The 54,704-nt window shown below is 70.4% G+C and carries 56 protein-coding genes (2 of these 56 running past the window's edge); 34 read left to right on the top strand and 22 right to left on the bottom strand.

The genetic code is table 11. From position 1 onward, the window contains the following. Positions 1-609, bottom strand: partial view of a hypothetical protein gene (locus ACXJ1Y_RS09880; RefSeq protein WP_463849842.1) — the 5' end (the start) only. It extends 894 nt beyond the left edge of the window; only the first 609 of its 1,503 coding nucleotides appear in the window; its start codon is at positions 607-609; its stop codon lies beyond the left edge, outside the window. Between the two features lie 169 nt (positions 610-778). On the opposite strand from ACXJ1Y_RS09880, the gene ACXJ1Y_RS09885 reads away from it, so the two are divergent. From ACXJ1Y_RS09885 to ACXJ1Y_RS09905, 5 genes are all read left to right on the top strand, one after another. Further along, on the top strand, positions 779-1,177 hold the full coding sequence (locus tag ACXJ1Y_RS09885; RefSeq protein ID WP_463849843.1) for a DUF3775 domain-containing protein: 399 nt from the start codon (positions 779-781) through the stop codon (positions 1,175-1,177). Between the two features lie 13 nt (positions 1,178-1,190). Next, positions 1,191-2,444 (top strand): App1 family protein phosphatidate phosphatase, encoded by a 1,254-nt coding sequence (locus tag ACXJ1Y_RS09890; protein ID WP_463849844.1) that lies wholly within the window; start codon positions 1,191-1,193, stop codon positions 2,442-2,444. A gap of 212 nt (positions 2,445-2,656) precedes the next feature. After that, entirely contained in the window at positions 2,657-2,914 is a 258-nt protein-coding gene (locus tag ACXJ1Y_RS09895) for a hypothetical protein (RefSeq protein ID WP_243953998.1), read from the top strand. A 47-nt stretch (positions 2,915-2,961) separates the two neighbouring features. Further along, positions 2,962-5,157, top strand: coding sequence for a primosomal protein N' (locus ACXJ1Y_RS09900; RefSeq protein ID WP_463849845.1), 2,196 nt, complete (start codon positions 2,962-2,964; stop codon positions 5,155-5,157). Positions 5,158-5,203: 46 nt separating this feature from the next. After that, positions 5,204-5,566 carry a SpoIIAA family protein gene (locus ACXJ1Y_RS09905; protein WP_463849846.1) on the top strand — a complete coding sequence of 121 codons (363 nt, stop codon included), beginning with the start codon at positions 5,204-5,206 and terminating at the stop codon, positions 5,564-5,566. Positions 5,567-5,572: 6 nt separating this feature from the next. Here ACXJ1Y_RS09905 and ACXJ1Y_RS09910 read toward each other — a convergent pair whose 3' ends face one another. The 5 genes from ACXJ1Y_RS09910 to ACXJ1Y_RS09930 form a co-directional block, all read right to left on the bottom strand. Continuing rightward, a complete protein-coding gene (locus tag ACXJ1Y_RS09910; RefSeq protein ID WP_463849847.1) occupies positions 5,573-5,962 on the bottom strand; it encodes a hypothetical protein in 390 nt (129 codons plus the stop codon). Between the two features lie 203 nt (positions 5,963-6,165). Beyond that, positions 6,166-6,372 carry a Trm112 family protein gene (locus ACXJ1Y_RS09915; protein WP_463849848.1) on the bottom strand — a complete coding sequence of 69 codons (207 nt, stop codon included), beginning with the start codon at positions 6,370-6,372 and terminating at the stop codon, positions 6,166-6,168. Positions 6,373-6,386: 14 nt separating this feature from the next. Then, entirely contained in the window at positions 6,387-7,052 is a 666-nt protein-coding gene (locus ACXJ1Y_RS09920) for an LON peptidase substrate-binding domain-containing protein (protein WP_463849849.1), read from the bottom strand. A gap of 72 nt (positions 7,053-7,124) precedes the next feature. Continuing rightward, complete coding sequence (trxA, locus tag ACXJ1Y_RS09925; RefSeq protein ID WP_463849850.1) at positions 7,125-8,027, bottom strand: thioredoxin; 903 nt, start codon at positions 8,025-8,027, stop codon at positions 7,125-7,127. Between the two features lie 114 nt (positions 8,028-8,141). Beyond that, positions 8,142-8,615 carry a hypothetical protein gene (locus ACXJ1Y_RS09930; RefSeq protein WP_463849851.1) on the bottom strand — a complete coding sequence of 158 codons (474 nt, stop codon included), beginning with the start codon at positions 8,613-8,615 and terminating at the stop codon, positions 8,142-8,144. 217 nt (positions 8,616-8,832) lie between these two features. Between ACXJ1Y_RS09930 and ACXJ1Y_RS09935 the strand changes: the two genes are divergently transcribed. Then, positions 8,833-9,048, top strand: a complete 216-nt coding sequence (locus ACXJ1Y_RS09935) for a hypothetical protein (protein ID WP_463849852.1) — start codon at positions 8,833-8,835, stop codon at positions 9,046-9,048. On the opposite strand, the gene ACXJ1Y_RS09940 is transcribed toward ACXJ1Y_RS09935, so the two are convergent. After that, positions 9,042-9,971: an alginate O-acetyltransferase AlgX-related protein gene (locus ACXJ1Y_RS09940; RefSeq protein ID WP_463849853.1), complete on the bottom strand. Its 930-nt coding sequence runs from the start codon at positions 9,969-9,971 to the stop codon at positions 9,042-9,044. The two genes, ACXJ1Y_RS09935 and ACXJ1Y_RS09940, sit on opposite strands and share 7 nt — an antisense overlap. An 80-nt stretch (positions 9,972-10,051) precedes the next feature. Between ACXJ1Y_RS09940 and ACXJ1Y_RS09945 the strand changes: the two genes are divergently transcribed. The 5 genes from ACXJ1Y_RS09945 (at position 10,052) to ACXJ1Y_RS09965 (ending at position 14,303) form a co-directional block, all read left to right on the top strand. After that, positions 10,052-11,152 carry an SPL family radical SAM protein gene (locus ACXJ1Y_RS09945; protein ID WP_463849854.1) on the top strand — a complete coding sequence of 367 codons (1,101 nt, stop codon included), beginning with the start codon at positions 10,052-10,054 and terminating at the stop codon, positions 11,150-11,152. Positions 11,153-11,178: 26 nt separating this feature from the next. Next, on the top strand, positions 11,179-11,697 hold the full coding sequence (locus ACXJ1Y_RS09950) for a 2'-5' RNA ligase family protein (RefSeq protein ID WP_463850082.1): 519 nt from the start codon (positions 11,179-11,181) through the stop codon (positions 11,695-11,697). Between the two features lie 22 nt (positions 11,698-11,719). Beyond that, on the top strand, positions 11,720-12,487 hold the full coding sequence (locus ACXJ1Y_RS09955) for a phosphatase PAP2 family protein (RefSeq protein ID WP_463849855.1): 768 nt from the start codon (positions 11,720-11,722) through the stop codon (positions 12,485-12,487). A gap of 89 nt (positions 12,488-12,576) precedes the next feature. Further along, positions 12,577-12,927, top strand: coding sequence for a PilZ domain-containing protein (locus ACXJ1Y_RS09960; protein ID WP_463849856.1), 351 nt, complete (start codon positions 12,577-12,579; stop codon positions 12,925-12,927). A gap of 74 nt (positions 12,928-13,001) precedes the next feature. Then, positions 13,002-14,303 carry a Gfo/Idh/MocA family protein gene (locus tag ACXJ1Y_RS09965; protein WP_463849857.1) on the top strand — a complete coding sequence of 434 codons (1,302 nt, stop codon included), beginning with the start codon at positions 13,002-13,004 and terminating at the stop codon, positions 14,301-14,303. 15 nt (positions 14,304-14,318) lie between these two features. Here ACXJ1Y_RS09965 and flgH read toward each other — a convergent pair whose 3' ends face one another. The 4 genes from flgH to flgF are packed head-to-tail and all read right to left on the bottom strand — an operon-like array spanning position 14,319 to position 17,748. Beyond that, on the bottom strand, positions 14,319-15,059 hold the full coding sequence (gene flgH / locus ACXJ1Y_RS09970; RefSeq protein ID WP_463849858.1) for a flagellar basal body L-ring protein FlgH: 741 nt from the start codon (positions 15,057-15,059) through the stop codon (positions 14,319-14,321). Positions 15,060-15,089: 30 nt separating this feature from the next. Beyond that, on the bottom strand, positions 15,090-16,181 hold the full coding sequence (flgA, locus tag ACXJ1Y_RS09975; RefSeq protein ID WP_463850083.1) for a flagellar basal body P-ring formation chaperone FlgA: 1,092 nt from the start codon (positions 16,179-16,181) through the stop codon (positions 15,090-15,092). Positions 16,182-16,204: 23 nt separating this feature from the next. Further along, entirely contained in the window at positions 16,205-16,996 is a 792-nt protein-coding gene (gene flgG / locus ACXJ1Y_RS09980; RefSeq protein ID WP_342164799.1) for a flagellar basal-body rod protein FlgG, read from the bottom strand. 11 nt (positions 16,997-17,007) lie between these two features. Next, positions 17,008-17,748, bottom strand: coding sequence for a flagellar basal-body rod protein FlgF (flgF, locus tag ACXJ1Y_RS09985; RefSeq protein ID WP_463849859.1), 741 nt, complete (start codon positions 17,746-17,748; stop codon positions 17,008-17,010). 250 nt (positions 17,749-17,998) lie between these two features. On the opposite strand from flgF, the gene fliL reads away from it, so the two are divergent. The 4 genes from fliL to ACXJ1Y_RS10005 are packed head-to-tail and all read left to right on the top strand — an operon-like array spanning position 17,999 to position 21,151. Further along, positions 17,999-18,559, top strand: a complete 561-nt coding sequence (gene fliL, locus ACXJ1Y_RS09990) for a flagellar basal body-associated protein FliL (RefSeq protein WP_463849860.1) — start codon at positions 17,999-18,001, stop codon at positions 18,557-18,559. Between the two features lie 7 nt (positions 18,560-18,566). Further along, positions 18,567-19,781: a flagellar motor switch protein FliM gene (gene fliM / locus ACXJ1Y_RS09995; protein ID WP_463849861.1), complete on the top strand. Its 1,215-nt coding sequence runs from the start codon at positions 18,567-18,569 to the stop codon at positions 19,779-19,781. 6 nt (positions 19,782-19,787) lie between these two features. Then, the gene (locus ACXJ1Y_RS10000) at positions 19,788-20,297 is read left to right on the top strand and encodes a DUF6468 domain-containing protein (RefSeq protein ID WP_463849862.1); all 510 of its coding nucleotides are present in this window, start codon (positions 19,788-19,790) and stop codon (positions 20,295-20,297) included. Beyond that, positions 20,297-21,151, top strand: coding sequence for a MotE family protein (locus ACXJ1Y_RS10005; RefSeq protein ID WP_463849863.1), 855 nt, complete (start codon positions 20,297-20,299; stop codon positions 21,149-21,151). The genes ACXJ1Y_RS10000 and ACXJ1Y_RS10005 overlap by 1 nt, the downstream gene beginning before the upstream one ends. A gap of 12 nt (positions 21,152-21,163) precedes the next feature. Here ACXJ1Y_RS10005 and ACXJ1Y_RS10010 read toward each other — a convergent pair whose 3' ends face one another. The 5 genes from ACXJ1Y_RS10010 to ACXJ1Y_RS10030 all read right to left on the bottom strand — a co-directional run bounded on the left by ACXJ1Y_RS10010 (position 21,164) and on the right by ACXJ1Y_RS10030 (position 25,836). Beyond that, the gene (locus ACXJ1Y_RS10010) at positions 21,164-21,406 is read right to left on the bottom strand and encodes a hypothetical protein (protein ID WP_463849864.1); all 243 of its coding nucleotides are present in this window, start codon (positions 21,404-21,406) and stop codon (positions 21,164-21,166) included. A 103-nt stretch (positions 21,407-21,509) separates the two neighbouring features. Continuing rightward, complete coding sequence (locus ACXJ1Y_RS10015) at positions 21,510-22,778, bottom strand: leucine-rich repeat-containing protein kinase family protein (protein ID WP_463849865.1); 1,269 nt, start codon at positions 22,776-22,778, stop codon at positions 21,510-21,512. Position 22,779: 1 nt separating this feature from the next. Beyond that, entirely contained in the window at positions 22,780-22,968 is a 189-nt protein-coding gene (locus ACXJ1Y_RS10020; RefSeq protein ID WP_463849866.1) for a DUF1192 domain-containing protein, read from the bottom strand. 9 nt (positions 22,969-22,977) lie between these two features. Beyond that, positions 22,978-24,198, bottom strand: a complete 1,221-nt coding sequence (locus tag ACXJ1Y_RS10025; RefSeq protein ID WP_463849867.1) for a phosphopentomutase — start codon at positions 24,196-24,198, stop codon at positions 22,978-22,980. Positions 24,199-24,201: 3 nt separating this feature from the next. Further along, a complete protein-coding gene (locus tag ACXJ1Y_RS10030) occupies positions 24,202-25,836 on the bottom strand; it encodes an ABC transporter ATP-binding protein (protein ID WP_463849868.1) in 1,635 nt (544 codons plus the stop codon). 127 nt (positions 25,837-25,963) lie between these two features. On the opposite strand from ACXJ1Y_RS10030, the gene ACXJ1Y_RS10035 reads away from it, so the two are divergent. The 4 genes from ACXJ1Y_RS10035 (at position 25,964) to ACXJ1Y_RS10050 (ending at position 30,671) form a co-directional block, all read left to right on the top strand. Further along, complete coding sequence (locus ACXJ1Y_RS10035) at positions 25,964-26,881, top strand: lytic transglycosylase domain-containing protein (protein ID WP_463849869.1); 918 nt, start codon at positions 25,964-25,966, stop codon at positions 26,879-26,881. Between the two features lie 85 nt (positions 26,882-26,966). Then, positions 26,967-27,896 carry an alpha/beta hydrolase gene (locus ACXJ1Y_RS10040; protein ID WP_463849870.1) on the top strand — a complete coding sequence of 310 codons (930 nt, stop codon included), beginning with the start codon at positions 26,967-26,969 and terminating at the stop codon, positions 27,894-27,896. A 113-nt stretch (positions 27,897-28,009) separates the two neighbouring features. Further along, a complete protein-coding gene (locus ACXJ1Y_RS10045; RefSeq protein ID WP_463849871.1) occupies positions 28,010-29,332 on the top strand; it encodes an O-antigen ligase family protein in 1,323 nt (440 codons plus the stop codon). 157 nt (positions 29,333-29,489) lie between these two features. Then, the gene (locus tag ACXJ1Y_RS10050; protein ID WP_463849872.1) at positions 29,490-30,671 is read left to right on the top strand and encodes an acyltransferase family protein; all 1,182 of its coding nucleotides are present in this window, start codon (positions 29,490-29,492) and stop codon (positions 30,669-30,671) included. A 4-nt stretch (positions 30,672-30,675) separates the two neighbouring features. Here ACXJ1Y_RS10050 and ACXJ1Y_RS10055 read toward each other — a convergent pair whose 3' ends face one another. The 3 genes from ACXJ1Y_RS10055 to uvrB all read right to left on the bottom strand — a co-directional run bounded on the left by ACXJ1Y_RS10055 (position 30,676) and on the right by uvrB (position 35,742). Continuing rightward, positions 30,676-32,409, bottom strand: coding sequence for a pyrroloquinoline quinone-dependent dehydrogenase (locus tag ACXJ1Y_RS10055; RefSeq protein WP_463850084.1), 1,734 nt, complete (start codon positions 32,407-32,409; stop codon positions 30,676-30,678). A gap of 52 nt (positions 32,410-32,461) precedes the next feature. After that, a complete protein-coding gene (locus ACXJ1Y_RS10060; protein ID WP_463849873.1) occupies positions 32,462-32,986 on the bottom strand; it encodes an ankyrin repeat domain-containing protein in 525 nt (174 codons plus the stop codon). 74 nt (positions 32,987-33,060) lie between these two features. Continuing rightward, positions 33,061-35,742, bottom strand: a complete 2,682-nt coding sequence (gene uvrB, locus ACXJ1Y_RS10065) for an excinuclease ABC subunit UvrB (protein ID WP_463849874.1) — start codon at positions 35,740-35,742, stop codon at positions 33,061-33,063. A gap of 177 nt (positions 35,743-35,919) precedes the next feature. Here uvrB and ACXJ1Y_RS10070 point away from each other — a divergent pair, with 177 nt between their 5' ends. The 4 genes from ACXJ1Y_RS10070 to coaBC all read left to right on the top strand — a co-directional run bounded on the left by ACXJ1Y_RS10070 (position 35,920) and on the right by coaBC (position 39,031). Beyond that, entirely contained in the window at positions 35,920-36,534 is a 615-nt protein-coding gene (locus ACXJ1Y_RS10070; protein ID WP_463850085.1) for a hypothetical protein, read from the top strand. Beyond that, positions 36,521-36,913 (top strand): transcriptional regulator, encoded by a 393-nt coding sequence (locus ACXJ1Y_RS10075; RefSeq protein WP_463849875.1) that lies wholly within the window; start codon positions 36,521-36,523, stop codon positions 36,911-36,913. The genes ACXJ1Y_RS10070 and ACXJ1Y_RS10075 overlap by 14 nt, the downstream gene beginning before the upstream one ends. Positions 36,914-36,990: 77 nt before the next feature. After that, positions 36,991-37,713 (top strand): di-trans,poly-cis-decaprenylcistransferase, encoded by a 723-nt coding sequence (locus ACXJ1Y_RS10080; protein WP_463849876.1) that lies wholly within the window; start codon positions 36,991-36,993, stop codon positions 37,711-37,713. A 46-nt stretch (positions 37,714-37,759) separates the two neighbouring features. Beyond that, positions 37,760-39,031, top strand: coding sequence for a bifunctional phosphopantothenoylcysteine decarboxylase/phosphopantothenate--cysteine ligase CoaBC (coaBC, locus tag ACXJ1Y_RS10085; RefSeq protein WP_463849877.1), 1,272 nt, complete (start codon positions 37,760-37,762; stop codon positions 39,029-39,031). A gap of 2 nt (positions 39,032-39,033) precedes the next feature. Here coaBC and ACXJ1Y_RS10090 read toward each other — a convergent pair whose 3' ends face one another. Continuing rightward, positions 39,034-39,258 carry a hypothetical protein gene (locus tag ACXJ1Y_RS10090; RefSeq protein ID WP_463849878.1) on the bottom strand — a complete coding sequence of 75 codons (225 nt, stop codon included), beginning with the start codon at positions 39,256-39,258 and terminating at the stop codon, positions 39,034-39,036. 224 nt (positions 39,259-39,482) lie between these two features. Here ACXJ1Y_RS10090 and ACXJ1Y_RS10095 point away from each other — a divergent pair, with 224 nt between their 5' ends. The 4 genes from ACXJ1Y_RS10095 to ACXJ1Y_RS10110 all read left to right on the top strand — a co-directional run bounded on the left by ACXJ1Y_RS10095 (position 39,483) and on the right by ACXJ1Y_RS10110 (position 45,449). Then, a complete protein-coding gene (locus tag ACXJ1Y_RS10095) occupies positions 39,483-39,902 on the top strand; it encodes an FKBP-type peptidyl-prolyl cis-trans isomerase (protein ID WP_463849879.1) in 420 nt (139 codons plus the stop codon). Between the two features lie 37 nt (positions 39,903-39,939). Beyond that, positions 39,940-41,322 (top strand): Wadjet anti-phage system protein JetA family protein, encoded by a 1,383-nt coding sequence (locus ACXJ1Y_RS10100; protein ID WP_463849880.1) that lies wholly within the window; start codon positions 39,940-39,942, stop codon positions 41,320-41,322. Further along, the gene (locus tag ACXJ1Y_RS10105; RefSeq protein WP_463849881.1) at positions 41,315-41,938 is read left to right on the top strand and encodes a DUF4194 domain-containing protein; all 624 of its coding nucleotides are present in this window, start codon (positions 41,315-41,317) and stop codon (positions 41,936-41,938) included. Before ACXJ1Y_RS10100 ends, ACXJ1Y_RS10105 begins: the two co-directional genes overlap by 8 nt. A gap of 73 nt (positions 41,939-42,011) precedes the next feature. After that, positions 42,012-45,449, top strand: a complete 3,438-nt coding sequence (locus tag ACXJ1Y_RS10110) for an SbcC/MukB-like Walker B domain-containing protein (protein WP_463849882.1) — start codon at positions 42,012-42,014, stop codon at positions 45,447-45,449. A gap of 51 nt (positions 45,450-45,500) precedes the next feature. Here ACXJ1Y_RS10110 and ACXJ1Y_RS10115 read toward each other — a convergent pair whose 3' ends face one another. After that, the gene (locus tag ACXJ1Y_RS10115) at positions 45,501-45,716 is read right to left on the bottom strand and encodes a hypothetical protein (RefSeq protein ID WP_147909957.1); all 216 of its coding nucleotides are present in this window, start codon (positions 45,714-45,716) and stop codon (positions 45,501-45,503) included. A gap of 401 nt (positions 45,717-46,117) precedes the next feature. On the opposite strand from ACXJ1Y_RS10115, the gene ACXJ1Y_RS10120 reads away from it, so the two are divergent. Together ACXJ1Y_RS10120 and ACXJ1Y_RS10125 are read left to right on the top strand one after the other, a co-directional pair. Next, the gene (locus ACXJ1Y_RS10120; RefSeq protein WP_463849883.1) at positions 46,118-47,251 is read left to right on the top strand and encodes a S1C family serine protease; all 1,134 of its coding nucleotides are present in this window, start codon (positions 46,118-46,120) and stop codon (positions 47,249-47,251) included. A gap of 51 nt (positions 47,252-47,302) precedes the next feature. Further along, positions 47,303-48,013 (top strand): J domain-containing protein, encoded by a 711-nt coding sequence (locus ACXJ1Y_RS10125; RefSeq protein ID WP_463849884.1) that lies wholly within the window; start codon positions 47,303-47,305, stop codon positions 48,011-48,013. Positions 48,014-48,126: 113 nt separating this feature from the next. Here ACXJ1Y_RS10125 and ACXJ1Y_RS10130 read toward each other — a convergent pair whose 3' ends face one another. Then, positions 48,127-49,599, bottom strand: a complete 1,473-nt coding sequence (locus ACXJ1Y_RS10130) for a serine hydrolase (RefSeq protein WP_463849885.1) — start codon at positions 49,597-49,599, stop codon at positions 48,127-48,129. A 261-nt stretch (positions 49,600-49,860) separates the two neighbouring features. On the opposite strand from ACXJ1Y_RS10130, the gene ACXJ1Y_RS10135 reads away from it, so the two are divergent. The 5 genes from ACXJ1Y_RS10135 to ACXJ1Y_RS10155 all read left to right on the top strand — a co-directional run. After that, positions 49,861-50,172, top strand: coding sequence for a phasin family protein (locus tag ACXJ1Y_RS10135; RefSeq protein ID WP_463849886.1), 312 nt, complete (start codon positions 49,861-49,863; stop codon positions 50,170-50,172). A gap of 227 nt (positions 50,173-50,399) precedes the next feature. Next, positions 50,400-50,786 carry an ATP-dependent Clp protease adapter ClpS gene (clpS, locus tag ACXJ1Y_RS10140; protein ID WP_409564659.1) on the top strand — a complete coding sequence of 129 codons (387 nt, stop codon included), beginning with the start codon at positions 50,400-50,402 and terminating at the stop codon, positions 50,784-50,786. A gap of 38 nt (positions 50,787-50,824) precedes the next feature. Next, positions 50,825-53,308: an ATP-dependent Clp protease ATP-binding subunit ClpA gene (clpA, locus tag ACXJ1Y_RS10145; RefSeq protein ID WP_463849887.1), complete on the top strand. Its 2,484-nt coding sequence runs from the start codon at positions 50,825-50,827 to the stop codon at positions 53,306-53,308. A gap of 91 nt (positions 53,309-53,399) precedes the next feature. Then, positions 53,400-53,672: a hypothetical protein gene (locus ACXJ1Y_RS10150; RefSeq protein WP_243953934.1), complete on the top strand. Its 273-nt coding sequence runs from the start codon at positions 53,400-53,402 to the stop codon at positions 53,670-53,672. 40 nt (positions 53,673-53,712) lie between these two features. Continuing rightward, a protein-coding gene (locus ACXJ1Y_RS10155) for a flavin monoamine oxidase family protein (RefSeq protein WP_463849888.1) crosses the window boundary here: on the top strand, positions 53,713-54,704 show its 5' portion. 298 nt of this gene lie beyond the right edge of the window; 992 of the gene's 1,290 nt are visible here — the first part of the coding sequence; it begins with the start codon at positions 53,713-53,715; its stop codon lies off the right edge, out of view.

A 54,704-nucleotide genomic window follows, 5' to 3' on the forward strand; every position in this document is an offset into this window, starting at 1 on the left:
GTCCTCCGGCGCCTCGGCCTCGGTGGCGGTGGATTCCTGGCCGAGCAGGAAGACGTAGGAATATTCCTCGCCGGCCCAATCCCGGCCGGCGATGGCGATGGGATCGCGCGGGCCGATGCCTTCCTGGGTCGGTTCCTCGCCCTTCCGCCGCCGTTCCTCCGGCAAGGCGACGCCGAAGCGCGATTGCGAGGGCGGCAGGATCGTCGCGAGCTGTTCCGGGCTGCGGCCGGTGTGGAGCGCGCCGCCGTCGCGCGCATCCGTGGCCTTCCGCTCGGGACAATCCTCGCCCCGGCGTGTCTTGGCCAGCGGGCTCTCGCCCTGGAACACCGCCGTCACGCCGGTCTTCGGCAGGCGAAGGAGCTGGATGCCACGCGCGAAGGCGCAGGGTGATGGCGCCGCCAGGACGCCCTCCGCTTCGCTGCCGTCGCGGCAGATTTCGAGGGCGCCGCCTGCGGTGAGGAAGCAGGTCGGCGCGCTGCCGTCGTAGCTCGGCCGCGCCTCGGCGGGCGATGCCAGCAGCCACGAAAGGCCAGCGCTCGCGAGAACGGCCGCCCAGACGGGAGGCTTGGCGGCGCGTGTTGCGGACAGGGTGAGAAGGTCGGTCGTCATCGGCGAACTGCAAGCCCGAAAGGTACCGCTTCGTTCCGCCCGACGCTGTGGACCACGCAGTCTACCGCTTTGGCGGTGAAACGGGAGCGAACCGCCGCGCGCCTCGCCCGTTGTCGTGGCTCAAGGGGCGCGAATGCCCTGCTGTTTCATGCGTCCTCAGGAGACATCGATGGACCTCGCCCCCGACACCGTCGCCGACATCGTCATCCGGCTCCGCGCGATCGAGGTGAAGGAAGGCCCGACCGATCCGGATTCCGGCTCGAACCCCATCGATGACGGCGCCACCGACGTGCTCGTCTCGGGCACCGACGACGCCACCGAATCCGAAGTGCGCGGCATGATCGCCGGCATGGACGACGATTCCCGCGCCGAGCTTCTGGCGCTCCTCTATATCGGCCGTGGCGACATGGAGCCGGAGGAGTGGGACGCCGCCGTGAAGTTCGCCCGCGAGCGCGAGGCAGCCGGCGAAGGCGCGGTGAAGGAACTGCTCGGTTCGCCCGATGCCGGCGACCTGCTCGAGGAAGGGCTCGACGCCCTCGGCCTCACCCCCGATCTCCCGCAAGCCTGAGGCTTTTCTCGGCATGTCGACACGAGCCGGCCGGGCCGCGCGGAAGGCGTTGCGCGTCGTCGCCCGTCCGGTGCGGCGGGCACAGGGGCGCGGCGGGCTCGTGGTCGAGCCCTACCGGGGCTACGGCTCGGCCGAAGAGATCTTCCTGATCGGCCGGGTCTTCCGCCAATCGCCGGACAGGCCCGGCGAGGATCCCGAGTCCCTGCGGGCGCAATGGCGCGACGTCCGCCGCCGCATCTCCCGCCGCGTCGTGGCCGATGCCGCGATCCTCGCCCGGTTCGGCGGAGCCGAGACGCGGGTCGTGACGGACAGCGACGGCTATTTCCGGGTGCGTCTGCGCCCGCGATCCCTGCCGAACGTCGAAGGCCCCTGGCACGAGGTTCAGCTCACCCTGGAGGCCGATCCGCCCATCCCGGCGAAGGGCGAGGTCTACATCCCGCCCGCCGGATGCGGCTACGTCGTCGTCAGCGACATCGACGACACGGTGATGCGCACGGGCGTCGCCAACAAGCTGAAGATGCTCTGGCGACTGTTCGTGGAGGATGCGGAAAGCCGCGTCGCCTTCCCCGGCGTCACGTCGCTCTACCGGGCGCTCCATGCCGGCCCGAGCGGGGGCGGGGGCAACCCGATGCTTTACGTCTCGCGGGCGCCCTGGGGGCTCTACGAGATGCTGACGGAGTTCTTCCAGCGCCACGGCATCCCGGCGGGGCCAGTGCTGTTCCTGCGGGAATGGGGCCTGTCCTGGACGCACCCGCTCCCGCGCAAGGCCGAGGATCACAAGCAGGCGCTGATCCGGCACATGCTCGACCTCTACCACGACCGGCCCTTCGTGCTGATCGGCGATAGCGGGCAGCACGACCCGGAGGTCTACGCTCAGATCGTCGCCGACAACCCCGGACGGGTGAAGGCGGTCTACATCCGCAACGTCTCGCGGGATGCCGCGCGGACGGAGGAGGTGGTGCGACTCGCGGGCGCCGTGGCCGCGACCGGATCGAGCCTCGTTCTCGCCGCCGACAGCATCGCCATCGCCCGCCACGCCGCCGGGCTCGGGTTGATCGCGCCGGAGGCGGTCGTGGCCGTCGCCGACGAACATGCCGGCAGCGACGCGCCCCCGCCCCGTCAGAAGACGGTGCGCCTCGTCCCGAATTCCCGCGAGGACGGCGACGCCCTCACGCCGCAGGTCATCGCCGCCTTCTCGGACGAGGAGAGCGTGCCGACGACGGTCGTCGTCTCGCCCCCGGAGACTCCGCCGCTCACGCGAGTGTGACGGCACCGATCGGGTGCCTCAGGTGTCATAACGCTCGTGCGAAGCACGTCGGGAGATGGTCTCACAACCCTGGGCCGCCTCCCGAACCGGAACACATGACGGTGCCCCGGCGTCTTGTTGCATTGCAGCAATTCGGAGAACGCGCTTCTCCTGCTGGCCGGGGTTCCTAGGTTCGCCCCTTCCGAGCTGCTCGTTTGAGTTGGAGCCGCCGCATGCAAACCTACACCCTCGCCATCGCCGACGGCGTCCTGTTCGCCTGTCTTCCCGATGGAGGCGATATCGGCGCCGCCATCACGGACGCGACCGCCATGAGCTACGGCGCGGGCCTCGCGCTCGACATCGTGCGCGGCACCGTGCTCACCGACGCCGCCGGCCCCGGCGACGAGATCGTGTGGCGGGAGAGTTCCGACAGCGAGTTGCTCGATGAGGAGGGACGGCGCTACCGCTACGCCGTGCGCCGCCACTCGTAAATTTCCCTTCGGCGACGAGGGCGGGCAGGAGCCAATTCCCGTCCGCTATGGTACAAAGGCAGAACATGCCGACCGTCGCCGAAATCCAGATCCCCCTCGCGATCGATACGCCCTACAGCTACGTCGTCCCGCATGGGCTGACCGTGACGGCCGGCGACGTGGTTCAGGTCCCCCTCGGCCCGCGCGAGACGGTCGGGGTGGTGTGGAACGTCGCCGAGAGCGTCGGCGGCTCGAACCTGCGGCCCGTCACCGGCATCCTCGACGTTCCCCGCCTCGGCGGCACCCTGCGCGGGCTGGTGGACTGGATCGCCCGCTACACCCTCGCCCCCCGGGGCTCGGCGCTGGCGATGGTGCTGCGCCTGCCCGACGAGGCGGCCGGTGCGGAGATCGCCCGCGTCGCGGTGCGCAGTTCGGGCAAGCCCCCGTCCCGGCCAACGCCTGCGCGCGCGAAGGTGCTCGCCATCGCCGCCGACGGGGAGTTGCGCGGCAAGAGCGCCCTGGCCAAGGAGGCCGGCGTCTCGCTCTCGGTGGTGGATGGGCTCATCGATGACGGGGCGCTCGAAGCGCTTGCCATCGCGCCGGAGCCCGTGGCGCCCGAGCCCGACCCGGACCATCCCCGCGTGCCCCTCTCGGACGCGCAGGCCGAGGCGGTGGCGTCGCTCGATGCGATCATCGCCGCGAGCGCCGAGGCCGGCACGGCGAAGCCCGTGCTCCTCGAAGGCGTCACCGGCTCGGGCAAGACGGAGGTCTATTTCGAGGCGGTGGCGAGTTGCGTCCGGGCGGGGCGGCAGGCCCTGATCCTGATGCCGGAAATCGCCCTCACCGCGCAGTTCCTCGACCGGTTCGCGGAACGGTTCGGCGTCCGCCCGGCGGCCTGGCATTCCGGCATCGGCGGACGGCGCCGGGAGCGGCTGCGGGTCGCCGTCGCCTCGGGCGAGGCGAAGGTGGTGGTCGGCGCCCGCTCGGCGCTGTTCCTGCCCTTCGCGCAGCTCGGCCTGATCGTGGTCGATGAGGAGCACGAGACCGCCTACAAGCAGGAGGACGGCGTCCACTATCACGCCCGCGACATGGCGGTGGTGCGGGGGCGGCTCGAAGGATGCCCGGTGGTGCTCGCCTCCGCGACGCCCTCCATCGAAAGCCGGGTGAACGCGGCGCGGGGGCGCTACGACCACCTCGTCCTGCCCGAGCGGTTCGGCGGCCGGCGCCTGCCCGACATCGCAGCCATCGACATGCGGCGCGATGCGCCGGCCAAGGGCAGCTTCATCAGCCCGCCGCTCATCAATGCGGTGAAGCACACCTTGGAGCGCGGGGAACAGGCGTTGCTGTTCCTGAACCGGCGGGGCTACGCGCCGCTCACCCTGTGCCGGGCCTGCGGCCACCGCTACCAGTGCAAGAACTGTTCGACCTGGCTGGTGGAGCACCGCTTCCGCCGGGCGCTGGTGTGCCACCAATGCGGCTATACCGAGCGCCGGCCGGAGGCCTGCACGAATTGCGGCGCCTTCGACCACCTGACTCCCTGCGGCCCCGGCGTCGAGCGCATCGCCGAGGAGGCCGCCGGGCTGTTCCCGGACAAGCGCATCATCGTGCTGTCGAGCGACTTCCCCGGCGGCGCCGAACGGCTGCGCCAGGAACTGGAAGCGGTGGCGGCGGGGGAATGCGACCTCGTGATCGGCACACAGCTCGTCGCCAAGGGGCACAACTTCCCCGGCCTGACGCTGGTCGGCGTGCTCGATGCCGATATCGGCCTCACCTCCGGCGACCCGCGCGCCGCCGAGCGCACCTTCCAGTTGCTGCAACAGGTGACGGGCCGGGCCGGGCGCGGGGAGAAGCCGGGGCGGGCGCTCGTGCAGACCTACCAGCCGGAGCATCCGGTGATCTCGGCCCTGCTGTCCGGTGATGCGGAGCGGTTCTACGCGGAGGAGATCGCCGCCCGCGAGGCGGCGGGCCTGCCGCCCTTCGGCCGGCTCGCGGCGCTGATCGTCTCCGCCACCGACAAGGCGGTGGCCGAGGCCTATGGGCAGGCGCTGGCCCGCGAGGCCGATCCGCCAGCGGGCGTCATGGTGCTCGGCCCCGCCGAGGCGCCGCTGGCGCTGATCCGGGGGCGCCATCGCTTCCGGCTCCTCGTGAAGACCGAGCGCAACATCGACATGCAGGCCTACCTGCGGGAGTGGCTGGCCCGCGCCCCGAAGCCGCGCGGCAACCTCAAGGTCACGATCGATGTCGACCCGCAGAGCTTTTTGTAGGAGACAGGGCGCTTCGGCTGCGACGCCGTGGACGGAGAGCGATCAAGTGCTGAGCTACACCAAGACGCCCGACTCGAACGTGGCCGAAATCGTGGTCGACGGAAAAATCTCCGACGAGGAGATGAACGCGGCCATCGTCGCCATGAAGGCGGACCTGGACAAGGGCGAGCGCATCAAGCTGCTGGAGGACATCCGCAGCTTCCAGGGCATGGAGCCGGCGGCCTTCTTCAAGGATCCGCGCTTCGGCATCTCGATGATGAAGGGCGTGAGCCATGTGGCGCTCGTCACCGATGCGCCGTGGCTGAAGGTGATGGCCGAGACCTTCGCCTTCGTCTCGCCCTACAAGATCAAGGTGTTCGAGCGCGAGCGCCTGGCCGAGGCGCGCTCCTGGCTCGCCTCCGCCGCCTGAGGGCTCCTACTCGGCCTGGGCGGTGCGCGTGTCGCCGCGCCGGGCCGTCCAGCGGCCGGAGCAGAGCGAGGACACGGCCCAGGTGCCGGACCCCTGGGTGCCGCTGAGGCGCCCGGTGCCGGTGCCCGAACCGCCGGCTCCGGCCACGGTGATGCCCACCGTGCCGTCCGGCGAGACCCGGCCGCTGACCCGCGCGCCGGTCGCCGTGGCGGGCCGTACCTCGCCGTCTCGGATGGCGACGCTGTAGATGTAGCGCGCGCTGCACAGACCGCTGTCGGTCACGAGTTCCACCGCCCAATTCCCATTGTGCCGGTCGGGCCCGGCCATTGCGGACGCGGTGAAGGCACCGGCGGTCAGGGCAGCGGCGGCGAAGACGGTCGGAACGGTCAATGTCATCCTTGGAACGGCTCTCTGCAAATACAGCGACGCCGCAGCACGGTTTCGCGCCCGGTCGTCAGCGTTGTTGCGGGATGAGTCGTTGTAAACCAAATTGCGCGACATGAATATGGCCGCGCCCCGACAATTATGTATTATTTCGTAACTGAGCGAAAGCTCGGCAATACGGCCGCGCTTTCGCGTCGTTCGTGGCGACGACGATTTTAGTCGTGCAACGGCCGGGCTTCTTCCGGCAGCATGATCGGAATGCCGTCGCGGATCGGGTAGGCGAGCTTGGCCGAACGACTGATCAGCTCCTGCCGGGCGGAATCGTATTCCAGCGTGCCCTTGGTCAGCGGGCAGACGAGGATTTCGAGGAGCTTGGGATCGACGCGGGTCGCCTCGACGGGGGCGGAGAGGTCGTTGGCCATGGCGGGGTGGAATCCTATTGCATCGTCGGCTCGGGGCCGGAGCCCCGCATGAGTTCCATCTGCGTGACCGCGATCAGGATCTCGGCGCGGGTCTTGAGGTCCGCCGCTTCGAGCATCGCCTGCTTCTCGCGGATCCCGAACGGGCTCATCATGCACAGCGCGTTCACGAGGGCCTCGTTGGGAGCCTCGTCGATCCCCGCCCAATCGACCTTCAGGTCGTTCGATTCGACGAAGTCGCGCAGGGCCTTGAGGACGCCCGCCCGGTCGACCTGTTCCTCGCCCGCCCGCGCTTGGAAGTCCACCGCGAACTCGTCGTAGCTCACTTGGCACAGGCGGTAGTGCTCGGCCGAGGCGACCTCGCTCTCCACGCGGAAGCGGCTGACGCCCGTCAGGGAGATCAGATAACGGCCGTCGCCGGTCTCGGCATATTGGGTGATGCGCCCGGCGCAGCCCACGCGGAACAGCTTGGGGTGCGCGGCGGCGGTGCCGTCCGGATCGGGCTGGATCATGCCGATCAGCCGGTCGCCGCGCAGGGCGTCGTCCACCATCTTCAGATAGCGCGGCTCGAAGATGTTGAGCGGCATCTGTCCCCTCGGCAGCAGCAGCGCGCCGGGCAAGGGGAAGACGGGAATGACGGCGGGGCAATCCGCCGGACGCTGTAAGCCGGAATGCGTGCTCATCGCACCTCCTCTGGCGCGATTACCCGGCCCGGCTCCCGGACGCGCCTACTTCGTCCGGGATGGGCCGGCGCGTTACGAAAACAGCAGGGCCGAAAGCTTGCGCCGGCCACGGATCGTGTCTGGGTCCATGACGCCCCAGGCCTCGAAGAACTGAAGCAGCTGCTTGCGCGCCGCGTCGTCGTTCCAGGTCTTGTCGCGCTTGCGGATCTCGATCAGGTGATCGACCGCCTGCTCACGCTGGTTCCGCCCTGCGAGGCCCAGCGCCAGATCGTAGCGCGCCTGATGGTCGTCGGGGTTCGTGTCGATGGCCGTCTGCAGCCCGGCGAGATCGCCGAGCGAGGCGGCCTGCTCCGCGAGTTCGAGGGCGGCGCGGACACCGGCCAGGGCCGGGTCGTTCGCCTTCTCCTCCGGCACCATGGCCAAAACGCGCTTGGCGTTCTCGATCTCGCCCGCATCGAGCTGCAGCTTGGCGAAGCCCGCCAGGGCCGTGACGTTGTCGGGCTCCTGTTCGAGCACCGCCGCGTAGATTTCCGACGCCCCCGCGAGGTCGCCTGTCTCCACGAGGGAGGCCGCCTCTTCCAGGGCCGCCTCGATCGGCGACGGGCCGCCGGGGCCGGCGAGCCGATCGATCAGTTCCTTGATCTGGCCCTCGGGCACGGCGCCCATGAAGCCGTCCACCGGGCGGCCCTTGTCGAAGGCGATGACCGCCGGGATCGACTGGATGCCGAGCTGCCCCGCGATGGAGGGGTGCTCATCGATGTTCATCTTGGCCAGCACGACCTTGCCGGCCGCAGCCTGAACGACCTTCTCCAGGACGGGCGTCAGCTGCTTGCACGGCCCGCACCACGGCGCCCAGAAATCCACCAGAACCGGTCGGTTCATGGATTCGGCGATGACGTCCTGCCGGAAGGAGGCCGTCGTGGTGTCCTTGATCAGGTCGGCGGAAGCGCCGCCGGCGCTGAGGTCGTTGAGCATCGATCTCGCTTCGGAACTTTTCTCGTGAATGCCGGTAGATGGGGCTTCGCGCCGCCTCTGACCAGTCCGCTGCGCGGATGGTTCGCGGTTGTCCACTTTCGGCTGGTCCTCGGCTCAGCGCGTCGGGGCTCCGGGCGCCGCTTTGGCGGCCGTCACGAACGTTCCCGAATAGACCCGTCCATCCGCCGTCTTGGCCTCACAGGCGATGCCCGTGCGGCCGGGCTCCGGTGTCGAGAACCGGCAGGCGCCGATGGCGAGGACCGGCGCGCCGACCTCGCTGCCGGTCTTGCTCTCCGAGACCACGTTGATCGGCTGGAGCGGATCCGTCTCCTCCGTCGCCTCCTGCTGGGCGCCGTTGCCGGAGAAGCTGACGACCTGCCCGTCCTTCGTCATGAAGTCGAAGGTGGTGCGGTTGCGGCTCACCGCGTTGGTCAGGGTGGGGGCGCATTGGGCGCTTACGTCGCGGCCCGCCACCACCAGCGATTCACAGGCCCCTTCGAGCTTGAAGGCGGTCTGGGCGGCGGCGCCGTGGATGCCGAACCCCGCTAGGGCGGCGCAGGCGAGGGCGAAGCGGAATGTGGCCGTCATGGCGTTGCGTGTTCCTCCCGCAGGGTCATTGCCCCTTTGCCCTGAACTAGGCGCTGGAATGCCGCCGTCGAGAGAAAGTGCAGCTTCGCCCCGCTCCGTGCAGACCTGATTTGAGGTGAAGCCTCTGTTGCGGCGCAGCAAAACACGGCATCGTCTGCGGACTGGCCGGTGCTTGGCGCCCGCCCCACCGTTACTACCCGATACAAGGAGTTCCCCGATGATCCCCGCGCTGGCGCCCGTCGCGGAGGCGGCCCTTTTCACGCTCGGCTGCATGGCGATCCACGCGCTGCGGCGGCACGCGGATACGGTCACGGCCACCCTCGCCTGCTTCGCCACGATCCTCGTGCTGATGCTTGGAATCGCCTTCGCGCCCGTGCCCGCGTCGCAATACGCGTCCGGCGACTTCGTGATGATCGATCCGGCCATCTACTGACCCGGCAACGACCTCGCCGCCGCGCCGCGACGGGTGCCGGCGGCGACGTCATAATCGTCGGTCGGCACGCGGGCGATGAACCGCTCGGCCAGCTCATAGAGCAGGATATCGGGCTTCACCGCTTCGATATAATGCCAGTCGAGGCTGGACGACCAGACGAAGTGCACCTCCCGGAAGCTCTCGGCGAGTAATCCCGTCAGCATGAACGGCGCGAAATGCGCGCAGGAATCGCCGAACAGCACCAGCCGGCGCGGGTCGGCAGTCTCCGCTGCATTGCGGTAGACGACATGCGCGCCGGTATGCAGGTCGGCGGCCCGACCCGCCGCCTCGTAGGCGGCGAGCAGGGGGCCGGTCTCGACGCGGGCGGCGTCCCGCAGGATCGCCATGCGTTCCACCGCCTCGACCGGCGGCTCGGCCAGCTTCCCGCCGAGGTCCATCACCTCCGGGCATTCGACCCTCGGCCGCAGGGCGATGTCGGCGGGCGGCGTGGCGCCGAGCGCCCGCATGAGGGTGCGGTAGGCAAGCAGGCACCCTTCCAGCGACCAATGGGTGTCGGTGCGCAGGTAGAGCGGAGCCACGCCGTCGCGCGCGGCGCGCAGCGGGGCGAGCAGGTCGAGATAGGCGTGGCTTCGGCCGAGCCGCCGCGCCAGGAGCCGCGTCGAGGCATGGCCGGGGGCGTAGCGCAGGCCATCGGTCTTGTTGTCGTAGACCGAGAGCTTCTCCGGCACGAAGACGTGCAGGCAGCGGATGCCGAGCCGTTCGGCCCGGGCGGCGCGGGCGGCGATCAGCCGGGACCAGCGGCGCAGCAGCCACCATTGCGCCAGGGGCCCGCGATAGCGGTCCATGACGCGGTTGCTGCCGGCGATGAGGAAGAGCCAGCCGTCGCGGCCGAGATGCACATGGGTCTTGTCCGTTGCGGCCATCGCGGGGAGCTTTAGCCGCACGCTCCGGCGTCGAAAAGCCGGACCTCGCCCTGCGGTTGCGGCGTTCGCACCGCATGGACATGGCCGTCGCATCCCCGCCCCCCGAGGCACGCCGCGCCCGCGCGCCGCGCCTGTGGCGTCCGCGCCGGGTGGTGGTGACGCCCGCCGCCCTCGACCACGCCCATGGCCGGGCGATGGTCGCGCGGATCGAGGCGATGGGGCTGCCGGTGGAACGGCTCGCCGCCAACCGGCTGAGCCTGCCCCGCCAGGCCGACCCGCGCCGGGCCTATACCGACGCGAAAACGACTCTCGCAATCACCGTCGCCCCGCCGACCAAGCTGCGGTTGCAGCCGATCCCGCCCTCGGCCGACTGGCGTTTCGACCTCGCGGAGGGCTGCCCGGCCCATTGCCAGTATTGCTACCTCGCCGGGTCGCTCTCCGGCCCGCCGGTCACGCGGGCCTATGCCAATCTCGGCGACATCCTGGGAAACCTCGATTCGTATCTCGGGCGCGGCAACGTCACCTCCGCCTCGGAGGCGCGGGCGGGCGAAGGCACGACCTTCGAGGCGTCCTGCTACACCGATCCCCTGGCCATCGAGCACCTGACGGGCTCGCTCTCGGCGGCCATCGAACGGTTCGGCGCGTGGGACGCGCCCGTGCAGCTACGTTTCACGACGAAGTTCGCCGCCGTCGCGCCGCTGCTCGGCCTCGACCATGGGCGGCGCACCCGCATCCGCTTCTCAGTGAACGCGCGCGGCGCCGCCCGCTACGAGGGCGGGACGGATCCCCTCGATGCCCGCCTCGACGCCCTGCGGCAGGTGGCCATGGCCGGCTATCCCGTGGGGCTGACCATCGCGCCGATCCTGCCGATCCCGGACTGGCAGGAGACCTATGCCGGCCTGATCCGCGACGCGGCGGACGCCCTCTCCGGCGTGCCGGACCTCGACCTCACCACGGAACTCATCACCCACCGCTTCACGCCCGGCTCGAAGGAGGTGCTGCAGGGCTGGTATCCCGGCTCGGACCTGCCGCTGGACGAGGCCGAACGCACGCGCAAGTTCACGAAGTTCGGCACGGTGAAATATGTGCTGCCGAAGCCGCAGATGGACGCAATGCGTTTGGCGATCACCGAGGAGATCGCCCGCACCCTACCCGGCGCGCGGGTTCTCTACTGGACCTGAGCACCGGGCGCGCCATCTCGCGAATGATGCAAGAGCCGCCTCCCCTCATCCTCACCCTCGCCTTCGACGAGGACACCTTCACCCGGTTCGACGGCGAGCGCCGCCGTCACTTCCCGGAGAAGCTGAACCACATCCCCGCGCACGCGACGCTGTTCCATCATCTGCCGGGGGACAGGGAGCGCGGCGTGCTGGAGGCGATCACCGCCCTCGCCCGCACCGTTCCGCCGCCCGAGGTGGCGGTGACGGGCCTGCGCTTCACCGGCCGGGGCGTCGCCTACGTCCTGCAATCGGAGGCGCTGGATACGTTCCGGGGGCGGCTCGCCCGCGAGTTCGAGCCGTGGCTCACCGCGCAGGACCGCCAGGGCTGGCGTGCGCACGTCACCGTGCAGAACAAGGTCTCGCCCGAAACCGCCCGCGCCCTCCACGCCGCCCTCGAAGCGGGCTTCGCGCCGTTCCGGTTCACGGCGCCGGCCGTGATGCTCTGGCGCTACCTCGGCGGCCCATGGGACAGGGTGGCGCGCATCCCGTTCGGGGAGAACGCATGATGGGCGGCGGGAGACACGGGCGATGAGGGTGCCGAGAACGCTGGCGCAGAACCCGATCACCGGTCGCGCCACGGCCGTGTGGTTCTGGCTGCGCCTCAACGAGGTCGGGCCGCTCGTCGCGCTGCTGTGCCTGAGCACCCTCGGCTACGGCTTCTTCGCCCTCGCTCACGAGGTCGGCGAGGGTTCGACCGAAGCCCTCGACCGCCGCATCCTGCTGGCCCTGCGCAACCCCAACGATCTGTCCGACCCCATCGGGCCGCGCTGGCTCGAAGAGACCATGCGCGACATCACCGGGCTCGGCAGCGTCTTCACGGTGGTGTTCGTCACCGCCGCCGTGGCGGCCTACCTCGCCCTGTCGAACCGGCGGCGGATCGCGCTCTACGTCGTGGGGGCGGTGGGCGGCGGCGAACTGGTCTCGACGGTGCTGAAGCTGTTCTACCACCGGCCCCGGCCCGATCTCGTCCCGCACGGGATGGAGGTGTTCACCGCGAGCTTCCCCAGCGGGCACGCGATGATGTCGGCCATCGCCTATCTCACCCTGGCGATCCTGATGGCGCGGGTGGATCGCAACCGCCGGGTGAAGGCCCTCGTCCTGTCCCTCGGCGTGAGCATCACGCTGCTCGTCGGGATCAGCCGGATCTATCTCGGCGTGCACTGGCCGAGCGATGTCGTAGCCGGCTGGTGCGTCGGCGCCGCCTGGGCCTCGCTGTGCTGGTTCGTCGCCCTGCAATTGCAGCAGCGCGGCGAGGTCGAGGTCAACGATCCGCCGACTGGCCCGCCCTCCCATTAAGCATGACCTCACGTTGTTCATCGGCACGCGCAGCCAGATCGTGAAGAAACCGTTACCAGTGCTCACGGACTCGTGAGGAGGGCCTGGTGATGTTGGAACGGAGAGACGAATCCCGCCGCCGGGTCCTGCTCGGGGGCTTCATCGAGACGGCGGCTTTCCTCCCGGAGATCGCCTGCACGGTGCGCGACGTGTCGCTGACCGGCGCGCGGCTGCGCCTCGCGTGCACGGCGATCCTGCCCGAACGGGTGACGCTGCGGGTGCCGATCCGGGGCGAAAGCCGCCTCGGCCGGATCGTATGGCGCGACGGCGACGCGGTGGGCGTGCAATTCGAGGCGGATGACGGGACCCTCGCGAACCGGAAGGCGCTGAAGGCCCGCGACGCCGAGATCGCGCGGTTGCAGGCGGTCCTGGTCGTCGGGCCGGGCGACGCGGTGCACTGAGGGCATCCGTCGCGGGCCGGAACCCCGCCTCGCCGCGCCGGGTTCCCGAAGCTCCATCCGACGAGCGGAGCCCCATGGCGGACGACGAACGCTTTTCCCGGCGCAGCCTCCTCGCAGCAGGCGGCGCCCTGGCCGGCGCGGCCCTCGGCGGGGCCAACGCCCAGGCGGCGACCCCCGGCCCGTCCGTCCCCGCCGATACCGGCGCCGTGCAGGGCAACCGCGTCCTCTTCCCCAACTGGCGCGGCTCCGGCGACCCCACGCCCCCGCCGAGCCCGGCGCCGCAGCCGCCGGATCAGCGGGTCGGCTATTGCGTGGTCGGCCTCGGACGCCTCACCCTCGATGAGATCCTGCCGGCCTTCGGCGAGACCAAGCGCTCGCGTCTCGTGGCATTGATGTCGGGAAGCCCGGAGAAGGCGAAGCTCGTGGCCCGCCAGCACGGCCTGCCCGAGGATGCGGTCTACGGCTACAACGAGTGGGACCGGCTCAAGCAGAACAAGCAGGTGCAGGCGGTCTACGTCGTGACGCCGAACGCCGTGCACCGGGACAACGTCGTGGCGGCGTCCGGCGCGGGCAAGCACGTCCTCTGCGAAAAGCCGATGGCGGTCTCGTCCCCGGAATGCCGGGAGATGATCGAGGCCTGCGCCAAGGCCGGCACGAAGCTGATGATCGCCTATCGCTGCCAGTACGAGCCGTTCAACCGGGCGCTCACCAAGGCGGTGCGCGGCGGAAGCCTCGGCAAGGCGCGGCTGATCCAGGCGTTCAACGGCCAGACCACGGGCCTGCCCGAGCAATGGCGCCTGAAGAAGGCCCTCGCGGGGGGCGGCTCGCTCCCCGATATCGGGCTCTACTGCCTCAACGGCACGCGGGCGCTTCTCGGCGAGGAGCCCGAGTCGGTGCAGGGGATCGCCTATTCGCCACCCGACGATCCGAAGTTCAAGGAGGTCGAGGAGACGATCACCTTCACCCTCCGTTTCCCCTCCGGCACGATCGCCCAGTGCATCGCGAGCTACGGCGTGCACGAGTCCCGCGCGCTGACGGTGCATACGCAGGCCGGGGCCTTCGACCTGCAGAACGCCTTCGCCTATCGCGGACAACGGCTGTTCGTCGGCCGGGCCGAGGGGAAGAGCGAGGCGCGGGACGAGAAGATCCTGGCGCACAAGAACCAGTTCGCCCTGGAGATCGACCACTTCTCCCGCTGCATCCAGGAGAACCTGAAGCCGCACACCCCCGGCGAGGAGGGGCTTCAGGACCAGATCCTGATGGAGGCGATCTACGAATCGGCCCGCACCGGAGCCCCGGTGAAGACCGGCCCCCTCCCCGGTACGGGCAACGGCCTCGACGCCACGCGGGGTCCCGAGCCGGAAGAGGCGGGCTAGGCGGCGGGTCCGGCCTCAGAACGGCAGGATGATGTCCACGAGCTGCTGGCCGTAGCGCGGCTGCTGCACGTCCGTGATCTGGCCGCGTCCGCCATAGGCGATGCGGGACTCGGCGATCTTGGTGGAATCGATGGTGTTGTCGGCGGCGATGTCCTCCGGCCGCACTACGCCGGCCACGATGAGTTCGCGTACCTCGAAGTTGATACGGATCTCCTGCTTGCCCTCGACCACGAGGTTGCCGTTCGGCAGCACCTGCGTGACCACGGCCGCAACGTTGGTCGTCACCGTCTCGGCGCGCTGGACGGAGCCCGCGCCGTCGTTGGCGGTGGCGGAGGTCGCGCTGAGGAGCGCGCTGTTGCCGACGCCCGTCGCCTTGCCGAGAGTCGTGTTTTCCAGGCCCACCGCGTTCGGCAGGCCGAAGCTCTCGGTGTTGGCGCGGGAGCGCTTGGTCTCGTTGCTGATGTTCGCCTTGTCGGTCACGACGACGTTGACCGTCAGCAGGTCGCCGACCTTGGCCGCGCGCTGATCCTTGAAGAAGGCCCGCGAGCCCGTGCGCCACAGGGAGTTCGGCGCATAGGAGACCGGTTGCACGTCGGGCATCGGCATCCGCACCGGCTTGTAGCCGGGCTGGGACGTCGGGTCCTGGATCGCGGACAGGGCCGGCGTCGCGCCGATGTTGGCGAGGCGGTCGGCCGTGTTGCAGGCGCCGAGCGCTAGCGGCAGCGCGAGCGTGGTGAGACGGGCGATCAGGCGCATCGGCGGAACTCCTCGACGCGGAAGGGGCGATCAGCGCAGGGCTGTCGTGGCGGCGCTGGCCTGGAGCTGCGGGCCGCCGCCGGGGCCGACGGACACGCGGCCGGGGCCGATGACCGTAGCCTGCAGCACCTTCTTTGAGGCAACGTTAACCACGTTCACGACGGCGCCCATCCGGCCGGCGTCGTTGGCCAGGCCGCGCATCGACAGGCTGATGCCGGGGGTCGAATAAACGATGGTCACGGTCTCTCCGCGCGCCACGAGGTCGGGCTTGGCGGTGTCGCCCTCGCGCAGGACGGTGCCGGCGGGCAGGCTGCGCTGCGCCACCTCGCCGAGGGCGGCGGTGACGCTGGACTGCACGTCGGTGCCGACGCCGTCGCGCGGGCGCTTCTCCAGCACGAGGTCGCCCTCGCGGATCGGCTCGCCGCGGTTGAGGCCGCGGGCGAGCACCGCCACCTCTCGCATCTCCACCACCACGCCGGAGACCCGCAGCGAGGCCTGCCGGTCGCCGAGGCTCACCAGGGCCGAGACCCGGTGCGAGCGCTGGTCGTAGACCATGTCGATGGCGGTGGCCTGCCCGGCGAGGTCGAGGGGGGCGAGCATGGACGGCGCCTCGCCGTCGAGGCGGATCGTCATCAGGTTGGTCTCCAGGCCGAAGCCGGTCTCCAGGCCGCGCTTCAGCGCCACCTCGATCTCGGCGGGGCCGACGCGGCGCGCGGCGCGCTGCACGGCGATCTGCAGCCGGCCGCCGGTCTCCACCGGGCCGAGGCCGAGGCCGGTGGCGGCGTCCGTGATGCGGCGGGACTGGATGGTGCCCGTCGAGCCCAGGGCCGGGGCGCGGAACAGCGGGCGGTCGGCCAGCGCCGGCGGCACGTTCTCCACGAGGTCGCCGAGCGTCAGGATGTCGGTCTTGGCGGTGACGTCGCCGCGCAAACGCGGGGCGGCAGTCTCGGCCATGGCCGGCACCGCCACGGCGCCGAGGATGACGAAGAGGACGAGGGCGAGGGCGGCGCGGATCAGCATACCCGGCGCGGGCAGGGGCGCGCGCGGCCGGCGCGGCTGCGTGATCGGGCTCAGGACCACCTCGGCGAGGTCGTCGTGGGGGGCGAAGTGCGGGTCGATCATGGCGAAGAAACCCGTGCCGGCCATCAGCCGCGGAACATCTGGGACGTGGTGGAGAGCATCTGGTCGGCGGCGGTCACGACCTTCGAGTTCATCTCGTAGGCGCGCTGGGCCGCGATCAGCGACGAGATCTCGGTGACGGCGTTGACGTTCGCCTCTTCGAGATAGCTCTGCTGCAGGTTGCCGAAGCCCTCCGCGCCGGGCAGGCCGCTGATCGCGGGGCCGGAGGCGGCGGTCTCGACGAACAGGTTGTCGCCGATGGATTCGAGGCCGACCTTGTTGACGAAGCGCGACAGCTGGAACTGCCCCAGCGCCTGCGGCGCGGTCTGGCCCGGCAGGGTCGCCTGCACGGCGCCGGTGGCGCTGATCGTCACCGAGGTCGCGGTGTTCGGCACCGTGATCGCCGGGTCCACGAGGTAGCCGTCGCGGGTGACGAGCTGGCCCGAGGCAGACAGGTCGAAGGAGCCGTCACGGCTGTAGGCGGTGCGGCCGTCCGGCAGGGTAACGCGGAAGAAGCCCTCGCCGCGGATCGCGACGTCGTAATCCTTCTCCGTGGAGCTGAGCGTGCCTTGCGACATCACCCGGGCGGTCGAGGTGGTCTTCACGCCCGAGCCGAGGGCGAGGCCCGCGGGAAGCTGGGTGTTCTGCTCGGAGGTCGAGGAGCCGGCCCGGCGGATGTTCTGGTAGAGCAGATCCTGGAAGTGCACCTGCTGGCGCTTGTAGCCGGTGGTGCGCAGGTTCGCGATGTTGTTCGAGATGACCTGAACGTTGAGTTCCTGGGCCGCCATGCCGGTGGCGGCAGAGTAGAGCGCGCGCATCGGAATCTACCTCAGGCCACGTTGGCGAGTTTGGAGATGGCCGAGCCGCGAAGCTCGTCCATGCGCGAGATCATGCTGGTCACGAGGGCGTAGGAGCGGTTCACGTCCATCAGCCGGGTCATTTCGAGGACGGGGCTGACGTTCGAGCGCTCCAGGGCGCCGGATTCGAGCCGCCCGTCGAGGCCGGCTGGCCGGCCCGGGGCGGTGGACGAGAAGAGGTTCGCCCCCTCGTTCACGAGGTTGCCGGGGTTGGCGAAGGTCACGAGCTTGATCCGGCCCCGGATGCCGAGATTGGTGGAGACCGTGCCGTCCGTGCCGATGGAGAGGCCGGTCTCCTGCGGGTTGACGGCGATCGGCCCGCCCTCGCCCGCCACCGCGAAGCCGTCGCTCGTCACGAGCTGGCCCTGCGCGTTGACCGTGAGGGCGCCGTTGCGGGTGTAGCGCTCGCCGGCCGGGGTCTGCACCGCGATGAAGGCCGGGCCCTTCACGGCGATGTCGAGGGGGTTGCCGGTCTGCTCCACCGGGCCCTGATCGACGTTGAGGGTCGTGCCCTGGTCGATCACGTAGGAGATGCGCCGGTCGGGCGGAGTGAAGCTGTCGGCCCGCGCCGTCGGCATCAGGTATTCCTGAAAGCGGCTGTTGCGGCCCTTGAAGCCGGTGGTCGAGACGTTCGCCATGTTGTTGGCGATCACGTCGAGCTCGCGCTGAAGCGCGACCTGGCTCGACACGCCGACGAAGAGGGCATTCTGCATCGTGAACTCTGGCGCCCACGAACGACCGGGGCGACAGGACAATCAGCACCTCCCGTGCCAGTCCGGGCCGGGGCAATTTGATCAGTTCATGCAATCACTTGTTCAGCACGGCTATCGGTCGGGTACCTTGATGAACAGTCCTGGCGGCAAAGCCGGCCCGGCAGAAATTGCCTCCTTAACGGCGCGTTAACCGCATCTGCCGATATCTGACCGGGACGATCCTCCAATCAGCTTCGCGAGTGACGGCCCCATGGCCAAGAAGCCCAAGAAGGCGAGCGCCGAACCGGGTGAGGGCGGCGCCGACGCGGCCCCGAAGAGCAAGAAGAAGCTCATCATCATCGCGGCCGCCGCCCTGCTCGTGGTGGTGGGCGGCGGCGCGGGCTTCTTCCTGATGAAGGGCGGTGGTGGCGAGGCCAAGGACGGCGACGGCGCCGCGCAGGCCTCCTCGCATGGCGACGGCGGCCATGGTGGTCACGGCGGCGGTGCCGAGGCGAAGAAGCAGGTCGCCTTCATCGAGCTTCGCGAGATGATCATCAACCTCAGCCCCGATGCCGGCCAGGACAAGGGCAAGTTCGCCAAGCTGCGCGTGAGCCTGGAGATGAAGGATCCCAAGCTGGAAGAGGAGGTGAAGTCCCTCGCCCCGCGCATCGAGGACACGCTGCAGATGTACATGCGCGAGATCCGCGCCAGCGACCTCGCCGGGTCGGTGGGCGTCTATCGCCTGCGCGAGGAGCTTCTGAAGCGCGTGAACGTCGCCGTGTACCCGGCCAAGGTCGACGCGGTGCTGTTCAAGGACCTGATCATCCAGTGAGGCGGTGATGGAACCGGAGGATCAGGTCGAGGAGGACGATTGGTCGGCCGCGCTGCTTGAGCAGGGCGCCGAGGGCGGCGACGCGTCGCTCGCCGAGGAATGGGGCGCGGCCCTCGCCGAACAGGGCACCACCCGCAACGCCAGCGACGTCGCCGCCGAATGGGCGACGATGATCGAGGACGGGGAGAGCGACAACCTCCCCGAACTCGCCGGCAACGATCGCATCCTGAACCAGGAAGAGATCGACGGCGTCCTGGGCTTCTCCATGCGCGAACTCTCGGCCTCCGGGGCCGGGGGCGTGCGCGCCATCGTCGATTCGGGCGTCGTCCAGTACGAACGCCTCCCGATGCTGGAGATCGTCTTCGACCGGATGATCCGGTTGCTGTCGACCTCGCTGCGCAACCTGTTCCAGGACAACGTGGAGGTGACGCTCGACAACATCACGTCGGTGCGGTTCGGCGACTATGTGAACGCCATCCCGCTGCCGACCCTGCTCGGCGTGTTCAAGGCCGACCCGTGGGAGAATTCCGGCCTCGTCACCGTCGACACCAACCTCGCCTACGCGACCTTCGACCTGCTGCTCGGCGGCAAGCGCGGCGGCTCGTCGAGCCGCCTCGACGGGCGGCCCTTTACCGCCATCGAGATGACGTTGGTGCGGCGCCTCGTGGAGATCATCCTCGCGGATCTGCAGCTGTCCTTCCAGCCGCTCTCGCCGGTGAGCTTCCTCATCGACCGGATCGAAACCAACCCGCGCTTCGCCACCATCACCCGGCCGGGCAACGCGGCGATCCTCATCGGCCTGCGCCTCGACGTCGACGGGCGCGGCGGGCGGATGCAGATCCTGTTCCCCTACGCCACGCTGGAGCCGATCCGCGAACTCCTCACCCAAAGCTTCATGGGCGAGAAGCTCGGCCGCGATCAGGTGTGGGAGGGCCACCTCGCCACCGAGATCTGGCAGGCGGACGTCGCCATGGAGGCGGTGCTGCACGAGATGATGCTGCCGCTGAAGCGGGTGATGCGGCTGCGCGTCGGCGACACGCTGATGTTCGATGCCAAGCCCTCCGACCTCGTCACCGTGCGCTGCGGCGACTGGGCGCTGACGCAGGGGCGGATCGGCCGGGTGGACGGCAACATCGCGGTGCAGGTGACGCGCCCCCTGCGGCGCTCCCGCACCACGCTCCAGGCCTACGAGGCCTCCATGAACAACCACACGGACGGGTAGGCCGCCATGAGTCTCTTCGTCACCCTCTTCGCCGACCTGCTCGTCGCCGTGCTGCTGGCCGCCACCATCGTCTCCTCCGTGCGCCTGTCCAAGCGGATCGGCCAGATGAAGGGCGACGAGGCGGCGTTGCGCTCCACCATCGGCGACCTGATGGTGGCGACCCACAATGCCGAGCGCGCCATCACCGGCCTGCGCGGCGCCCTGGACGAGTGCGACCGCACCCTCGCCGACCGCATCCAGGCGGCGCAGGCCTGCACCGCGACGCTGGCGGGCGGCGTCGAGGCGGGGGAGGCCGTGCTGAGCCGCATCGCCGCCATCGTCTCCGGCGCGCGCAACGCGCCGGCCGCCCCGCGCCCCGTCGAGGTGCGGGCCGAGCCGACGGCCGAGGCGCCCGCCCGGCCCGTTCCCACCCCGGTCGCGGAAGGCCCGAACGGCGAGCGCCTCGGCGCCGCCGCCGCCGCCGCCCTCGCCATGACCGAGCGGGCCCTCGCCCGCGTCCGTGCCCGCGCCGCCTGATGAGCCCCCGCCCCACGCCCACGAAGAAACCGGAACCGGCCGTCCCGGTGAAGGCCGGCACCAAGGTCGCGGCCAAGCCGCAGACCGCCCTGCGGCGCTCGCGGCTGAAGCCGGTGCGCCCGCTGAAGCTCCGGCTGGTCGATGCCGTCGCGATCGCGGCGGGGACGCTGCTGGTGCTGAAGCTGCTGACGCTTTCGCAGGCCGGGATACCGGAGGCGAGCCTGCCCGCCTTCGCGCGGGCCATTGCCAAGGCGCGCACCGGCTACGAGATCCCCGACCCGGAGACCACCGGCTCTGTCGAGCCGAAGAAGGAAGAGCCGAAGTCCGCCGCCGAGCCGCCCGAGGCGCAAGCCCCGGCGCAGGATCAGGCGTCGCCCAGCGAGAAGGCGCTCCTCGAAAAGCTCGGCGCCCGCCGCAACGTCCTCAAGCAGCGCAGCGACGAGCTCGACCTGCGCGAGAAGATGCTCGATGAGGCCGAGAGGAAGGTCGAGACCGGCATCGGCGACCTGAAGAAGGCCGAGGACAAGGTCGATGCCGCCGCCAAGGCGAAGGACGAGGCCGAGAAGCAGGGCCTCAAGAGCATCGTCACCATGTACGAGACGATGAAGCCGAAGGACGCCGCGCGGGTCTTCGACCGCCTCAGCCACGACGTGCTCGTGCCCCTCGTGGTGGCGATGAACCCGCGCAAGATGGCCGAGATCCTGGCCGTGATGCAACCGGAAGCGGCCGAGCGCCTGACCGTGGCGCTGGCCAACCGCGCCCGTGGGACGGGGACGACGATCCAGGTCCAGGCCGGCGGACCTGCCCTGCCGCCGGGCGAATTGCCGGCCATCGACGCGGCACCCCCGCGCTAGGGTTCGGAGCGTTTAGCGGCGGCGGTGCCGGCGGCGCCAACCCTGCGCCGGACCGTTGCCGGGCTCGCACCCGATGCAGATGCGCGGATCCCAGGGGAGATCGACCCCGAGGGGTTTCACGCTCAGCATCCCGAGGGTCACTTTGGCCGCCGGCACGACGGGCTCCGGCTTCGCCTCGATCGCCCCCGCCTCGCCGCCGCCCGCGATCAGCGCGCCGTACATCCCCCAGACCGCTATCGTCCGTCGCGCCGCCATCGGTCCCTTTCGCTCGGCCAGCCTTCTCGGGCCAACCGGCGAGGAGGAAAAGGGGTAAAGATCGGCGAGGTTTTGACGCAGAGCGGATGAACCCGTGACGCCTTCACCGCAGGGTCGCGGCGACGTCCGCCATGGCAGGCCGCGTGGCCGGGTCGGCCTGCGTGCAGGTCCGCGCGAGTTCGCGGAGGTTGTCGGGCGCCTCGGCGCAGAGGGCCAGAAGCTCGTCGAGGAGGATGCCGAAAGCGCGGGTCTCGATCCGGGCGAGGGCCCGTCCAGCCTCGCCCTCGGGCAGGGTCGAGGCCGCGCCGAAATCGCCCAGCACCGCCGCGCCGTCGCGACCGTCCCAGAGGATGTTGTGGCCGTAGAGGTCCCCGTGCATCAGCCGCCGCCCGTGCAGATGCGCCAGGGCCGAGGCGATGCCGCCCGCGAGGCGCCGCACGGCCTCCTCGCCGAGCCGGAGCGCCGGATCGTAGACGTCGCGGCTGCAACTCGCGAGGCTCGGCGGCCCGGCGAGCACCGGCCATTCCGCCGGCACGAGCCGCAGCAACAGGCCCGGCGTGCCCTCGGGGTGGCCGGTGACGCCGCCCAGCGCGCCGATCACCGCCGGATGGTCTCCCGCCGCGAGGCAGGCCGCGATCTCCCGTTCGGGCAGGCCGTCGCTGCCCATGGCGCCTTTGAACAGCTTCAGCGCGACCTCGCCGTGCCACGTCGCGCGGTGGACCCAGCCGGAACTGCCCTCCCCCAGGAGCGGCCCCACGGTGAGGTCCGCCCAGGGGACGAGGGGCGCCTGCGCGGGCGGGCTCGCCGGCTCGGCGGGGTTGCCGGAATAGGACATCCAGGCCAGGGCCGGCATCTGCGCGAGCCAGGGCGGAAGCCGCTCGAAGCGGTTGCTGGCGAAGCGGACGAGTTCGAGGGTCCGATGCCCGGCCAGACTCTCCGGCAGGCGATCGAGGGCATTGCCGGAGAGCATCAGCTTCTGCAGGCGCGGGCGGCGCCCAAGCTCCTCCGGCAGGGAGGCGATGCAATTGTCGGTGAGGGTGAGCCAGCGCAGTTGCGGCGGCAGGGCTTCGGCCGGCACCTCGGCGATACCGCAGCCCCGGAAACCCATCTGGCTCAGCGCCTCGCACCCGCCGAGGGCCGGCGGCAGGCGGGCGAAGGGCGTACCGGAGCAGAACAGGGCCCGCAGGGCGCGGAAGCGGCCGAGATCCTCCGGCAGGGTGTAGCGTCCGCGCCCGAGATCGAGCACTTCCAGGGTGTCGGCCAGCCCGAACAGTTCTGCCGGGAACTCCGTCAGCCCATCGGGCAGGCGGACCTCGCGCGCGCCCGCGAGATCGCCCCGGCGCAGGGCTGCCAACGTGGCCGTGCGGTCCATCTCAACCCCGCTTGAAGAAGGAATCGGCCGACGATTGCGCCGCCTCCTTGGCGGCCCGGGCGGCCTCGATACGGGCGATCTCGGCGCGCAGCAGCGCGATCCGCTCATCGAGATCCGAGAGCGAGAGAGCGTCGAGGGGCTGGCCGATCTCGTGCGTCGGCGTTTTGCGCGGCGTGTCGTCGTCCCACATGAAACGCTCCTACAGGAAGGGCTTGCCCGCGCCGACAGCCGGAAGGCCGAGATGGCGGGCCAGGGAGGCGGCGATGTCGGAGAGGCTGTCGCGCCGGCCGATGGGGCCGCCCGCGAGGCCGGGGCCGAAGGCGAGGATCGGCACCTGCTCGCGGGTATGGTCGGTGCCTGTCCAGGTCGGGTCGTTGCCATGGTCGGCGGTGATGATCGCCACATCGCCCGGCCGCAGGGCCGCGCGGATCGCGGACACGCTGGCGTCGAAGGCTTCGAGTTCGGCGGCGTAGCCCGGCACGTCCCGGCGGTGGCCGTGCTCGGTGTCGAAATCCACGAGGTTGACGAAGACGAGCCCGCCCTCGGCCAAATCGCGCAGGGCGGCGAGCCCGGCGTCCAGGCAGGCGGCATTGGCGCCGGGCTTCACCTCGCGGCCGGTGGCGCGGTGGGCGAAGATGTCCCCGATCTTGCCGACGCTCACCACCTCGCGGCCCGCCGCCTCCGCCCGATCGAGGAGCGTCGGGCCGGGGGGCGTCACGGCGAAGTCCTTGCGGTGTGCGGTGCGACGGAAGCCGGCTTCCGCCGAGCCGACGAAGGGCCGGGCGATGATCCGGCAGATCCGGTACGGATCGCAGAGCGCCCGCGCCGTGCGGCAGAGGTCGTAGAGCCGTTCGAGCCCGAAGCTCTCCTCGTGCGCCGCGATCTGGAACACGCTGTCGGCCGAGGTGTAGCAGATCGGCTTGCCGGTCCGCACATGCTCGGCGCCGAGTTCTTCGATGATGCTGATGCCGGAGGCGTGGCAATCGCCGAGGAGGCCGGGTACGCCGCCCTGCGCCACGAGGGCGTCGGTCAGGTCTGCCGGAAAGGCGGGTCTCGCATCGGGGAAGGTGCCCCAGGGCTCGGGCAGGGGCAGGCCGGCGATCTCCCAATGGCCGGAGGGCGTATCCTTCCCGGCGGCGGTCTCGACGCCGTGGCCGTAGAGCCCTTCCGGCTCACCCGATGGGTCGAGGCCCGGCGGCATCGCCCCCGTGGCGCCCCGCGCGGCGAGGCCGAGGCCGAGGGCGGCGAGATGGGGAAGCCGCAGCGGCCCGGCCCGCAGGCCCGGCCGGTCGCCGCGCCCCTCGGCGCAGGCCTGCGCGATGTGGCCGAGGGTGTCGGAGCCCGTGTCGCCATAGGCGGCAGCATCCGGGGCGCCGCCGATCCCGACGGAATCGAGGACGATGAGCAGGGCGCGCGCCACGGTCTAGGCGGGCTCCATCTCGGTCGGCGCATCGCTGTCGAGGGCGAAGGCGGCCTTGAACAGGGTGCGCGTGTAGTCCGTGCGCGGGTTGGCGAAGATCGCCTCGGCCGCGCCCTCTTCCACCACCTGCCCGTTCTGCATCACCACCACATGGTTCGCGAGCGCACGCACCACCTTCAGGTCGTGGCTGATGAACAGGTAGGCGAGGCCGCGCTCCCGCTGGAGGTCCCGCAGCAGGGTCACGATCTGCGCCTGGACGGAGCGGTCGAGGGCGGAGGTCGGCTCATCCAGCACCACGAATTTCGGCCCGAGCACGATGGCGCGGGCGATGGCGATGCGCTGCCGCTGGCCGCCGGAGAACTCGTGCGGGTAGCGGTCCATGGTCGCCGGATCGAGGCCCACATCGTGGAGCGCCTTGGCGACCACCGCCCGGCGCTCGGCGCGGTTGCGCACGGCGCCTTGCACCACCAGCCCCTCGGCCACGATGTCGGCCACCGGCATACGCGGCGAGAGTGAGCCGTAGGGATCCTGGAAGACGACCTGCATGTCCCGCCGCAAGGGCCTCATCTGGCTCACGGAATAGCCGTCGATCCGCTGGCCGAGGAACACGACCGGGCCCTCGGAGGCGGTGAGCCGCAGGATCGCGAGGCCGAGCGTCGTCTTGCCGGAGCCGGACTCGCCGACCACGCCCACGGTCTCCCCGGCGCGGACCTTCACGGACACGCCGTCGACCGCCTTCACGTAGCCGCTTGTCCGCCGCAGGAACCCGGATTTCAGCGGGAACCACACCTTGAGCGGCCCCGCCTCCATGAGCATCGGCGCATCGGGCGCGACGGGGTTCGCCCGGCCCTTCGGCTCGGAGGCGATGAGCCGCTGCGTGTATTCGTGCTGCGGCGCGCGGAAGACCGCGCCGGTCTCCCCCGCCTCCACGATCCGCCCCTTGAGCATCACGCAGACCCGGTCGGCGATGCGCTGCACGATCCCGAGATCGTGGGTGATGAACAGCATCGCCATGCCCAGCCGCTTCTGCAAATCGGCGAGGAGGGCAAGGATCTGCGCCTGGACCGTCACGTCGAGGGCGGTGGTCGGCTCGTCGGCCACCAGCAGGTCGGGCTCGCAGGCGAGCGCCATCGCGATCATCACCCGCTGGCGCTGGCCGCCGGAAAGCTCGTGCGGATAGGCGCTCATCCGCGACGCGGCATCCCGCAGGCCGACGAGTTCGAGCAGTTCGAGGATCCGCGCCTTCGCCGCCTTGCCGGTCAGGCGGGTGTGGAGGCCCAGCACCTCGCCGATCTGCCGCTCGATCGTGTGGAGCGGGTTCAGCGAGGTCATGGGCTCCTGGAAGACCATGGTGATGTCGGCGCCGCGCACCTCGCGCATGTCGCGCTCGGGCAGGGCGGCGAGGTCACGCCCCTTGAACAGGATGCGCCCGCCCTGCACGGCCGCCGGATCGAGGAGGCGCAGCACCGCCAGTGCCGAGACCGATTTGCCGGAGCCCGACTCCCCCACGAGCGCCAGGGTCTCGCCCCGGGCGATCTGGAAATCGATGCCGTCGACGGCCTTCGTGTCGCCGTCCCGCGAGCGGAAGACGACCGACAGGTTCTCGACGGACAGGAGCGGCGTCTGCGGATCCGGCATGGACGCCTTATAGCGCGGACGCTCCCGCGTCACAGTGCCGGCCGCCGCGACCGACTTGCATTGATCGGGGGAAAGCCGGCTCTAGTTGCGGCCCCGTCACCCGGATCGCGGGCTGCTGTCGGAGAGCGTGATTCCCCTGCCCCGCCCCGTGTCCCCGGCGCTCCGCGTCGGCTTGGCCCTCCAGCTCCTGATCGGCTCGGCCCTACCCGTGTGCGCCGTCCCGTCCGAGGGCGCGACGGAGACCGTCGAGCAGGCGCTCTGCCGGCTGATCGACGATTCCGCGAAGACGCGGGACCTTCCCGTCGCCTTCCTCACCCGCCTGATCTGGCGAGAATCGAGCTTCCGCGTCGGCGTCGTGAGCCCGGCCGGGGCGCAGGGCATCGCGCAATTCATGCCCGGCACGGCGAAGGAGCGCGGGCTGCTCGATCCGTTCGACCCGGAACAGGCCATTCCGCACGCGGCGCATCTGCTTGCCGACCTGAAGCGGCAGTTCGGCAATCTCGGCCTCGCGGCGGCAGCCTACAATGGCGGCCCGACGCGGGTGAGCAACTGGCTCTCGGGCAGCGGCGGGCTTCCGGCCGAGACCCGCGCCTACGTGCTCTCCATCACCGGCCGCTCGCCGGAGGAATGGCGCATTCCGGCCGGCGGCAAGATCGAATTTCCCGAGGGTGGTGCGCCGGCACCGAAGGCGGCCGAGCCGGAGAAGCCGCAGACCTGCCTGCAAGTCACCGCCGCCCTGCGGGTGCCCAGCCGCGGCGACCGCTTCGCGCTGGGCGGCACGGAGGGCCCGGCCGCACCCTGGGGCATCCAGCTCGCGGGCAATTTCTCGAAGGCCCTGGCACTCCAGAGCTTCTCGCGGGCGCGCAGCACCTATGCCGGGGTGATCGGCGAGGTGCGCCCGATGATCATCGGCACGCGTCTGCGCAACCGGGGGACGCGCGCCTTCTACCGCATCCGCATCCCCGCCGAGACGCGGCAGGCGGCGGACAATCTGTGCGGCAAGATCCGCCGCGTGGGGGGCGCCTGTTTCGTGCTGCGGACGTGAAATATTTTCTCAGCGCCACGCCTGCGTCATCAAACTGCCCCGAGGCGGGTGATTCTTCGCGAGGAACGGCGCAACCGGACGGGATATGACACGACTCCTCACCGCCTTTGCCAGCCTGATCTGCCTGGGGCTCGCGGCCCTGGGCATCTCCAACGCGTCCCCCCTCTCGCTCTTCGACGCGATCGGCCCCCGGGATTCCGGCGGCCGGCTGGCGGCGCGGGACAGGGTGTTCGGCAAGGGCGCCCGCCACACGCTCGACGTCTACGTGCCTGTGGCGGCGGCTGAGTCCGCCCCGGTCCTCGTGTTCTTCTACGGCGGCTCCTGGGACAGCGGCTCGAAGGACGATTACGCCTTCGTCGGCCAAGCCCTGGCCGCGCAGGGCTTCGTGACGGTGCTGCCGGATTACCGGCTCTACCCGCAGGCGCGCTTCCCCGACTTCCTCAACGACGGCGCCGCCGCCGTCGCCTGGGTGCGCGACAACATCGCGACCTATGGCGGCGACCCGCGCCGGATCGTCCTCGCCGGCCATTCGGCGGGCGCCTACAACGCCGTGATGCTGGCCCTCGACCCGCGCTACCTCGAAGGCGCCGGGGTCGATCCGAAGGTGATCCGCGCGGTCGCTGGCCTGTCGGGCCCCTACGACTTCCTGCCCCTCGACACCGACACCACCCGCAAGGTCTTCGGGCAGGCCGCCGACCTTGCCCAGACGCAGCCGATGACCTTCGCCGGCCCGCTCTCGCCGCCGGCCTTCCTCGCCACGGGCGACGAAGACACCACCGTCCTGCCGCGCCACACGGCCGCGCTGGCCGCGCGCCTGCGCGCCGCCAACGTGCCGGTTCAGGAACGGGTCTATCGCGGCCTCGACCACAAGGACACGGTGCTCGCCCTCTCCGTCACCTTCCGCTCGAAGGCGCCGGAATTGGCCGAGATGTCGTCCTTCCTGATGCGGCAGGCGGCGGGGCGGACGCAGTATACGATGACCGATCCGGCCTTGACCGTGAAACTTCAACCCTAACGAAAGATTATCGGGCCGATCGCGAAGGCGTTAGCTTTTGATGAGAGCCCGCCGCGCTAAGGTGTGAGCCTCCCGGCGGATTAATCTCCCGTCGGCATCGGCGAGTCTGACCTGTGAGCACGGCGACCGAGACCGTCTTCTCCGCGAGCCATCCGGCCGCGGGCCGCGCCCGCGACCTGCCGGATGTCGTGCGCCTGTCCTACATGGTCTTCGTGCTCGTGGCCCTGCTGAACCACGCGTGGTTCACGGATCTCAGCGCCCCCACGCCCCTCGGCGAGGTCGAGGGCGGGAGCCTCGCCACGCAGCTCCTGTTCGGGTCGATGATCCTCGTCGGCATCCCGCTGGTCTGGCATCTCGGCCTGCAGCGCCTGCGGCCGATGGCGACGAAGCCCGTGCTCCTGTTCGGGGTCTGGCTGCTGACGACGTCGCTGCTCGCGAGCGACCCGCTCCTGTCCCTGCGCCGCCTCGCCCTCTACGGCATCGCCGCCTTCCTCGCCGTGAGCCTTCTGGCCGTCGCCCGTTCGGCGCGGCAATTGGCCGACGCCTTCGCGATGGCCGGGTTCACGGTGCTGGTCTCCAGCTATCTCGGCCTCGTGCTCGTCCCCGCTCTGACGATTCACTCGCATTTCGACCTGACGGGCGAGATCGGCCATGACGGGCTCTGGCGCGGGATCTTCTCGCACAAGAACGAGGCCGGTATGGCGATGACGATCCTCGTCATCTTCGGCCTGTTCATCGCCGCCGTCCGCAACCGCTGGCTCGGCTGGACCATGGTCGTCTCCGCCGGAATCTTCCTGATCGGCAGCGGATCGAAGACGCCGATGATCACCCTGGTGATGGTGCTCGGCCTCTCCTGGCTCTGCGGCATCCTCCGGTCCCGCATGGCGCGCTTGGTCCTGCTCGTCGGTCCGGTCATGGTCCTGATGACCATCACCATCGGCTCCATCGTGCTGCCGCCGGTGCGCGCCATCCTCGACGTCGTCCTCCCCGACGCCACCTTCACGGCGCGCAACGAGATCTGGACGTTCGCCATCGCCAACATCGCCGACAAGCCGCTGACCGGCTTCGGCTTCGGCTCCTTCTGGCTGACGGAGCGGACGGTCTACGCCTCCGTGGTGAACCCGGATTCGAACTGGGTGCAGATGGCGACCCAGGCGCACAATTCGTTCCTCGACGCCGCCCTCGCCATGGGGCTGCCGGGCTTCGTGCTGACCCTGATCGTCTTCATCGCCCTGCCGACGCGGGACTTCCTCTACCGGCTCCCCCACGGGCCCACCGATCCGTCCGCCGAACTCTTCCTGCGGTTGTGGCAGATGGTGCTGCTCTCGGCGTCGTTGGAGACGATCCTGTTCAATCCGAACACGCCGGCCTTCGGCATGATCGTCATGGCCATCGCCGGCTTGCGGATGCTCACCGTCCGCCCGGTGATCGTGTAAGCACCCGCCGGTAGGGCTAATTTTCGATAAGTGTGGCTAGCGGCATTTAGAAGAAAATTTTAGATCAACGCGTAGCGCGAGCTTGCTAAGCTCGCTGAAGTGCCGGGATCAGCGGGCGGAAACGTCCGGTCAGCGGTGCAATCCGGACGATTCCACCATGTTCGATTCGCGCTCGACGCCTGCCATCGCTATCCACCCGAAGGTCGAGGCGCTTCCCGCCCTTACAGCCCTGCGGTTTTTCGCGGCGGCCTATGTCGTAGCGTTCCACTATACGCCATACTACTTCCCGAACGTGAGTGACGGCGGTTTCATCGGGCTCGGGTATTCGGGCGTCACGTTCTTCTTCCTGCTCTCGGGCTTCATCCTCGCCTACAATTACCGCGATGCGGATCTCGGCCAGCCGCAGGCCCGCGCGCTGTTCTACCGGGCGCGGTTCGCGCGGGTGTACCCTCTCTTCCTGCTGGCCCTCGTGATCCACGTTCCGTGGTTCCTCGCCTGGGTGGTCAAGCAGCCGATGCCGTTGAAGGCGCTCATGGCCTCCGGCGCATTGCTCGCGCCCCTCGGAATCCACGCCTGGGTGCCGGGGGCGGCCTGCTCGCTCAATTGCCCGAGCTGGTCCGTCTCGGTGGAGTTCTTCTTCTACGCCCTGTTCCCAATCCTGCTGCCGCTGGTTCTGCGCAATCCCAAGCGGGTCGCGCTCGCCACCCTCGCCTTCTGGGTCGCCGTCGCCGCGCTGGCGACCTCCGTCTGGCAGGCGTCGAGCGGCGGTGTCTCGCTGATCGCGCCCGAGGCCGGCGGCATGCGGCCGATAATGCTGGCGGAGTTCGTGAAGTACTTTCCGCTCCTGCACCTGCCGGAGTTCATCGCGGGGCTGCTGCTCTATGTGGTGTGGCGCCATGCGCGCCTGCCGGGCCCGCTCCTCCTCGCGGCGGCGGCCGGGTTCGAGGCGCTGATCGTCGTCGGCAACGGCTACGTTCCGGACCCGATCCTGCACAACGGCATCACGATGCTCGCCTGGGCTCCGTTGATCCTGGCCTGTGCCGCCATGCGGCGGGGGCCGCTCTGCTCCCGGCCGCTGGTGTTCCTGGGCAAGATCTCCTTCGCCCTCTACCTGCTGCACATCCCGGTCTTCGCGATGCTGAACACCGTCGACAAGGTCGTGCTGCACGGCTGGCTCGCGGGCCATCCCTGGTTCGGGTTCGGCCTCGCCAGCCTCACGAGCCTCGTGGCGGCGACGCTGGCGCACCTGCTGGTGGAGGAGCCGGCCCGGCGCCGTATCCTGCGCAGCGCCCGCCCCTCCCGCGCGCAGCCCGCCACAGCCGTTCGCGTTGGCGCGTGAGGTCCTATTCCGGCAGGGTGAACACCACGAGGGCGTCGCCCGTGCCGAACCCGGCCGATTGCGTGTAGGACGCGCCGCCCGCCGCCACGGCGACGTATTGCCGTCCGTCGATGGCGTAGGTCATGGCCGGACCGCTGATGCCGGCGCCGCACTGGAAGCGCCACAGCACCTTGCCGGTGGCGGCGTCGTGCGCGTCGAGATGGCCGTCCTCCTCGCCCGAGAAGACGAGCCCGCCCGCCGTGGCGAGGGTGCCGCCGGACAGACGGCTGCCGGACTTCACCGACCACGCGATCTTGCCGCCGCCGTTCAGGTCGACGGCGGTGAGCGTGCTGAACGACGGCTCGCCCTTGGCGACGCTCGTCTCGGTGAAGCGGATCTCCGGGCGCCCCGGCCCGGCGGGGACGGCGTTCACCGTGTAGGTCGTCGCCCCGTGGCGGACCTGCACGTAGGCGAGGTTACCGTCATAGGCGGTGGGTGGCCACGACACCGCCCCGAGGGGCCCCGGCGCCACGACGGTGCCCTCCGGGCTCGGCGGGACGAACAGGTTCTTCTGGTCGAGCAGCGGCTCCGAGCGTTCGAGGAGTTTTCCGCTCGTCCGGTCGTGGACGTAGATCCAGCCGGTCTTGCTGGCGGAGGCGACGGCCTTGGTGCCGTTCGGCCCATCGAGCAGGAACGGCGGCGCGGCGACGTCGTAGCCCCATTCGTCGTGCGGTACCTGCTGGAAGTACCAGCGCAGCGTCCCCGTATGAACGTCGAGGGCGACGAGGCACATCGTGTAGAGATTGTCGCCCGGCCGGGTGAGGCCGAAATTCTGCGGCGCCGGGTTGCCCGTGCCGAGGAACAGCAGCCCGAGGGCGGGGTCGTAGGCCGGCGTCATCCAGAGGGAGCCGCCGCCGACCCGCCATGCCTCGCGGTTGGCGGGCGCCGCCGCCTTCTCGGCGGCGATGTCCCGGTGCAGGGGAACGCCGTCGGCGGTCCTGTCGACGAAGCCCCCCTCCCAGCCCTCGGAGGCGGTGACGTACCAGCGCCAGCGCTCCTCGCCGGTCTTGGCATCGTAGGCGGCGAGCCAGCCTCGGCGGCCATAGCCGCCCTCGATGCCCACGACCGCGCCGCCGTCGAGCCCGCCCGTGGGGTCCTCGACATGGAGGCCATAGCCCGCGCCCGTCACGCCGACGATCACCAGCCCCTCGGCCACCAGCGGCGGCATCTTGAAGCCGAGCCGGCTCGATCCCTGCACCGGCTTGCCGCCGAGCTTGTCCGTCAGGCCGGAGGCCGTCTCGGTCTCGCCCTCCTCCGGGCGGACCGCTTCCTTGTCCCACACCACCTTGCCGGTCTTGGCGTCGAGGGCGACGAGCCGCCCGTCCATCGTCGCCTCGTAGACGAGCCCGTTCGCCACGGCGACGCCCCGGTTCGAGGGCGGGCCGAAGATCTTGTCGGTGCGCGGCTTGTGCAGATAGGTCCACGCCACCTTACCCGTCTTGGCATCCAGGGCGGCGACATTGTTCTGCGTGGTCGAGAGATAGAGCATGCCATCGACCATGATGGGCTGCGCCTGGAAGTAGCCGGTCACGCCGGTCTGGAACATCCAGGCGGGGCGCAGTTTCGCGACGTTGCCCCGGTCGATCTGCGTCAGTTCCGAGAAGTTGCGATTGCTGTGGTCGTGCCCGAATGCCGGCCAGTCCGTCTCGGCGGCATGGGCGGGCAGGGCGAGGGCGAACAGCACGCCCGACAGTTTGATCGCTTTCGGCACGGCGTTTCCCTCGTTGTCGTGTTGTTGTTTCAGAGCGGGTTCATCCCGCCTTTCGCGCCGCCCGGTCGAGCTGGTCCGGCGTGGCCTGCGCGCCCATCGCCCGTGCCATGTCGGCGGCGCTCTGGCCGGAGGCGTCGCGCAGGTCCGGGTTTGCGCCGTGGGCGAGGAGGAGATCGACCATCTCCGTGCGGTCGAACATCGCCGCCGTCATCAGCGCCGTGCGGGTGCCGTCGCCGACCCCGTCCACCTGCGCCCTGTGCGCGAGGAGGAGTTCGGCCATGGCGAGATCACCCTTGAAGGCGGCTCCGGCCAGGGGCGTCTGGCCCCGGTCGTTGGCGAGTTCGGGATCACCGCCCGCTTCGAGGATCACCCGCGTCGCCTCGTGCTGGCCGTTATAGGCCGCGAGCATCAGCAGGCTGTCGCCCTTGTCGTTGCGCAGGTTGGCCGGCAGGCCTTGCCCGAACAGGGTGGCCAGTTCCTCCGCATGGCCCATCCGCGCGAACTGGAAGACCCGGCCGACGAAGGCGAGGGTGTCGGAATCGAGTTCGGGCTTTTGATCGGTCATGGCGCGAGAGTGTCGTCCGCGAGAGGGTTGCGGTCCGGTAGATGGGGCATCGGCCGGTGCCGGCCAGCGGCGGCTCAGCCGCGCTTGCGGCCGCCGCCACCCTTGTACTTCGGCCGCTGGCCGCCGAGTCCTTGCGTCGAGCGCGGCTTCGGGCGCTCCTGCCAGAGGGGCGTGTCCGCCGGCAACTCCCGGTCGGTGCCGGGGCCCATGTTGTCGAGATCGGGCTTGCTGATCCGGCTGCCCCCGCGCGGGCCCTTGGTGCCGTAGCGGCCGGCCTCGCGCTCCACGTCGCCCTGGCGGGCCATGGGGTCGTCCGAGACGAGAAGCTCCGTCGCCTGGAGGCGCTTGAGCTCGTCGCGCAGGCGGGCGGCCTCCTCGAAATCGAGGTCGGCCGCGGCGGCCCGCATACGCTTTTCGAGGTCGGCGAGCACCGCCTTGAGGTTGTGGCCAACCGTGATCGCGTCCTTGGCGAGCCCGGTATCGACCTGAACGTGGTCGCGCTCGTAGACGCTGTTGAGGATGTCGGAGATGCCGCGCTTCACGCTCTGCGGCGTGATCCCGTGCTCCTCGTTGTAGGCGAGCTGCTTCGTGCGGCGGCGCTCGGTCTCGGCCATGGCCCGTTCCATCGAGCCGGTGATGTTGTCCGCGTACAGGATGCAGCGGGCATCCGCGTTGCGGGCCGCGCGGCCGATGGTCTGCACCAGGGAGGTCTCCGAGCGCAGGAAGCCCTCCTTGTCGGCATCGAGGATGGCGACCAGGGCGCATTCCGGGATGTCGAGCCCCTCGCGCAGCAGGTTGATGCCGATCAGCACGTCGAAGGCGCCGAGGCGCAGGTCGCGGATGATCTCGATGCGCTCCAGCGTGTCGATGTCCGAGTGCATGTAGCGGACCCGCACGCTGTTCTCGTGCAGGTACTCGGTGAGGTCTTCCGCCATGCGTTTGGTCAGGGTCGTCACCAGGGTCCGGTAGCCGGCCTGGGCGACGGCCTTCACCTCGCCGAGGAGGTCGTCGACCTGGCTGCGGGCGGGGCGGATCTCGATCACCGGGTCCACGAGGCCGGTGGGGCGGATCACCTGCTCCGCGAAGACGCCGCCGGTCTGCTCCATCTCCCACTTGCCCGGCGTCGCCGAGACGTGGACCGATTGCGGGCGCATCGCATCCCATTCCTCGAACCGCAGCGGGCGGTTGTCGAGGCAGGAGGGCAGGCGGAAGCCGTACTCGGCCAGCGTCGCCTTCCGGCGGAAGTCACCCCGGTACATGCCGCCGATCTGCGGGACGGTGACGTGGCTCTCGTCGGTGAAGACGAGGGCGTTGTCCGGCAGGTATTCGAACAGGGTCGGCGGCGGCTCGCCGGGCTTCCGCCCGGTGAGGTAGCGGGAGTAGTTCTCGATGCCGTTGCAGGAGCCGGTGGCCTCGATCATCTCGATGTCGAAGGTGCAGCGCTGGTCGATGCGCTGTGCCTCGATCAGACGACCCATCTTGGTCAGCTCCTCGATCCGGCCGTTCAGCTCGGTCTTGATGCCCTTGATCGCCTGCTGCAGCGTCGGGCGCGGCGTCACGTAGTGCGAGTTCGCGTAGACCTTCACGAACTTGAGGTCGCTGATCTTCTTGCCGGTAAGGGGATCGAATTCCACGATGGATTCGATCTCGTCGCCGAACAGGCCGATCCGCCAGCCGCGATCCTCCAAGTGGGCGGGCCAGAGTTCGATCACGTCGCCGCGCACCCGGAAGGTGCCGCGGGCGAAGTCAGACTGGATGCGCTTGTATTGAAGGGCCACGAGGTCGGCGCCCAGCTGGCGCTGCTCGATCCGCTCGCCGAGCGACACCGTGAACGACATCGCGGTGTAGGTCTCGACCGAGCCGATACCGTAGATGCACGAGACCGAGGCGACGATGATGACGTCGTCCCGCTCCAGCAGGGCGCGGGTGGCCGAGTGGCGCATCCGGTCGATCTGCTCGTTGATCGAGGATTCCTTCTCGATGAACGTGTCCGAGCGCGGGACGTAGGCTTCCGGCTGGTAGTAATCGTAGTACGAGACGAAATACTCGACCGCGTTCTCCGGGAAGAACGCCTTGAACTCCCCGTAGAGCTGCGCCGCCAGGGTCTTGTTCGGCGCGAGGATCAGCGCCGGGCGCTGCGTCTCCTCGATGATCTTCGCCATGGTGAAGGTCTTGCCCGAGCCGGTGACGCCGAGCAGCACCTGATCGCGCTCGTGCTCGCGCACCCCCTGGACGAGGCTGGCGATGGCGGTGGGCTGGTCGCCCGCCGGGGAGAATTCTGACTTCAGGACGAATTTGACGCCGCCCTCCGACTTCGCCGGGCGTTCGGGGCGATGGGGCGTCCAGGTCTCGCCATTTTTGAAGAGCGGGTTGCCCTCGGTGAGCAGCCGTTCCAGCGCGGTGATCGTGGCCGAGGCGCCGCCATCGGCGACGGGATCCATGTCGGCCGCGCCCGCCGGCGCCGGGCCGTCCTCCGGCGCCGCGAGGCCGAGGGCCTGGGCGAGCTTGGGGTCGATCTCCGCCGCGTCGCCCACGGTGAAGCCGGCCTGCGGCGCCTCCGCGAAGCCCGCCCCGCCCTTCTTCCGCGAGGGCGGCTTGCCCGGCCGCGCGCCACCGACATCCGGCGATTTCGGCCGGGTGCGGTTGAGCGCGGGATTCAGAAGCTCGGCCAGATGGCTGTCGAGCGGTTGCAGAACCGGCTTGTCGGCCTTCGAGGACGAGGCGGCGGCAGCGCGGGGCTTTCTCGGCGTCGGCATGGGGACAATATGGGCCTGTCACGCGGCGGGAGAAAGGCGTCCGGACACAGAGAACGACCCGCGCGTGCGTTCCGCCGGCCGACGATTTCCGAAATCCCGTTTTCAACCGCGCTTGCGAGCGGCGGGGCCGCGCGATACTTCAAATCCCAATATTACCGAAGCACGGGGGTGGGGCAGGTGCAGGACCTCGACAAGGCCCTGGCCGATATCGTGGCGATCCGCACCCAGATCGCCCGCGATACGGCGTTCCGTGGCCTGGGTTCCGCGACGCTCGCCGCGACGGGCGTGATCGCCCTCGCGACGGCGGCCGGGCAGGCCCTGTGGCTGGGGGATCTCGCCGCCCGGCCCGGCCTGTTCTTCGGCCTCTGGATCGCCGCCGCCCTCGTTGCCTCCGCCCTGGTCGGGTTCGAGACCCTGCGGCGGACGCGCCAGCTGCATTCGGGCCTCGCCGACGCGATGGTGCTGAGCGCCATCGAGGTGTTCCTTCCCTCCGCCGGGGCCGGCGCCTGCCTCGGCCTCGTCATCGCCCGTTTCGCCCCCGACTCGCTCTGGCTATTGCCCGGTCTGTGGCAGGTGCTGGTCGGCCTCGGCCTGTTCGCCTCCGCCCGGATCCTGCCCCGCGCGGTGCAGGGTATCGGGGCGTGGTACCTGCTCGCCGGCCTGATGGTCATCGCCATCGCGGCGGAGACGCGGACGCTCTCGCCCTGGACCATGGGCCTGCCCTTCGTGATCGGGCAGATGACGCTGGCCCTGATCGTGCAGCGTACCGGAGTGGCCGATGCCGACCGCTAACCGCGCCGCCGGCCGCTTTTCGTACGAGGGGCTGGACCGCATCATTCACGAGAAGGCCCGCCTCAGCGTGCTGACCTCGCTCGCCGCCCACCCCAAGGGCCTGCCCTTTCCCGACCTGAAGCGCCTTTGCGGTCTCACCGATGGCAACCTCAGCCGGCACTTGTCCGTTCTGAGCGAAGCGGATTTCGTGAGTCTGGAGAAGGGGGTCTTCCGTAACCGACCGCAGACGATCTGCTGCCTCACCAGCGGTGGACGCGAGCGGTTCCTTGGCTACCTGACCGTGCTGGAGCAGGTCGTTCGCGATGCGGCCAGGGCCGCCGAGCGTGCGTCCGACCCCGCTCGGACAAACGGCCTCGGTTCGGTCACGAAACCGGCCTGACATCGCCAGACCGAACAGCAATCGTTAACCGGGATCCGATGCACTCGCTTTCCGCCGACTCGTCCGGAGACTTTACGATGCAAAGCGAAGCGGAGCCCCGCGCCCTGCACGCCGCGATCATCATGGACGGCAATGGCCGCTGGGCGACGGGTCGCGGGCTGCCGCGCATCGCGGGGCACCGGAGGGGCGTCGAGGCGATCCGCCGGACGGCGGAGGCCTGCCCCGATCTCGGCATCGGCACGCTGACGCTCTACGCCTTCTCCGCCGACAACTGGCAGCGCCCGGCCGACGAGGTCGGCGGGCTGATGCGCCTGCTGCGCAGCTACTTGCGGAACGAGACCCAGCGCCTCGCCCGCACCGGCACGCGCCTCAGCGTCGTCGGCCGCCGCGACCGCCTTCCCGCCGGCATCCCCGAGGCCATCGCCTCGGCCGAGGCCGCGACGGCGGAGGGCAAGCGGCTGCATCTGCGGATCTGCGTCGATTACTCGGCGCGGGACGCGATCATCGCGGCGGCGCGGCGCCTCGAAGGCGGCGAGGCGACCCGCGAGACCTTCGGCGCCATGGTGGCGGGGGAGATGCACGGCTCGCCCGTGGAGGTCGATCTCCTCATCCGCACCGGGGGCGAGAAGCGCCTGTCCGACTTCCTCCTCTGGGAGGCGGCCTATGCCGAACTGCATTTCACCGAGCGGATGTGGCCCGAGTTCGGCCCCGAGGATCTGAGCCTCGCGGTGCAGGATTTCGCGCAGCGGGACCGGCGGTTCGGCGGGCTGAAATCGGCGCGTGTGCCCGTGGCGGCCTGACCCGCCTCGCTTGACGTCGGCGGCGCGAGGCGCAGAGGCTAATTCCATGAGCCTGCCGCTTGCCCGCCGCCGCATCCTCCTCGTCATCGGGGGGGGAATCGCGGCCTACAAATCCCTCGACCTGATCCGCCGCCTCCGCGAGCGCGGAGCGAGCGTGTGCCCCGTGCTGACGGCGGGGGCGCAGGAATTCGTGACGCCGCTCGCCGCCGCCGCCCTGGCCGGGGAGCGGGCCCATACGGATTTGTTCGACCGGGCGAACGAGGCCGAGATCGGCCACATCAAGCTCGCGCGGCAGGCGGATGCCGTGGTGGTGGCGCCCGCCACCGCCGACCTGATGGCGCGGATGGCCGGGGGGCACGCCCCCGACCTCGCCTGCACGATCCTCCTCGCCACGACCCTGCCGATCCTGATCGCCCCGGCGATGAATGTGAAGATGTGGGCGCATCCGGCGACCAAGCGGAACCTCGCCACCCTGCAGGGCGACGGCGTGCGGGTGGTCGGGCCGAATGCCGGCGCGATGGCCGAGCCCGAATCGGGGCCGGGCCGCATGGCCGAGCCCACGGAGATCGCCGATGCGGTCGTGGCGATGCTGGACGCGGCGTCGGGCGAGACACCCGGCCTCGGCTTCCTCGCCGGGCGCCCCGGCCCGGCGGCCCCGCGCCCCCTCGCCGGCAAGCGCGTTCTGATCACCTCCGGCCCGACGCACGAGCCCATCGACCCGGTGCGCTACATCGCCAACCGCTCGTCCGGCCGGCAGGGTCACGCCATCGCGGCGGCGGCGGCCGAGGCGGGGGCGTCCGTGACGCTGGTCTCCGGGCCCGTCGTCCTCCCCGATCCGCCGGGGGTGAACGTGGTCCGCGTCGAGACCGCGCGGGAGATGCTGGCCGCCGTGGAGACGGCCCTGCCCGCCGACATCGCGATCTTCGCCGCCGCCGTGGCCGATTGGCGGCCCGAGATCGAGGCGACCGGCAAGAAGATCAAGAAGGACGGCTCCGGTCCCGCGCCCCTGGCGCTCGCGGAGAACCCGGACATCCTCGCCACCATCGCCCATCGGCGGGAGGGGCGGCCCGGCCTCGTCGTCGGCTTCGCGGCCGAGACCGACTCGGTGCTCGACCATGCCCGCGCGAAGATCGCCCGGAAGGGCTGCGATCTCATCGTCGCCAACGACGTCTCGGCCGAGGGCGGTGTGATGGGAGGCGCGGAGAACGCCGTGCACCTGATCTCCCGCGACGGCGGTGTCGAATCATGGCCGCGCGCCGCCAAGGAGGAGGTCGCCCGCCGGCTGGTGGCGCGGCTCGCGGAGTGGGCGGGACGCTGAGATCAGGCCGCTTCGAGGAAGACGAAACCCGCCTCGGCCGGCTCCGCGTCGAGGGCCGCCGTTAACTGCGCGACAAGGGCCGCGATGGCGTCGGGGAAGAGCACCGGATGCTCCAGCCCGAAGGCCGTATCCAGCGCGGGCATGATGCTCGTGAGGATCGGGTGCCGCGGCCGGTCCGGCGCGGGGCCGGCGGTGACGAGGGCGGGGAGAGCCCGAAAGGCCAGCATGGCGGGTGGTGATCCGGTGGGACGCGCCTCATCAGAAGCGCACCGCCAAGCTGCGCCCCGCCGGTTGAACGGTGGCTGAAGGGAATCCTTTCGGAAAGGTTATCCCCAGGTCGCGTTAACCGGTCGGGACGGGGGGATTTCGCCGCCCGCATTGCGTCGCGCCATCCCCCGGTTCTAGAAGCCCCCCGAAGGCCGGTGTTTCGCAACCGGCCCAGGGAGGATCGATGACCCGCCTGTCCCTCGTCGCCGGAGCCGTAGTGATCGCCATGACCGCATCAGCCAACGCCGCCGAAACCGTCACCACGCCGACCGGTCTCAAGTATCAGGACGAGGTCGTAGGCACCGGCCCGCAGCCGAAGGCCGGCCAGCAGGTCACTGTGCAGTACACGGGCTGGCTCGATGAGGGCGGCAAGAAGGGGAAGAAGTTCGATTCCTCCCGCGACCGCAACCAGCCCTTCTCCTTCACCATCGGCGCCGGCCAGGTGATCCAGGGCTGGGACCAGGGCGTGATGACCATGAAGACAGGCGGCAAGCGCACCCTCATCATCCCGCCGGAGCTGGGCTACGGCGCCCGTGGCGCGGGCGGCGTCATCCCCCCGAACGCCACGCTGATCTTCGACGTCGAGCTGCTCGGCGCCAAGTAAGGCGTGATGGCTGCGCGGGCGTAGGGAACGCGTTTCGATGCTGTTCGCGCAGCTGTCCGACGACCTCTTCCGGCCCCTGGCCTCGCCGAGCCGCGCCTTCAACGCGGCTCTGCTCCTTCACCTCCACCGCCGGGTCCTCGGCGCCGAGCCGGTGCGCAAGGCCGAGCTTCTGGCCGAGATCGGCGATTTCACCGCCGGCTGGAGCGAGCCCGACGTCCATGGCGACGAGCCCGTTCCGCCGGATCCGGTCGAGCGCCGGGCCGTGCCCTATCGGCGCCTCCTCGATGCCGGCTGGCTGATCGAGCGCCGCGAGCGCTACGTCCCCGTGGTCGAGTTCGACCCGGAGGCACGCCTTCTCCTCGAAGAACTCTCCCGCCTCGAACGGGGCGAGACACGCTCCTATGGCGGCGCCGTGCTCGACGTGCTCGGCGGCCTCGAATCGGCCCTGGCCGACCCGGTGAACCGCTCGGAATCGCTCGCCAACGCCGCCCGCGCGGCGGACGGCTTCCTCGCCCATGTCCGCGGCCTCGCGGCGGGGATGCGCAAAGTCGAGGAGCGCATCCTGCGCGAGCCCGATCGGGCGGCCTCGTTCCGGCTGTTCTTCGAGGAATTCGTGGAGCGGCACCTGATCCGCGATTACCGGACGCTCCACACCCGCTACAATCCGTTCCGTTTCCGGGCGAGTGTCGTGCGCCTTGCACACCGGGCGCTGGGCGATGCGCTCGGCGTGCGCGCCCTGGCCGAGGGGGCGGTGCGCGAAGGCCGGGCGGCCGACCTCACGGCGGGCGAGCGGACGGTGCGCACCGACCTCGCGCAGATCCTCACCGTGTTCGAGGGCGTCGACGGCCATCTCGACGCCGTGGACGCGGTGGTGGTGCGGCTCGAACGCCGGATCGGCGCCACCCTGCGCTACGCCGAGGCGCCCGACCCCGGCACCGTCGAGCGCATCGCCGCGCTGCTGCAGGTGGTGGGCGAGGAGGACGACGCGCCCGACGTGCCGGCCGATCTCTCCCTCCTGCGCCCGCCGCTGGGCGAGGCGCATCTGCAATCGCCCCGCGCCCGGCGGGCCGAGATCTTCATCGAGGCCCTGCCCGACCTCGACGTGGACCCGGCGGTGGACGCCTTCGCCGCCGCCAAGGCCGATTTCCGCCGCCGGGTGACGGTGACGCCGGAGCGGATGCGCGACTTCGTGGAAGCCCGGCTGGCGCGGGGCAAGGCGCTGCGCGGCTCCGGCCTGACGATCGAGGACGTGGACGATTTCGTCGTGTTCCAGCGCCTGCGGGAGATCGACCTGCTGTTCGAGGGGCAATTGGCCGACACCTACGCCGTGACGCATCTCACAGAACGGCTGGCCAACGGCTGGCTGGATTGCCCGGACTTCGTGGTGGAGCGGCGCAGCAGGGGAGGCGCCCGTGCTTGAGCCGTTCCGCGCCATCATCGACGGCGACGAGCCCCCTCCCCCCGGCTCCCGCGCGCCCGACGCCGAGGAGCTGATCCGCGCCCTTCAGGTGATGCTGAAGGCGCAGGTGATCTATGCCGACACGCCGGGCATCGGCCGGGCCTATGAGCTGGCCCGCCACTACGCGCCGTTCTTCACCGATTATTTCGCCTGCCTCGGCTACGCCCTGACGGTCGCCCACCGCGACCAGATGGTGTCCCTGAGCCCGGCAGCGGACGCGCCCCGCTACGACATCGCGGGGGAGCGCCTGCGCAAGGACGAGACGCTGGTGCTGCTGGCGCTTCGCCTGCTCTACGAGGAAGGCCTGCGCGACGCCCGCGTCGGCACCGACGGCATCGTGGAATGCACCACGGACGAGATCGTCGAGAAGATCCGCACCGCCGCCCGCAACGACCCGCCCGACGAGGGGCGGCTGGGCGAGATCCTTCGCCTGTTCGCCCGGCGCGGCGGCCTGAAGCTCGGCGAGCGCGACCGGATCGAGCGCGTCACGCCGCTCGCCCTCCTCCCCGGCCTGACGGTGATCGCTTCCGACGCGTGGATGGAGCGCCTGCGCGGCTGGGCGGACGCGCGTGGGTGACCTCACGCTTGCGTCTCGGCGCGACTCCGGCCAACTGGTCCGGCTCCCCAAGCCGCCCGGCGGACTGCATCCTTTGTATCTTCTGACCGATATCGCGATCTCCAACTGGTACCTGATCCGCCGGGAGCAGATCAGGATCCGGGGGGCGGCTGCCCTCGTGGGGCCGACCGGCGCGGGCAAGTCGACCATCTTCGATGCCGTCGGCACGGTGCTGGCCGGCAACAACGCGAGCCGCCTCGCCCTCAACGCCTCGGCCTCGGGCCGCAGCGCGCGGACGGTGCGCGACTATTGCCTCGGCTGGATCAGCGACCCCGCCGAGGGCGGGCGGCCGACGCGGGAATCCTGCGAGACGATCCTCGCCCTCACCTTCGAGAATCCCTCCTCCGGGCGGATCGTCACCGCCGGCCTCGCCCTGGCGGCCCGGGCGGACGAGGCGAAGGAGAGCGTGCTCTCGCGCTTCATCGCGGTCGGGCACCGCTTCGCCATCTCGGATTACGCCCGCGCGAACGAGGCCGGCACCTTCACCGCCCCGTGGTCGGAGATCGCCGCCGACCTGAAGGCGAAGGCCGAGAGCTTCACCGAGTACCGCACCTCCGGCGAGCGCTTCACCGCCGATCTCCTCGCGACCCTGCGCGAGGGAGCGCCCGCCCCCGAGCCGCGTCACTTCCTGCGCAGCTTTGCCAACGCGGTGGCGTTCAAGCCGATTTTCGACACCAGCGCCTTCGTGCGCGCCTTCGTGCTCGACCCCGAGCCCCTGAACGTCGACCGGGTGCGCCAGTCCATCGCCACCTGGAAGGCGCTCCTCGACACCCTGGGCGAACTGGAGGCGCGGCTGGTCCGGCTGAAGCGCCTGCGCGACCGATACGAATCCTGGGGCGAGGCGGTCGTCGCCTCGGCCGAGCACGAGTTGCGGGCGGCGGTGGCGGAACTCCGCCGACGCACCCTCGACCTCACCGCCGTGCGCGAGAAATTGCGCGAGGGCGCCGATACGCTGCGCGTCGCCCGCGAGCGCGTCGCCGATAGCCGGGGCTTCGTGCGCGACATCGACCGCGAGATCGCGGAGAAGAAGGCGCTGAAGGCCGGGCAGGCGATGGGCGAGCGGCTCACCGCCGCCGATCTCGGTCTCTCCATGCTGGAGCGCGACCGCAAAGACTTCGCCGGCCGCGTCGGCGATCTCGTCTCCCTCGTCGGGCAGATGGCGCGGCTGCAATCCGTGGCGCCCGTGCTGCGGCCGGTGGCGCCGCAGGCGGCTCGCCTCGCCGAGGCTTGCGCCCGTGCGAGCCTGCGCAAGGACACCCCGCCCGACGAGATCCTGCGCTCGGACGGCCCCCTCGCCGAACTGATCGAGGGCCTGTCGCGCCTCGCTCCGTTCGACGAAGCGCTGGAACGGGCGGCCGAGGATGCCGCCCTCAAGGCCCGCAGCGCCGAGGCCGAGGCCGAGCGCACCGCCCCGCGTCCCGGCGCGGGCACGGGCGCGCGCCTGTCTTCCGACACGCTGGCCTTCCGCGCCGAACTGGAGCGCAAGGACATCGAGGCGGTGGCGATCTGCGAGCGGGCCGAGATCGTGGACCCGACCTGGGGCCCGGCCATCGAGGCGTTGCTCGGCCGCGCCCGCGAGGCGCTGATCGTGGAGCCCGACCGGCTGGAGGAGGCGTTCGGCGTCCTGCAGGCGGGGCGCGACCGCTTCCACCGCTGCATCCTCGTGAAGACCACCGACACCGCCCGCCAGCGCTCGCGCTACGACGACGACGGCGCCATGTCGGTGGTCGAATCGAGCGACCCCCATGCCCGCGCCTTCCTCGGCGTGCGGATCGGCGGCTACGACCTCGCCCGCAACGATGCCGAACTGGCGCGGCTCTCCCGCGCCGTGGCGCCGAGCGGGCGCACGACGGCCGGCATGGCCTATTCGGTGACCCGCAGCGTCGATCTGATGATGACGCGCGGCCATCGCGGCCCGACGCCGGAGAGCCGCCGCGTCCACGAGAACGCGGCCGCCGAGGCGCGGCGCCTGCGCGGCGAGGCGGCGGTGCTGCGCGAGGCGGCGCGCACGGCGGCGGCGATCCGCGCGCGGATCGAGCGCGGCCTCGACGACATCGACACCCTGCGCGGGGAACTCGACGGGCTCGACGGCCGCCGACGCTCCCTGCAGACCGAGCGCGCCGAGATCGTGAAGCGCGACACCGGCGGGCTCGACGCGGAGATCGCCGCGCTGAACGCGGAACGCGTGGCTTACCTGCGCGAACTCTCCGAGGACCTGGAGCCGAAGCTCGACCGGATGCTCGCCGACGAGGCCGCCCTGAAGGCCCGCGTCGGCACGATGCGCGAGGCGGCCCGCGCCGCCTTCGCCGCGCGGCGGGGGGCGCTGCGCCAATGCGCGGGGGGCGATGCCGCGCGGGTGCGCGTGGCGCGGATGGAGGTGTTCGACCCCACCATCGTCGCCGCCGCGCGCAAGGCGCTGTCGGGGCTCGATCCGAAGAGCGCCGGGGCGCTCGCCGCCGCCGAACGCAGCCGGTCCCGCGAGGCCGCCGAGGCGGCGCGCTCCCATGGCCGCGTGGCCGAGCGCGAACTCGCCGAAGCCTGCGCCACGTGGCGGATCGAGAACCCGCTGCGGGCCGGCGACGTGCCGGCCATCGAGGGCTTCGCCTGGGTGCGGCGGGAATACGAGGCGGTGGAGGGCCACGAGTTGCGGCGCTACCGCGATCAGGCCGCCCGCGCCGAGGCCGAGATGCGCCGGCTGATGACGGAGGATCTGCTCGCCCGCCTCGCGGACCGGTTCGAGCGCGTCCATACGCGGCTCGCCGCGCTCAACGAGCGGCTGTCGGCCCGCTCCTTCACCGGCCAGACCTACGCTTTCGAGGCGGCGGTGGACCGGCGTTATGCGGCGGTCCACGCCCTGGCGGTGGAGGCCGCGCGCTCGCCGGAGGCGGCTCAGGCGCTGCTGACGGGGGAGGTCGAGGGCCCGATGGCCTCGGCGCTCGCGGAGATCACGGCGCTCATCGCGGGTGAGGAGGATGCGAACCGGCTCGCCGATTACCGCAACTACTTCGTCTACGAGATCGGGATGAAGGACAAAGCGGGCAACCGGACGACGATGTCGGCCAGGGCCCTGCGCGGCTCCGGCGGCGAGGCGCAGGCGCCGTTCTACGTGGCCATCGCGGCCTCGCTGGCGAGCGCCTATTATCCCGGCGACCGGCCGGGCTCGGAGCATCCGGGGCTCGGCCTGTGCCTGCTGGACGAGGCGTTCTCGAAGCTCGACGTGCGCAATTCCCAGGCGCTGGTCGACCTCTACCGGGCGTGGGGGCTGCAATTGCTGATTGCGGCGCCGGAGGACAAGCGCACGACGCTGACCGAGGTGATGGACACCATCGTCACGGTCTACAAGAGCCCGGACCTCACCGCCGTGCGAATCGAATCCGAGCATCCGCTCGAAGCCGCGCGGCGGGCGCTTCAGGCGATCAACCCCGACCACCGGGGGATCGAAGGCTTCCGCCGGCAGGACGCCGCGGAATAGCCCGGGAGGGTGCGGGGTGGGCGGTCTCGCCGTCCCCGCAATCCCCGATGATCAGTTCAGGTAGGTGCGAATCCAGTTCGGGGAGAGGATCTCGCCCTCCTCGGTGATGATCCACGGCTGCTTGGCCGGATCGGTCAGGGCACCCGCAGCGGCGGCGATCGCCTCGCGCAGGGTGCCGTACCGCTCGGGTTGCGCGAGCGGGGCGCTCGCCGGAGCCGTGCGCCAGATCGTCAGATCGGCTGGCCGTTCGAGAGCTTCGGTTTCCATGGTGACGAACTCTTCCTTCGAGAAACGCAGACTTCGGAGTCGGGCGCTGTCCCGCCGCAGACCCGGGCGGGTCAGCGGCAGCACGATGGCGGTAGATGCAAGCTTCTGTGAGGCAGCTTTGAGATCAATTCGCGCCGCTTTTCCGGTCGGCTCCGCCTTCGCGGCGGAGATGTGGCCGCTTTAGATGGCCGCGACTGGATTTGGGTACGAATTCACCGCGCTGCACTTATGATGATTGTCACACCCGAAACATGACCATTCCGTTAGCTGTCCCTACGCGGTGGCAGTGGCTGCCGCTGAACCGCATCGGCACATGGGGACTTGTTGACGCCCCGAAGCTGAACGCGCACTTAAGGCCGCCCTCAGCCGCCGTTTCCTAATCCATCGCCTCGGAGAGACCCGTGCCGGACCGCACCCGACGCCTCGTGCTCGCGCTGGTCCTGCTGCTGCTCGGGCTGGCGGTGGTGCAACCTTACGTCACACCTTTGCTGTACTCGGCCAGCACGCCGCGCCTCATCGCGGCGCGGGGCGACCTCGCGGGGTCCGAGAAGACGACGATCGCCCTGTTCGAGCGGGCGAGCCCGTCGGTGGTCCACGTCTTCGCCCAGTCCGCCGCGCAGGATCGCGGCCTCCTCGACATCGAGAACGAGGACGAGAGCCAGGGCGGCGGCACGCAGACCGGCACCGGCTTCGTTTGGGACGGCGCCGGCCATGTCGTCACCAACACCCATGTGGTGCAAGCCGCCGCGCAATCGGGCGGCTCGGTCTCGGTGCGGCTGAGTTCGGGCGACGTGGTGCCCGCCACCCTCGTCGGCATGGCACCGTCCTACGACCTCGCCGTGCTGCAGCTCGGGCGCACCGCCCACCTGCCGCCGCCGTTGGCCATCGGCACCTCGGCCGATCTCAAGGTCGGCCAGTCGACCTTCGCCATCGGCAATCCGTTCGGCCTCGACCACACCCTCACCACCGGCGTCATCAGCGCCGTGCGCCGCCGGATGCCGACGAGCGAGGGGCGCGAGGTCTCGGGGGTGATCCAGACGGATGCCGCCATCAATCCCGGCAATTCCGGCGGCCCGCTGCTCGATTCGGCCGGGCGGCTGATCGGCGTGAACACGGCCATCGTCTCGCCCTCCGGCGCCAGCGCCGGGATCGGCTTCGCAATTCCCGTCGATGTCGTGAACCGGGTCGTGCCGGAATTGATCCGCGCCGGCCGGGTGCGCAACCCCGGCATCGGCATCATCGCCGGGCAGGAGGCGACCGCCGCGCGGCTCGGGATCGACGGGGTAGTGGTGCTGCGGGTGCTGCGCGGCTCGCCCGCCGCCCAGGCCGGCATCCGGGGCGTCGATCCGCAGACCGGGACGGTCGGCGACGTCATCGTCTCGGCCGGCGGGCGCGAGGTCCATCGCCTCGCCGACCTCACGGCGGCCATCGCCGAGGCCGGCATCGGCGCGAGCGTGGAGCTCGGCATCCTGCGGGACGGCCGGCTGCGGCAGGTCCGCGTCGGCACGACGGACGTGGCGGAGAACCGGCAATGACGCGCGCCCTGGCGATCCCCCCCGCCCTGCCTGACCCGGTGTAGGCCGCCGATGCTGCTCTTGCTCGGATTGATCGGCTGCGGCGTGCTCTGGTGGCTCTCGCAGCAGAAGGGCGGGTTCGGCGCGGCGCTGGCCGCCTTTCCGCGCCAACTCCTCGCGGGCTGGGCGGCGCTGGCCGCCGCCGGCTTCTTCATGCTCCGCGGCAACCTGCTGATCGCCGCCCTGTTCGGGATCGCCGGCCTGTGGAGCCTGGAAGGGCCGGAGGGGATCGGGCGGCGGTTCCGCGCCCTCGTCCCGAAGCGGCAGGCGGCGGGGCGCAGCGTGCGCACCCGGCTCATCGCGGTGGTCATCCACGCGGACGGCACCTTCGCCGGAGGGCGCGTGCGCTCCGGCCCGCTCGGCGGGGCGCGGCTCGACGCCCTCGACCTGCCGTCGCTGGCCCGGCTCCTCGGCCTCTGCAAGCGGGAGGACGCGGAGGGCGCGGCGATCCTAGAGGCTTATCTCGACCGCCGGGCGCCCGGTTGGCGTGTAGACGCTGAGCGAGATCGCGACTCGTGGCCGGGCGGAGCGGCGAAGCCAGGGGCGATGTCGCAGGAGGAGGCGTACCAGATCCTGGGGCTTGAGCGCGGGGCGCCCGCTGAGGAGATCCGGACGGCCCACCGGACGCTGATGAAGCGCGCCCACCCCGACCAGGGGGGAAGTGCCGAGGGGGCGGCTCGTCTCAACGCGGCCCGGGATCGATTGCTGAACCGACATCGCTGAACTCCACGCGCGTTGCCAGGTTGCGTCACACGGCCCGGCCCCTTCTGGAGGCCGGCGTAGCGTCGAAAATGATACTGAACGAAATGTCTTGAAGGGCCGTTTCCGACGGCCGATCAGCTGCGGGTGGCGAAGCAGCTGAAGCCGCTGCGCTTCAGCGTGACGCAGGCATCCTGCGCCGTCTCCTGCTCGGCGAAGCCGGAGAACCGGGCGCGGTAGAGGGTGGCGCCGCCATGCTCGACCTTCACCGTGTAGGGCGCGGCCTTGGAGAGGCTGCCGCCGACCTTGGCGCGGGCCTGGGCGAGCATGGTGCGCGCCTTGTCCTCATCGTCCATGGCGCCGAGCTGGATCACCCAGGCGCTGGGCGTCACCTTCGGGCCGGCAAGCGGCTTCGGCGGGTCGTCGCGCTCGTTGGAGCCGACGCGGGCGACGATCTTGCCGCTGTGGGGGAAGGCCGGCTGGGCCGCCTGCGACGCATAGGCCTGGGCGGCCTTCGGCAGGGCCTGGAGGCGGCCGCCGCCGGGCGTCGTCGTGCGGGCGGGGGAGATGTCCAGCGGCTCGCCCGTGGAATTCGTGGTCTCGACGTCCTCGTCCTCGGCCGAGGCGATCTGGGTGCGGGTGCGCGACACGGCGTCGGCGACGACGGCCGGGCGGGCGCGCTCGGCGACCTCGACCACCGGCGGGGCGGTGCGGGCGCCGGCATAGGCCACCGGCAGGTGGGCGCGCACGAGCTTGGCCATGATCTGGTCGCGGCTGGCGCCGGAGCGGCCGCCGAGCACGATGGCGACGATCTGGTGCCCGTCGGACTTCGCCGCCGTCATCAGGTTGAAGCCGGAATCGCGGGTGTAGCCGGTCTTGATGCCGTCCACGCCCTCGACGTTGCCGAGCAGGTGGTTGTGGTTGCCGATGACCCGGCCGCGGAAGGCGAAGGAGCGGGTCTGGAAGTAGCGGTAATAGCGCGGGAAGCGGTCCTGGATCGCACGGGCGAGGATCGTCAGGTCGCGGGCGGTGGTGAGCTGGTCCGGGTCGGGCAGGCCGGAGGCGTTGGCGTAGTGCGTGCGGCTCATGCCCAGCGCGTGGGCCTTCGCCGTCATCATCTCCGCGAAGCGCTCCTCGGAGCCGGCGATGTTCTCGCCGATGGCGCTGGCCACGTCGTTCGCGGACTTGGTGACGATCGCCTTGATCGCGTCCTCGACGGAGATGGTCTGGCCGGGGCGCAGGCCGAGCTTCGACGGCGCCTGGGCGGCCGCGTGGGGCGTGATGGTGAGTTCGGAATCGAGGGCGTACTTGCCGCGCTCCATCTGCTCGAAGAGCATGTAGAGCGTCATCACCTTGGTGATCGAGGCCGGGTGGCGCAGCGCGTCCTCGTTCACGGCATGGAGCGTCTTGCCGGTCTTGGCATCGACGACCATCGCCGCGTAGGGCGGGTTGTAGCCGCCGCCCGTGGCGTGCTTCGCGTGGGCGGCGTGCCGGTGGTGGCGGCCGCGCCGCGCATCGGCGGGTGAGGTGAGCGACGTCAGGACCGCTACCGCGACCAGCGCGGCCGGAACCGCGCGGGCCGTGAGGCCGGGAACTACTACCATACGCATGCGCCCGAACGCCCTTGCCGTGCCGGTTCCGCACCGGCCCCCGCCCCTCTCAAGGACGCCCGTCGTGGTGGTACGTCCGCATCCCCAGAACCATGCGGCGGCGCGGTTACGGGCGGGTTAATCGGATCGACGGTGAACGCTTTTCTTGCAGGCCTCCGGGTCGCTTGCCTGTGACTTGACGGTGTCGTGGGCGGCGCACAAACTCGAATGCCGCCCGACGCACAGGAACGCCGCCGAGGCCGGCTCGCCGGAAGGAGGCGCATGATGCAGCAGCCCTACGCCACCCCCTCGGTGGGCGCCACGGCCCTGCGCGGCACCGGGGCGGCGGTGCGCACGGCGCAGACCATCGGGCTGGAATGGCTCGATCTCGGCAAGCAGAGTTACGAGGACGTCGTGGCGACGGCCGGGCGCATGGCCGCCTGCCGCAGCCCCGGCGAGGCTTTGGCGCTGCAGGGGGACCTCGTCCAGCGCATGACCGGACGGGCACTGGCCCGCTCGGTGGTGCTGAGTGACCAGTTCACCGCGCTGTTCGGCCATCTCCTGCGCCCGGCGGGGCCCCGGCGCCTCCCGTGACACGCTCCCCGCCAGCGGACGTGTTTCGCCGCACCCCGAGGGTCTGCGCACCGGTACGGACGACCCTATCTGCGGACACGAGCGCGCAGGCGTCTGGCGAAGTCGGCTCACGGTCTGTAGATTGGGAGTCACGCGACGAAGGTTCGGTCGGACAGCGCCGATTCCACCGATCGCCGGAGAGCTTCGGGGGACGGTCTGGCCTGCCGCAAGGGATCGGTTCGACGGATATGACACGGGTCCCAATGATGGGAACGGAGCAGGTGCGGACGGCGTTCGCGATCACGGCCACGGGTTCACGGGAGCCGGGGGGCGATGACCGCTCGAACACCGCCATCATCACCCGCACGAAGCCGCGCACGAAGCGGCCAAGCCTTTACCGCGTCCTGCTCCTCAACGACGACTACACCCCGATGGAATTCGTGGTGCTCGTCGTGGAGCGGTTCTTCAACAAGAACCACGAGGACGCGTACCGGATCATGATGCATGTTCACCAGAACGGCGTCGGTGAGTGCGGCGTGTTCACCTACGAGGTCGCTGAGACCAAGGTGACGCAGGTCATGGACTTTGCCCGCAAGCACCAACATCCTCTCCAGTGCGTTATGGAAAAGAAATAGGCGCCGCTCGCGGTAGGCACGAAGGACAGAGGCCCGCTTTGCCAAGCTTCTCACGCAGCCTAGAACAAGCCCTTCACCGGGCGCTCGCCCTGGCCGGCGAACGCCGCCACGAATACGCGACGCTCGAACATCTGCTTCTCGCCCTGGTGGACGACCAGGACGCAGCCGCCGTGATGCGGGCCTGCAACGTCGAGATCGATACGCTGCGCCGCAGCCTCGTCGAATACGTCGACACCGAACTCTCGAACCTGACCGGTGACGGACGCCAGGACGCCAAGCCCACGGCCGGCTTCCAGCGGGTGATCCAGCGGGCGGTGATCCATGTCCAATCCTCCGGCCGCGAGGAAGTGACCGGCGCGAACGTGCTCGTGGCGATTTTCGCCGAGCGCGAGAGCCACGCCGCCTACTTCCTGCAGGAGCAGGACATGACCCGCTACGACGCGGTCAACTACATCAGCCACGGCATCGCCAAGCGCTCCGGCGCCAGCGACTCGAAGCCCGTGCGCGGGGCCGAGGACGAAGGTCCGGCCGAGCGTCCGAGCGACGAGGGCGAGCCGCGCGGCACTAAGAAGAAGGGCGACGCCCTCGACGCCTATTGCGTCAACCTCAACAAGAAGGCCCGCGACGGCAAGATCGACCCGCTGATCGGCCGCCACGCCGAGGTGGAGCGGACGATCCAGGTCCTCTGCCGCCGCCAGAAGAACAACCCGCTGCTGGTGGGCGACCCCGGCGTGGGCAAGACCGCCATCGCCGAGGGCCTCGCCCGCAAGATCATCCAGCACGAGGTGCCGGAGGTGCTGGCCGAGGCGACGGTGTTCTCCCTCGACATGGGCACGCTGCTCGCCGGCACCCGCTACCGGGGCGATTTCGAAGAACGCCTCAAGCAGGTGATGAAGGAGATCGAGGCGCACCCGAACGCCATCATGTTCATCGACGAGATCCACACGGTGATCGGCGCCGGTGCGACCTCCGGCGGCGCGATGGATGCCTCGAACCTCCTGAAGCCGGCCCTGGCCTCGGGGACGCTGCGCTGCATCGGCTCGACCACCTACAAGGAGTACCGCCAGTACTTCGAGAAGGACCGCGCCCTGGTGCGCCGCTTCCAGAAGATCGACGTCAACGAGCCGTCGATCCCGGACGCGATCGAGATCGTGAAGGGTCTGCGCCCGTATTTCGAGGAGTTCCACAAGCTCAAGTACACGACCGATGCCGTGAAGGCGGCGGTGGAGCTGTCGGCCCGCTACATCAACGACCGCAAGCTGCCGGACAAGGCGATCGACGTGATCGACGAGACCGGCGCCTCGCAGATGCTGGTGCCGGAGGCCCGCCGCAAGCGGACCATCGGCGTCAAGGAGATCGAGGCGACCATCGCCACGATGGCCCGCATCCCGCCGAAGACCGTCTCGAAGGACGACGCGGTGGTTCTCCAGAACCTCACCGAGAGCCTGAAGCGGGTCGTCTACGGCCAGACCGGCGCCATTGAGGCGCTGACCTCGGCGATCAAGCTGGCCCGCGCCGGCCTGCGTGATCCGGACAAGCCCATCGGCTCGTACCTGTTCGCGGGTCCGACCGGCGTCGGCAAGACCGAGGCGGCCAAGCAACTGGCGTCGTCGCTCGGAGTCGAGATGCTGCGCTTCGACATGTCGGAGTACATGGAGCGGCACACCGTCTCGCGGCTGATCGGTGCACCTCCCGGCTATGTCGGCTTCGACCAGGGCGGCCTACTCACCGATGGCATCGACCAGCACCCGCATTGCGTGCTGCTGCTCGATGAGATCGAGAAGGCCCACCCGGACCTGTTCAACATCCTGTTGCAGGTGATGGACCACGGCAAGCTGACCGACCACAACGGCAAGCAGGTCGATTTCCGCAACGTCATCATCATCATGACGTCGAACGCGGGCGCCTCGGATCTCGCGAAGTCGGCCTACGGCTTCACGCAGAGCAAGCGCTCGGGGGACGATGTGGAGGCGATCAACCGGCTGTTCGCGCCGGAATTCCGCAACCGTCTCGATGCGATCATCTCGTTCGGCCATCTGCCGAAGGAGGTCGTGGCCAAGGTGGTGGACAAGTTCGTGCTTCAGCTCGAAGCGCAGCTCGCCGACCGCAACGTCACCATCGAGCTGTCGGACGAGGCCCGCGACTGGCTCGTGGAGCATGGCTACGACGACGCGATGGGCGCCCGGCCCATGGCCCGCCTGATCCAGTCCACGATCAAGACGCCGCTCGCCGACGAGGTGCTGTTCGGCAGGCTGAAGGATGGCGGCGCGGTGAAGGTCGTCGTCCGCAAGCCGGAGGACGAGGAGGCGAAGGCCGGCGAGAAGGAAACGCTGAGCTTCGAGTTCCCGGCGGGCCCGGCCATGCCGAAGCCCGAGAAGGACGTCGCCAACGCGGCCAAGCGCAAGCGCGCCAAGCCCCGGTCGGTGACGCGCAAGAAGTCGCCTAAGGACAACAAGGGCGGTGGCGGCGGTTCGGGCGGCGGCGTGAAGACCGTGCCCAAAGTGCCGCTCGTCCGGGCGTGATGATCGGCCGGCCGGGGCACGGGCTTCCGGTCGGCGATCACCCGGTCTATGACCCCCGCGACGCGCATGCGCCGCGGGGAGGAGGCGCCCGATGACTGATGACCTGCGGGAAGGCCCCCTCTCGACGGTGCCGCATACTGCTCCAGCCCAGAAGCAAAAGCCTTCCGGCCGGGAGTTGCGCCGCCAGCGCCGCCGCCGTCGCCGCCGGGGCGAGGAGATGCTGGCATGGGTGCTGGTGCCTCTGATCTGCTTCGGGCTCTACTGGAGCGTCACGGCTGGCTTCGAGTTCATGGGAACCTCGCCGGGCCAGGTCTGGGACCAGCTGATGCAGGTCAAGGCGATGATGGAGAAGCGGCGCACCTGACGCGGTTCGGCCCGTGCCGCCCGAGGCCGGAGCCGACACCATGATCACGCGCCGCGCCGCCCTCGGTTTCCTTGCCGCCCTTCCCGCGACCGTGCGGGCGGCCTCCGGCCCCGTCGCCATCGTCGGCGCGGGCGCGGCGGGCCTCGCGGCTGCCGAGGCGTTAAGGCGGGCGGGACGCGCCTTCATCCTCCTCGAAGCCCGCGACCGGATCGGCGGGCGCGCCCATACCGACCGTTCGCTCGGCGCGGAGGCCCGGTTCGACGCGGGCGCGCAATACATCCACTGGGCCGAACGGAACCCCTGGGCCGCCATCGCCCGGAGGGAGGGCGCGCGGTTCAACGATCAGGACGGCTGGGCGCGCACCCTCTTCATCGATGGGCGACCGGCGACCGAGGCGGAGCGCGCCAGTCGCCGCGCCGGCTTTGCGGGGCTCGACGCCATCCTCGCCCCCAAGGGTGCGGACATGTCCCTCGCCGACGAGGCGAAGCTCGCCGGCCCCGAGGCCGAGGCGGCGACCTCCGGCTTGAGCCGCCTGTCCCTCGGGGAGGATCCGGGACGCGTCTCGGCCGCCGATTACGACCGCCTGTGGTCGGGCACGGACCTGTGGGTCGATGGCTACGGCGATCTCGTCGCGACGCATTTCGCCCATTTGCCGGTGCGGCTGAACTGTCCGGTCCTCGGCATCGACTGGTCGGGGGCAGGCGTGCGCCTGCGGACGGCATCAGGCACCCTCGACGCGGCGGCGGTCCTCGTCACGGTGCCGGTCGGTGTGCTGAAGGAAGGCGGGATCGCCTTCACCCCCGCCCTGCCCTCACCCACGCAAGCGGCCCTCGATGGCCTCTCGATGGGGGCATACTCGAAGGTCGCCCTGCGCCTCGACCCCGAGCGGATCGATCCGAAGGCGGTGGGCGATGCGGTGAGCGTCGCCCGCGACGGGCCGACGATCTACTTCGAAATGGGACCGTTTGGGCGGCCCGTGGCCGTGGCCAACCTTGGGGGCGACTTGTCCCGCGATCTCTGCCGCGCGGGCGA

Source organism: Methylobacterium sp. TK26 (genome assembly GCF_055361565.1).

Bases quoted from the DNA above. Each gene is read 5' to 3' on its own strand.
- ACXJ1Y_RS09885 (WP_463849843.1), top strand. From the start codon at position 779: ATGGACCTCGCCCCCGACACCGTCGCCGACATCGTCATCCGGCTCCGC.
- ACXJ1Y_RS09890 (WP_463849844.1), top strand. From the start codon at position 1,191: ATGTCGACACGAGCCGGCCGGGCCGCGCGGAAGGCGTTGCGCGTCGTC.
- ACXJ1Y_RS09895 (WP_243953998.1), top strand. From the start codon at position 2,657: ATGCAAACCTACACCCTCGCCATCGCCGACGGCGTCCTGTTCGCCTGT.
- ACXJ1Y_RS09900 (WP_463849845.1), top strand. From the start codon at position 2,962: ATGGTACAAAGGCAGAACATGCCGACCGTCGCCGAAATCCAGATCCCC.
- ACXJ1Y_RS09910 (WP_463849847.1), bottom strand. From the start codon at position 5,962: ATGACATTGACCGTTCCGACCGTCTTCGCCGCCGCTGCCCTGACCGCC.
- ACXJ1Y_RS09915 (WP_463849848.1), bottom strand. From the start codon at position 6,372: ATGGCCAACGACCTCTCCGCCCCCGTCGAGGCGACCCGCGTCGATCCC.
- ACXJ1Y_RS09920 (WP_463849849.1), bottom strand. From the start codon at position 7,052: ATGAGCACGCATTCCGGCTTACAGCGTCCGGCGGATTGCCCCGCCGTC.
- trxA (WP_463849850.1), bottom strand. From the start codon at position 8,027: ATGCTCAACGACCTCAGCGCCGGCGGCGCTTCCGCCGACCTGATCAAG.
- ACXJ1Y_RS09930 (WP_463849851.1), bottom strand. From the start codon at position 8,615: ATGACGGCCACATTCCGCTTCGCCCTCGCCTGCGCCGCCCTAGCGGGG.
- ACXJ1Y_RS09935 (WP_463849852.1), top strand. From the start codon at position 8,833: ATGATCCCCGCGCTGGCGCCCGTCGCGGAGGCGGCCCTTTTCACGCTC.
- ACXJ1Y_RS09940 (WP_463849853.1), bottom strand. From the start codon at position 9,971: ATGGCCGCAACGGACAAGACCCATGTGCATCTCGGCCGCGACGGCTGG.
- ACXJ1Y_RS09945 (WP_463849854.1), top strand. From the start codon at position 10,052: ATGGCCGTCGCATCCCCGCCCCCCGAGGCACGCCGCGCCCGCGCGCCG.
- ACXJ1Y_RS09950 (WP_463850082.1), top strand. From the start codon at position 11,179: ATGCAAGAGCCGCCTCCCCTCATCCTCACCCTCGCCTTCGACGAGGAC.
- ACXJ1Y_RS09955 (WP_463849855.1), top strand. From the start codon at position 11,720: ATGAGGGTGCCGAGAACGCTGGCGCAGAACCCGATCACCGGTCGCGCC.
- ACXJ1Y_RS09960 (WP_463849856.1), top strand. From the start codon at position 12,577: ATGTTGGAACGGAGAGACGAATCCCGCCGCCGGGTCCTGCTCGGGGGC.
- ACXJ1Y_RS09965 (WP_463849857.1), top strand. From the start codon at position 13,002: ATGGCGGACGACGAACGCTTTTCCCGGCGCAGCCTCCTCGCAGCAGGC.
- flgH (WP_463849858.1), bottom strand. From the start codon at position 15,059: ATGCGCCTGATCGCCCGTCTCACCACGCTCGCGCTGCCGCTAGCGCTC.
- flgA (WP_463850083.1), bottom strand. From the start codon at position 16,181: ATGATCGACCCGCACTTCGCCCCCCACGACGACCTCGCCGAGGTGGTC.
- flgG (WP_342164799.1), bottom strand. From the start codon at position 16,996: ATGCGCGCGCTCTACTCTGCCGCCACCGGCATGGCGGCCCAGGAACTC.
- flgF (WP_463849859.1), bottom strand. From the start codon at position 17,748: ATGCAGAATGCCCTCTTCGTCGGCGTGTCGAGCCAGGTCGCGCTTCAG.
- fliL (WP_463849860.1), top strand. From the start codon at position 17,999: ATGGCCAAGAAGCCCAAGAAGGCGAGCGCCGAACCGGGTGAGGGCGGC.
- fliM (WP_463849861.1), top strand. From the start codon at position 18,567: ATGGAACCGGAGGATCAGGTCGAGGAGGACGATTGGTCGGCCGCGCTG.
- ACXJ1Y_RS10000 (WP_463849862.1), top strand. From the start codon at position 19,788: ATGAGTCTCTTCGTCACCCTCTTCGCCGACCTGCTCGTCGCCGTGCTG.
- ACXJ1Y_RS10005 (WP_463849863.1), top strand. From the start codon at position 20,297: ATGAGCCCCCGCCCCACGCCCACGAAGAAACCGGAACCGGCCGTCCCG.
- ACXJ1Y_RS10010 (WP_463849864.1), bottom strand. From the start codon at position 21,406: ATGGCGGCGCGACGGACGATAGCGGTCTGGGGGATGTACGGCGCGCTG.
- ACXJ1Y_RS10015 (WP_463849865.1), bottom strand. From the start codon at position 22,778: ATGGACCGCACGGCCACGTTGGCAGCCCTGCGCCGGGGCGATCTCGCG.
- ACXJ1Y_RS10020 (WP_463849866.1), bottom strand. From the start codon at position 22,968: ATGTGGGACGACGACACGCCGCGCAAAACGCCGACGCACGAGATCGGC.
- ACXJ1Y_RS10030 (WP_463849868.1), bottom strand. From the start codon at position 25,836: ATGCCGGATCCGCAGACGCCGCTCCTGTCCGTCGAGAACCTGTCGGTC.
- ACXJ1Y_RS10040 (WP_463849870.1), top strand. From the start codon at position 26,967: ATGACACGACTCCTCACCGCCTTTGCCAGCCTGATCTGCCTGGGGCTC.
- ACXJ1Y_RS10050 (WP_463849872.1), top strand. From the start codon at position 29,490: ATGTTCGATTCGCGCTCGACGCCTGCCATCGCTATCCACCCGAAGGTC.
- ACXJ1Y_RS10060 (WP_463849873.1), bottom strand. From the start codon at position 32,986: ATGACCGATCAAAAGCCCGAACTCGATTCCGACACCCTCGCCTTCGTC.
- uvrB (WP_463849874.1), bottom strand. From the start codon at position 35,742: ATGCCGACGCCGAGAAAGCCCCGCGCTGCCGCCGCCTCGTCCTCGAAG.
- ACXJ1Y_RS10075 (WP_463849875.1), top strand. From the start codon at position 36,521: ATGCCGACCGCTAACCGCGCCGCCGGCCGCTTTTCGTACGAGGGGCTG.
- ACXJ1Y_RS10080 (WP_463849876.1), top strand. From the start codon at position 36,991: ATGCAAAGCGAAGCGGAGCCCCGCGCCCTGCACGCCGCGATCATCATG.
- coaBC (WP_463849877.1), top strand. From the start codon at position 37,760: ATGAGCCTGCCGCTTGCCCGCCGCCGCATCCTCCTCGTCATCGGGGGG.
- ACXJ1Y_RS10090 (WP_463849878.1), bottom strand. From the start codon at position 39,258: ATGCTGGCCTTTCGGGCTCTCCCCGCCCTCGTCACCGCCGGCCCCGCG.
- ACXJ1Y_RS10095 (WP_463849879.1), top strand. From the start codon at position 39,483: ATGACCCGCCTGTCCCTCGTCGCCGGAGCCGTAGTGATCGCCATGACC.
- ACXJ1Y_RS10100 (WP_463849880.1), top strand. From the start codon at position 39,940: ATGCTGTTCGCGCAGCTGTCCGACGACCTCTTCCGGCCCCTGGCCTCG.
- ACXJ1Y_RS10115 (WP_147909957.1), bottom strand. From the start codon at position 45,716: ATGGAAACCGAAGCTCTCGAACGGCCAGCCGATCTGACGATCTGGCGC.
- ACXJ1Y_RS10125 (WP_463849884.1), top strand. From the start codon at position 47,303: ATGCTGCTCTTGCTCGGATTGATCGGCTGCGGCGTGCTCTGGTGGCTC.
- ACXJ1Y_RS10130 (WP_463849885.1), bottom strand. From the start codon at position 49,599: ATGCGTATGGTAGTAGTTCCCGGCCTCACGGCCCGCGCGGTTCCGGCC.
- ACXJ1Y_RS10135 (WP_463849886.1), top strand. From the start codon at position 49,861: ATGATGCAGCAGCCCTACGCCACCCCCTCGGTGGGCGCCACGGCCCTG.
- clpS (WP_409564659.1), top strand. From the start codon at position 50,400: ATGACACGGGTCCCAATGATGGGAACGGAGCAGGTGCGGACGGCGTTC.
- ACXJ1Y_RS10150 (WP_243953934.1), top strand. From the start codon at position 53,400: ATGACTGATGACCTGCGGGAAGGCCCCCTCTCGACGGTGCCGCATACT.